The sequence below is a fragment of the Saccharothrix violaceirubra genome, from assembly GCF_014203755.1.
Lineage (GTDB): Bacteria > Actinomycetota > Actinomycetes > Mycobacteriales > Pseudonocardiaceae > Actinosynnema > Actinosynnema violaceirubrum.
Window position 1 is genome coordinate 4,748,096 of record NZ_JACHJS010000001.1, and the last position, 55,699, is coordinate 4,803,794.

The following is a 55,699-nucleotide window of genomic DNA, read 5'->3' on the forward strand; positions in this document are numbered from 1 at the left end:
CGCACCTTGGCCACCGGGTAGTCCAGCGCGCGGGCGTAGGAGTACTCGACGTACCCGATGGCGCCCTCGCCGTACTCGGCCGAGATGTACCCGGCCATCTGGCTGGACCCGCTCTGCGCGACCGCGTTGCCGAACGTCGGGTAGTACGACGTGAGCCCGCACGGCTTGGAGGCGTTGACGTTCTCGGCGAAGAACGGGCAGTACCGGTCGCCGTGCTGCTTGGACATCCAGAGCGTGAACTGGGCCGTGGTGCCCGAGCCGTCGGACCGCACCACGGGCACGATCTTCTTGCTGGGCAGGCGGCGGCCGTTGTTGTCCTCGGTGATCTGGTCGTCGTTCCAGTTCGTGATCGCGCCGGTGAAGATCCTCGTGATCGTGTCGCCGCGCAGCCGCAGGTCGCGGACCAGCTTGCCGTTGATCGTGACGTGGTACATGAACGCCGTGCCGCCCGCGACGATCGGCATGTAGGCGAACGGGCGGCCGTTGGCGTCGTCGGCGTTGCCGGTGGTCGGGTCGACGCCCTGGAACGGGATCTCCGACACGGCGAAGTCGTTCATCTTCTGCGCGAAGTCCAACCGGCCCGCGCTCGATCCGGTGCCCGAGTAGCTCGCGGTCAGGCCGAACGTGCTCGCGTCGGAGATCCACTGCTTGATGGCGTTCTCGCTCCACGACGAGCCCGAGCCGCGGATCGGGTAGTAACCCTGCGCGGCCTGCGCGGGGGCGGCTGCCACGAGCAGCAGCGCCACCACGAGGAAAAGGCGTTTCACCGACGTCCCCCCTTGGTCGACCGCTGCGCCACCACGCGCGCGATCACGAACAGCAGCAGTACGAGCGCGAGCAGGATCGAGGCCGCGCCGAACGCCCGGACCTGGTCGACCTTCTCCGAGGAGCGCGCCAGGCTGTAGGTGACCAGCGGCAGCGACACCATCGGACCCGAGGTCGGGTCGACGTTGAGGTACGTGGTGTACCCGGCGGTGAGCAGCACGGGCGAGGTCTCGCCGATACCGCGCGCGATGCCCAGGATCAACGCCGTGGCCAGCGACGGCCGCGCGGTCGGCAGCACCACCCGCCACACCGTGCTCCACTGGGACGCGCCGAGCGCGAGACTGGCCTCGCGCAACCCGTTGGGCACCACCCGCAGCACGACCTCGGCCGCGCGGGCGATGATCGGCAGCATCATCACGCCGATGGCCAGCGACGCGGCGAGCCCGGAGCGGTCGAACCCGGCGAACACCAGCACGGTCACGTAGATGAACAACCCGGCCACGATCGAGGGCAGCGCGGTCATGGCCTCCACGACCGTGCGCACCGGCCGGGCCAGCGGACCCTTGACCTCGTTGAGGAACACCGCGCAGCCCACACCGAGCGGCAGCGTGATCACGACCGCGATGGTGATCTGCACCAGGGTGCCGACCAGGGCGTGCAGCACGCCGCCCCGGCCGAGCGGGTCGAGCGGACCGGCCGTGCGCATGTCCTGGACGAAGAAGTTGCCGTACCCCAACGCTTCCGCGCCACGCCAGAACGTGTAGCCCACGACCAGCAGCAGCCCGAGTCCCAGCAACGCGGCCAGGCCGTGCACGACCGCCGCCGCGAGCCGGTCCGCGATCACCGTGCGCGGGTGGCGCAACGCGGTGACCGCCGCGTACAGCAGCAGGAAGGCCAGGTACCAGCACACCACGAACCCCAGCCGCCCGGACGTGGGCAGCAGGTTCTGGTAGAGCACCCACACCAGCGCCAGCGACCCGAACGCCGAGCCGAGCGCGGCGAGCACGTCGTCCAGCGTGCGCCCGCCGACGCGGCGGCGGACCTCCTCGACGGCGGGCGGCGCCGTCACCTCGGGTTCGGCGACCATCGTCATGCGCTACCTCAGATCTCCGTGGCGGCGCCGCTACGACTGCGGGCCACCACCGTCGACGCGAGCACGTTGATCAGCAACGTGAACAGGAACAGCACGAGACCGGCCGCCAGCAGCGCGGAGAGCTGGAACGGGCTGGACTCGCCGAACCGCAGCGCGATGAGCTGCGAGATCGTGTTGCCGCCCTTCTCCAGCGGCCGGAACTTGACGTCGAACGCGGGCGAGATGATCAGCGCGACGGCGATCGTCTCGCCCAGCGCGCGGCCCAGGCCCAGCATCGTCCCGCCGATGATGCCGCCGCGCCCGAACGGCAGCACCACGGAGCGGACGACCCCCCACCGCGTGGAGCCGAGCGCGAGTGCGGCCTCGCGTTCGCCGACGGGCGCGGACGAGAACACCTCGCGCATCACCGACGCGGTGATCGGGATGACCATCATCGACACGACGACACCGCAGATGAAGATCGAGGAGGTGTACTGGCTCTTCTCCCACACCGCCGCCGTCGTGTCGGTCTCCACCTTGAAGAAGGGCAGGAACGACAGGTTCCGCGAGAGCCAGCGGGAGAGGTAGATGATCTCGCCTTGGAGGAAGAAGAAGCCCCACAGGCCGTAGATGACGCTGGGCACCGCGGCCATGAGGTCCAGCAGTGCCACCAGAGTGCGCCTCACTTTCAGGGGCGCGTACTCGGAGATGTAGAGCGCCGTGCCCAGCGCGACCGGGACGGCGATGAGGATGGCGACCAGCGCGACCTGGAGCGTGCCCAGCGCGATCGACAGGATGCCGAGCTGGTTGGACTCGGGCCGCCAGCGGTTCTCCGTGAAGAAGCTCCAGCCGAGGACGTCGAGCGTGGGGATCGCCTGGTAGGCCAAAAAGAGCCCGATCCCGCCCATGATGAGCAGGACCAGCACACCACAGGACCGCACCACCGCGCGGAACACGCGGTCGGCGACCGGCACGGCGGGTGCCAGTACGCGCGGCTCGTCCATTCATCCTCCCGGACTCGTTGCACGGCAAGGGAAAACCGGCCCGATGACCGGACCCGCGCACCCGGGTGAACGCCCGACCAATTCCGCACTGCGGCCACACATCCGCTGCCCGGGAGCGCCCCGCTCCCGAACTCTCCGCACGCCGGGGCCGCCCTCGGGCCGGCCGGCCGACGCTCCAGGGCCACCCGCCCCGGACCCGACCCGCACCAGTCCACCGTCCGGAGTCAGCCCGCGGGCCGCTGTGACCGACCCCGGCTGGATCTGCCTCTTCGCCCGGGCTGGAACACGGCCAGCACCGGGTCCAGCGCCGCGTCCGCGACCCGGTCGCGGAACCGCGCCGCCGCCAACTCGGCGTCCACCCGCCGCGCGAACCCCTGGGCGGACCGCGCCAACCCGCCCAGCCGCCACCACCACGCCCCGTTGTCCGCGTGCTCGATGGTGAAGTCCGCCATCGCGCCGTCGACCCGGACCACCTCGATCTCGGCCAAAGCGGCGGCTTGGTCGAGGTGCACCCGCACCCCGACCCCGAGCACCCGGTTGTTGCCCCCGAGCAACCGCCACCGCACCCCCGTCTGCACCGTGCGATAGCACTGGAAACGCGCCACGGACCCCGCCCCCTCACCCCTGGAACCCCGGCGCGACAGTCACGCTGCCAGGGGACGTCCAGTGGTCGAACAGGCAAGCGCCACACGGCTGATCAATTAACGCCCGACATATCGGAAACTCCTATCGCCCCCCAAAGCACTCGCCCACCGGGAGCGGTAACGCCCGAGAACGCCACCACGACAAAAACCGCCCCGGCACGATGCCGGGGCGGCCACGGGACAGGATTCCGTCAGCTGATGGTGTTCAACAGTGCCTCGGTGACGTGGTCCGCCGCGTTCCGGTGCCCCTGGGCGTTGGGATGCACGAAGGCCATCTGGTCGGGGACCTGGGTGAAGATGCCGTCCACCCACTTGGTGGCGGCACACACGCTGTGGTCACGGGACGACTCGTACAGGTCGACGAACACGGTGGCGTCATGAGTCTCGGCCGCGGCCTTGATGACCGCGTTGAGAGGTTCCAGCACGTCCTTGCGCAGCCAGTCCAGGTCCTCCGGCGTGACCGAGCCGAACTGCTCGAAGTTGTTGTACTCGCAGTCTGCGGCATTCCCGGGGATGACCGTCGGGTATCCGACCGCGAGGATCTTCGCCTTGGGGGCACGCTCGTGGAGCACCCTGAGCAGTTCCTCGTAGTCGCTCCCCACCTTGTCGAGACGGGCGCGGATGCCGTCGGACTGCGCGTCCCGGCACGGAGTTCCGACACCGCCCGCATCTCCACCCAGTCGCAGGCACTGGAGGAGCAGTTCGGCGAACCCGAGGGTGTTGCCGCCGACGCCGACTGTGATCACGTCGGTGTCCGAACCCGCGGCTTCGGATTGCGGCGGCACCGGGGGGAAGGGGTAGTCCGGGTCTTCGACAAGGGGCGGCAGGTGTCGGCCGATCGGCTGCTGTGCCCGGAAGGAGACATCCTCGATCGTGGCGGCACCACAGCTCACGTTGGTGAGTTCGAACAGCGCGCCGAGGTCGCGGTCGATCACCTGCGGGTACGACCGGTCGGTGCGCTCACAGCCGTCCCGGGGCACCTCGAAGGTGTCACCCGAGGCCGGGATGACCCCGGCGGTGTAAGAGTCGCCCAGGGCGACCCACTGGTACTCCGCTTTGGCGGTGGGCTGCGCACCGGCGGACGGCACGATGCCGAGAGCGGTGGCGAGAGCGGTGGCCGTGCCCAGCGCGACGGCACGGGCAGCGTGAATACGTGTCACGATTCCTCCTGGAATGCGGTCGCCTAGACCCTAGGAAGAGCGAAGACGGCGCCACAACTTCCACTGTGGACAGTCACCTGAAGGTGGGATCACGTTCGGATCGCGGTCAGCAGCGACACGGCCGTCACGGTCGTGATCACCGCGACGAACCCGTCCAACACCCGCCACGCCACCGGCCGGGTGAACAGCGGGGCCAGGTGGCGGGCGCCGAACCCCAACGAGCAGAACCACGTCACGCTCGCGCAAGCCGCTCCCACTCCGAACCACCACCGGTCCGCGCCCCACGTCGTCGAAGTCGTGCCCAACAACAACACGGTGTCCACGTACACGTGCGGGTTCAACCACGTAAAAGCCAAGCAGGTCAACACAACCGTCGCGGCAGGCTGGGCCGCGGGCTCCAAGGCACTCGCCCGGAACGCCCGCCGGAACGCCGAATACCCGTAGTACAGCAAGAACGCCGCCCCGCCCACCCGCGGCACCACCAGCACCGCCGGAGGCACCGACAACGACCCGGCCGCCACCCCGACCGTGATCAACACCGCGTCCGACGCCGCACACAGCGCGACGACGACAGCCACCTGCTGCCGCAGCACACCCTGACGCAGCACCAAGGCGTTCTGCGCACCGATCACGACAATGAGCGAGAACCCGGTACCCAGCCCGGCCAGAACCGCATACATCACGCCCCGACCGTATGAAATCGACCGACCATAAGGCCAGCTACACTTCCTTAAGTATCATTAGCACGCGTGATGCTCGATCCCGAAGCCGTCCGCACCCTCCTGGCCGTGCTGGACGAGGGCACGCTCGACGCCGCCGCCCGCAAGCTGCACATCACCCCGTCGGCCGTGAGCCAACGCATCAAAGCCCTGGAACAACGCACCGGACGCGTCCTGCTGGTCCGCGCCAAACCCGCCCGCCTCACCGAATCCGGGGTCGCGGTCGCCCGCTACGGCCGCCAGCTCGACCTCGTCGAACGCGAGACGCTCGGCGAACTCGGCCTCGCCCTGGGCCCGGCCCCGCTGAGCGTCGCGGTCAACGCGGACTCCCTCAACACCTGGTTCCGCGCGGTCGTCAAGGAGGTCGCCGACGACGTGCTCCTGTCGGTCCGCCGCGACGACCAGGACTACACCGCCGACCTGCTGCGCCAGGGCCTGGTGGTCGCGGCCGTCACGTCCACGCCGAGCCCCGTGCAGGGCTGCCGCGTCGACCCGCTCGGCGCGATGCGCTACCACGCCGTCGCGAACAAAACTTTCGCCAAGCGCTGGAAGGGCGTCCCCCTGGACGAGCTGCCGGTGATCGTGTTCGACGAGAAGGACGACCTCCAGGACGCGTTCTGCCGCGATCGCACCGGCCGGCCCGCCGCCGCCCGGCGCCACCACCTGCCCGACAGCCCGGTCTTCGAGGACGCCGTCGTCGCGGGCCTGGGCTGGGGACTGCTCAGCGAGCAGCAGCTACGCCGCCACCGCGGTCTGGTCGACCTGTTCCCGGAGCACCCCGTCGACGTGGCGCTGCACTGGCAACGCTGGAAGCTCGACTCCTCGGTCCTGCGCCGCGTGTCCGAAGCCGTGTCCGAGGCCGCCGCGGCCGAACTTCGCCAACCCGCAACAGGTCCATACCAGCCGAACCTTTGATCAGCCAAACCGTCGACCTCTCACGAATCCCCTGGTAGAGCGAGGATTCCCCACGAAACGGCCTGGTACCGCAGTTCGTCAGTCGTTCACCCGTGCGCCGTCGGGCGTGCATCGCACCGTGCCCCGCCCTCTTTACGGTCTGCGACGCCCTTGTCCACCACCGCACGAAGGGTCCACCGCATGTCACGTCGCAGCGTCGCGGTCCTCGCCGCCGGCGTCGTCACCGCGGCCACGTTCGTCGTCGTCGCCTCGCAGTACTCCGCCTCCGCCGCCTCCACGACCTTCCCCGCCACCGCCGACACCTACGTCGACAGCGGCTCCACGAGCACCAACTTCGGCACGGCGAGCAGCCTCGGCGTGGACGGTTCGCCCACGAAGCGGACCTTCCTCAAGTTCGCCGTCACCGGCGTGTCCGGCACGGTGACCAGCGCCAAGCTCCGCGTGCACACCGACGACGTGTCGGGCGCGTCCAGCCCGGCCGGCGGCACGTTCCGCCTGACCACGAACACGACCTGGACCGAGTCCGGCGTGACCTACGCCAACCAGCCCGCGATCGACGGCGCCACGCTCGGCTCCCTCGGCTCGGTCTCGCGCAACACCTGGTACGAGATCGACGTGACCTCGCAGGTCACCGCCAACGGCACCTACAGCGTCGCGATCACGTCGTCCAACAGCGACGGTTCCGACTACGACTCGCGCGAGACCGGCACCACCGCGCCGCAGCTCGTCGTGACGACCGGCACCACCCCGACGACCACGACCACCACGCAGCAGCCCGGCGGCGACCCGGTGTTCGTCGGCGCGGGCGACATCGCGAACTCCGGTTCGGGCGACAGCGCCACCGCCGCCCTGCTCGACGGCATCGCGGGCACGGTGTGGACGACCGGTGACAACGTCTACGACAACGGCACCACCAGCGAGTTCAACAACTACTACGACCCGACGTGGGGCCGGCACAAGGCGCGCACGCGTCCGTCGCCGGGCAACCACGACTACAACACCAGCGGCGCCACCGGCTACTACTCGTACTTCGGCGCGCAGGCCGGTCCGTCCGGCCAGGGCTACTACTCGTTCGACCTGGGCAACTGGCACATCGTGTCCCTGAACTCGAACATCTCCATGTCGGCCGGGTCCGCGCAGGAGCAGTGGCTGCGCAACGACCTCGCGGCGAGCACCAAGCCGTGCACCGCCGCCTACTGGCACCACCCGCTCTACACCTCCGGCTCCAACCACGCGCCGTCCACGTCCACGCGCCCGCTCTACCAGGCGCTGTACGACTACAACGCGGACGTGATCCTGTTCGGCCACAACCACCAGTACGAGCGCTTCGCGCCGCAGGACGCCAACGGCAACCTCGACAACACCCGGGGCATCCGGTCGTTCGTCGCGGGCATGGGCGGCGCCAGCCACTACGGCTTCGGCACCATCAAGCCCAACAGCGAGGCACGCAACAGCGACACCTACGGCGTGCTGAAGCTGACGCTGCACAGCAACAGCTTCGACTGGCAGTTCGTCCCCGAGGCGGGCAAGTCCTACTCCGACAGCGGCACCACCGCCTGTCACTGACCCGCACACACCGCCGCACCCGGCCCGCGCGGGCCGGGTGCGGCACCCCGGGAGGCGCCCGTGTACCTGTCCACTGTGGAACGTCCACGAAAACTCGGCTGGAAGGGCCTGAGCGGCAACGTCTTCGCCCTCGGCACCGTCAGCCTGATCACCGACGTGTCGTCGGAGATGGTGACCGCCGTACTCCCCCTGTACCTGGTGGTCGGCCTGGGCCTGAGCCCGGCGGCATACGGCGTGATCGACGGCGTCTACACCGGCGCGACGACGCTGCTGCGCCTGGTGGGCGGCTACCTGGCCGACAAGACCGACCGCCGCAAAGCCGTGGCGGGCACGGGCTACGCCCTGTCCGCCGTAGCCAAACTCGGACTCCTCATCGCCGGCACCTCGACCGCACTGCTGGGCGCCGCGATCACGATCGACCGCGCCGGCAAGGGCCTGCGCACCGCCCCACGCGACGCGCTGATCACCCTGTCCACCCCGTCCGGCGACCTGGGCCGGGCCTTCGGCGTCCACCGCGCGATGGACGGCGTAGGCGCCTTCCTCGGACCCTTGGTGGCGCTCGCGGTCCTGGCCGCCGCGGCGGACTCGTTCGACGCGGTCTTCGTCGCGAGCTTCTGCGTGGCCGCCATGGGTGTGGTGGTCCTGGCGATGTTCGTCCGCGACCACCGCTCGACCCTGCCCGCCCGGGAACCCGTTCGCGTCAAGGAGATCGGCACCCTACTCCGCGACTCACGCGTACGACGCCTCGTCATCGCCGCCGCCGTCCTCGGCCTGGCCACCATCGGCGACGGCTTCGTCTACCTGCTGCTGCAAAAACGCGAGGGCCTCACCATCGGCTGGTTCCCCCTGCTCGCGGTGGGCACCAGCCTCGTCTACCTCCTCCTGGCAGCACCCCTGGGCGCACTGGCCGACAAAATCGGACGCCTCCCCGTCATGCTCGCGGGCTACGTCGCCCTGGCCACCGCCTACCTGCTGATCCACAGCCCGCTCGACGGAATCCCCCTCCACCTCGCGGTCCTGGCCCTCTACGGCACCTTCTACGCCACCACCGACGGCGTACTCATGGCCCTGGCCGGCCCCGCACTCCCGGAACGCCTGCGCACGACCGGAATCGCGCTGATCCAAAGCGGACAGGCCCTGGCCTACCTGGGCTCGTCGGTCCTCTTCGGCCTGGCCTGGAAGTACTTCGGCCCGGAAACCGCCACCCGCCTGGCCGCCGCCGGTGTCGCCACAGCTCTCGTCACCACCGCCTACCTGCTGGGACGCCGCAGATGAACACCCGAATCCTCGTCACCGCGACCGCCGCCGTCCTCCTGGGCGGCGTCGCGGTGGGCTACACGGCCCTGTCCGCGACCCCCGACACCGACGACGTGGCCACCGCCCCGTCGACCGGCGGCGACCGCGTCCAGATCCTCACCAACGGCCGCCTGTCGTCAGTGGACCGCACCGACCCCACCGGCCCGAGGAACGTGACCGAACAACGCTGCGACCGCGCCTACGAGGCCGCCGGCACGATCTCCTGCCTACGCCCCGTGGGCGCACTGAAAGCCGGAGAGCTGGCCGTCCTGGACAAGGACCTCAAGGAACGACGAACCATCCCCCTGACCGGCTTCCCGAACCGGACGAGGGTCTCGGCCAGCGGCCGGATGATCGGCTGGACGCTGTTCGTGGACGGCCACTCCTACGCCGCCAACGGCTTCTCCACCAGCACCGGGATCCTCGACACGAAGACCGGCACGACGGTCATGTCCCTGGAGGAGTTCACCGCGTACGTCGACGACAAGCCCTACCAGGCCTCCGACGTCAACTTCTGGGGCGTCACCTTCACGGCGGACGACAACCGCTTCTACGCCACGATGTCCACCAACGGCCACCGCTACCTGGTGGAAGGCGACTTCGCGGCCAGAACGATCAGAACCTTGATCGACAACGTCGAATGCCCCTCCCTGTCCCCCGACGGCACCCGCATCGCCTACAAGGCGGCCAACAACGGCGACCCCCAACAGGGCTGGCGCCTCTCCACCATGGACCTGAAGACCAAAACGATCACCCCACTACCCGAGACCCGCTCGGTGGACGACCAACCGGCCTGGCTCGACGACGACACCGTCGCCTACGCCCTCCAGGAATCGGACGGCACGAACAACACCTGGACGGTCCCCGCCACCCCCGAGGGCACCCCCACCCTCTACATCCCCAACGCCAACTCCCCGTCGCCCTGACACCCGATCGAGGGTGTCGAAGTGGGTATTTCGCACTGTCCGAGTGCGTGTTTCGGGGTGCCCGAGTGGAGGACTCGCGCGTTCAGACCTGCACGACCTCCACCCCACGCTCCCGAAACCGCCGAACAGCCTCCGGCGGCGCCTCCGTGTCCGTCACCAACACGTCCACCACCGCCGTGGCGCAGATCGACACGAACGCCCGCTCCCCGATCTTCGACGAGTCCGCCACCACGATCACCCGCCGCGCCCGCTCCGCCAACAGCCGGTTGATGTCCGCATCCCCCTCGTGGTGCGCCGACACCCCCGCGTCCGGATCTATCGCATCCACCCCGAGAAACGTCACGTCCAAGCTCAACCCGCTCAAGATCTTCCCGGCCAGCGGACTCATCAGCTCATAGGACTGCGGCCGAGCCACCCCACCCGTCACCACCAACTTCACCTGCGGCCGAACCGCCAACTCGTTCGCGATGTTCAACGCGTTGGTCACGACGGTGATCAACCCGTCCCCCTCCGCCCCGCCCACCTCGGCGCTGGTCATCAAGGCCCGAGCCACCTCGGTGGTGGTGGTCCCACCGTTCATCCCCACCACCTCCCCGCGCGACACCCGGGAAGCCGCCGCCCGCCCGATCCGCTGCTTCTCACCCGAACGGCGCACCGTCTTATAGCGCAAAGGAAGGTCATAAGCGACCGCATGGGCCACAGCGCCGCCACGGGTACGCGTCAACAGGTGCTGCCCGGCGAGGTGGTCCAGATCGCGGCGAACGGTCGCGCCGGAGACGTCCAGCTCCGCGGCGATGTCCTCGACCTCGATCCTGCCGCGCTCGGCGAGGAGTTCCAGCACCGCGTTCAACCGCTCGTACCGATTCACCGGCCCACCTCCGAGCCTGAAGATATTGCACGACCCACCGTCGCAGTAGGGCGAATCAGCAGGTCAGTCCCGAGTCGTGAACTCGCGCAGCCGCGTCGCCAGCTCGCGGGCGTCGGCGTCGCCCCGGTTGCGTTCCGCCAGAAGGCGCAACGGGATCAGCCGGTCGAGCACCCGTCCCGACCCCACCCGCGACGCCATCGCCGCCGTGCCGCACCGCAGCGCCTCGTCCGCGTCCCCCTCCCGGAGGTGGTTGCCCGCCAACGCGATCAGGCTGAAGACCCGGCTGCGCGTCGCACCCGGCCCGTACCCGCGCACCGCGATCGACAGGGCCTGGATCGCCCGCCCGGTCGACGACGGCGACACCGTGCGGGCCAGTTCGGAGTGCACCATCCCGGTCATCGCGGACAGGTCCGTCTCGTCGAAGAACCGTGCCCAGCCGGGCACCGGACCGCGGGTCTTGGAGAACTCCGACATCGCGGCGCCCAGGCACGTCATCGCGGACGCGTGGTCGCCCAGCCCGGCATGTACCCACGCGCAGTTGGCTTGCAGGATCGCCGCGGTGTGCGACGACAGCGCCGACGCGAGCCCGGCGTCGAACGCCCGCAGCGCCGAGTGCCGCTCGCCGGCGTGCAACCGCATCCGCCCGACGCGGTAGTGCACGTTCGCCACGAGGTCCGGCGAGTCCGCGCCGTACTCCAACGCGAGGTCCCAATAGCGTTGCGCGGCAACGGTGAGGCCGGTGTCGAAACAGGTCCACGCGACGAGGTTCGCGAGATCCCCCAACGCCACCGACAGCCGCGTCCGGATGGTCGTCGTGCACCGCGCCCGGCTGAGCTGTTCGGACCACGCCAACACGGCCGACGCGCGGTCCCGACAGGACTCACCGCCCTCCCGGTAGTCCAACTCGCGCAGGAATGCCGTACTCCGCTCAAGGTGTTCGATGTCCGCAACGCCGACCCGGTTCGGGACCTTCGCCATCGCCGTACCTCCGCGTCGCCGGCCGGTCCCCAGAGTGCGCCGGGTCAAACGCGTGCACCGCGGGTACCACCCCGGGGTGTTCCCCGCGCGGACACCGCGAACCGGAGAGGAGTACTCATGAAAAGGTGAGCGACGATGTCACGATGGTGGTCGAACGGCTGATCGCCCGCTGGACCGCCAAGGACACCACCGGCGTCAGCCGCCTCTTCTCGGAAGATCTGCGCTGGTGGACGGCTCCCGTGCCGGGTGCGCCGTGGCCGACCGTGGTCCGCAACCGGCGGGAGGTCGAGGCGTTCTTCCTGGCGTTCCAGTCGGTTCTCGAACTGACCGGCGTGACCACCCGCGGCCTGGTCGTGCACCGACCCGAGGCGGTGCTCATGGGACGTCTTCACGCTCGGGTCGTCGCCAGCCACTTGCCGGTTTCTTGCGAGTTCGCGTTGTCGATCAGCCTTCGTGGTGGTCTAATCCACGAGTTCCGCGTTTACGCGGACACCTTCGTGCTGGCTCGGGCACTCGCGTGACGCGCGGTATCACCGCTTTGCTCGCAGACGGCGACTGTCGGGCACCATCGCACCGGAGAGCATGCCACCGAGATGTCGACCACCAGGGACGGGCTCTTAGCCGCCGCGGCCACCGCGTTCGAGCGCCACGGCTACGCGAGGGCGACCATCGAGGACGTCTGCGACCTCGCCGGAGTCACGAAAGGCGCGCTGTACGGCCATTTCGGCTCCAAGAAGGAACTGGCCATCGCCGTGCTGGAACGCCAGGCCACCGTCTGGGCCAAACAGGTGGCGCAGGTGAAGGGCAGCCCCCTGCAAGCCCTGGTCGATCTGGGCTACGCGGTACACCGCGACCGCGCCCGGCTGCTGTTCCAGGCACCCATTTGCGAGGACGTCGCCGAGCGCCAGGTCTCGCTGTGGCGCTGGATGGTCCGCGACCTGCTGCACGCCGCCGCCGCGCACGGCGAACTCCGCGACGAGGTGGTCGTCGATTCGTGTGTCGAAGGAATACTCGCCGGTCTGGTGGGGGTGCACCTGCTGTCGATGAGCACGGACGGCAGCCGGGGCGTGTTCGGCACGTGGCGTTCGTGGCTGCCGGGCATCGCCCAGCCCACCGCCTGCGCGAACCTCCGGTGGGTCGCGCCGTGAGCGATCTGACGCAGGGCGCGCGGACCCGGGCCGGGCTGGTCGAGGCCGCGATCGAGCTGTTCGACCGGCACGGTTACGACAACACCTCACTCGATGCCGTGTGCCGCCGTGTGTCAGTGACGAAAGGCGCCCTGTACCGCCACTTCCCCTCGAAGCAGGCGCTCGCCGCCGCGGTCGTCGAGGAGCACTTCCGCCGCTGGTACGAGGTGCGCGCCGAGATCGAGGGCACGGGCGTGAGCCCGTTGACCACCTTGGTCGACGTCACCCACCGCATGGGCTGCCTGACGCGCACCGACCGCACGGTGCGCGTCGGCGTGCGCCTGCTGTTCACGAGCGAGCTGTACGAGATGCTCGCCGGCACGCACTTCGCCAGCGTCGCCGTGATGGTCCGCGACCTGCTCACCCGCGCCGCCGCGGCGGGCGAGATCCCGCCCGGCCTCGACACCAGGGAGGAGGCCGACGGCATCACGTCCGCGATCGTCGGCGCCCAGGCCCTGTCCTTGGTCACCGGGTCGGAGGGTTACCCGCTCCGCTCGCTGTGGCGGCACAAGGTGCACGATTTTCAGTTGACACTGAAGTCATAGAGACCATTCACACCTCCCCGAACCGGTCGCGGCACTCGTCGTCGATCTCGTCGAGGATGCGCTCCAGCTCGGCCCCGCCGACCGAGTGCGCGTACAGCGTGGCGAACCGTTCGAGGTGACCCTTCACGTCGTCCTCGTCGGTGATCACCACGTTGCCCGCCAGCAGGTCGACGACGACCATCCGCGCGTCGAAGATCTGGAACCCGGACTCGGGCACCTCCACCTCGCCGTAGAACGGCACCACGCGCACGTCCACGTTGTGCCGTTCCATCGCCTCCCGCGCGTCCTCGTACGCCTCGGGCGAGCCGCGCAGCGCGCCCTCGGTCAGGATCGCGATCACCTGCTTGCGCGGGCTGATGTCCTCGACGAGCACCCGCGGCACGCCCGACACCCCCAGCACCCGGATCGTGCTCGCCGAGGACGCCACCTTGACCACGCCGACCTGTTGCCTCGACACACCACGGTGCAGCACGGCCCGACGGTGTTCCGCATCCCGCGCGACCCGCGTGGCCAACGTGATCAGCCGGACCCGCATCTCGGTGTCCACCTCGTACACGTCCGCGAGCCGCTCGACGTCCTCCACCTTCGGCAGCAACCGCCCGGTCTCCATTTTGGACACCTTGGACTGACTGATCCCCGCCTGGAATCCCGCGGACTTGCCGGTCATCCCCCGCGCCAGCCGGGCCCGGAGAAGCTCACTCGACAGCTCCTCCCGACGGGCCCGCGCATCGCCCGCCGCCATCATCGCGGCGGTCCGCCGGTAGCCGCGTCGACGCAACGGAATCCCTTCTGCCACAAGGGTTGTGCGCACCGTGCCGTACGATCGACCCGTGGCTTCGGCGAGTGCGCGGATGGTCTTCCCCTCGACATACCCGGCGGTCACGTATGCCTTGAAGTTCGACCCCTCGGCCACGCGCCTTGCCCTCGCTTCCTCAAGTGCGCTGATCACGCGCCTGCCTCCTCCTCGGTGTGTACCTGCCCGGTGCGCGACCGTCGCGCGGAAAGGCCGGGATTCCTTCGTGGCTGCGCCAAGCCGAGTCGCACCCGGGGCACGTCGGCCAGCACCAGCGCTCGTACGGGCTCGTGGCCGGGACGACCAGGGGCACACCGCACAGCGTCTCGCCCACCTCGTGCGCGACCAGCACGGCGCGGACGGCGTGCCGACGCCCTTCGTAGGGCAGCCAACGGAACTCCCGTTTCACCTCGACCCCTCCCCCATATTTCACAAGCTTCACGGTATGACTGCACGTGCAGGCTGGGAAGTACACCATCGTGTGAACCCGAAGCCGACGGTCTTGCGGCACACTCGACCCGACATCATTCGAGCTATCCGGAAGGTCCAGATCCATGACCAACGGCGCGAATCCGACCGTCCACAAGCGACAGTTGGGTATGGCGCTCACGGCGCTGCGCGAGAAGGCCGGGAAGTCCGTCGACGACGTCGCCGCGCTCCTGGAGTGCTCGTCCGCGAAGATCAGGCGGGTCGAGTGCGGCGACGTGGCCGTGCGCGCGTCCGAGCTGAAGGACGTGCTCGACTTCTTCAGCGCCACCAAGACCGAGCGCCGCGAGCTGGAGGACCTGGGACGCGAGGCCCGCAAGCGCGCGCCGCACACCCCTTACGGCGCCGTCCTCCCCGATTTCTTCCGCAAGTTCTTCAGTCTCGAACAAATCGCGGCGGAGATCTTGCTCTACCACGCCGAGATCATCCCGGGGCAGTTCCAGACGCCCGAGTACGCCCGCGCCCTGATCGAGGCGAACCCGACCCACGAGCCCGAGGAGATCGACCGCCTGATCCAGGCCCGGCAGACGCGGCTGTCCCGCATCACGCGCGACGAGGACCCCCAGCGCCAGCACGTGGTCCTGCACGAGGCCGCCATCCGGACCATGGTCGGCGGGCCGGTCGTGATGAAGGACCAGTTGCTCTACCTGCGCAAGCTGGCGTCGATGTCGAACGTCACCATCCAGGTGATCCCGTTCAGCGCCGGGGCGCACGCTGCGACGGGTCTGCCGTTCATTCTGCTGCGTTTTCCCGACAACGTACGTAACGCCGTCTACCTGGAGAGCCTCACGTCAGCCAACTCCCTCGACGACCCGGCGCACGTCGCCCAGTATGAGATGACTTTCCGCCACGTGGTGGGTGCCGCATTCTCGCCCACGAAGACCAGCGCCCTTCTGGCTACAGTTGCGGGAGAACTGTGAGCCATATGAAGGGTGGGCGCACGATGGCCTTGACCTGGAAGAAGTCGAGTCACAGCGGCGGCAACGGCGGCCAGTGTGTCGAGCTGGCGTGGAAGAAGGCCAGCTACAGCGCCGGCAACGGCGGCGCCTGTGTCGAACTGGCCTGGCACAAGTCGAGTCACAGCGGCGGCAACGGCGGCGACTGCGTCGAGGTGGCACAGGGCGCCGCTCAACTGCTGGTCCGCGACTCGAAGAACCCCGGTGGCCCGGTCCTCGGCTTCACGGCCGCGACCTTCGCCGGCTTCCTGTCCGCCTTGAAGAGCGACTGACCCGAACGACGGCCCCCGGCACCGCCGGGGGCCGTCCGGTCACAGCTCGGACGTGTCGGGCGCACCCATGATCTCGCGCACCTCGATGGGCTGCCCCAACGGCCGGCCACCGGGTCCGGGCGCGGCCGAGGCCTTGGCCGCGATCTCCAACGCCCGCTCGGGCGTGGCGTCGACCAGCCAGTAACCCGCGAGGAACTCCCGTCTCTCGGGGAACGGCCCGCTGTCCACGACGGGCGCACCGTCACCCTTGTACGTGACGATCTTCGCCGCCTCCGGCCCCGCCACCCCCTGGGCGTCGACCAGCTCGCCGCGCTCGGTCAACTCGCGACCGAGGTCGTGCTGGAACGTGATGTGGCGGTCGACGTCCTCGCGCGCCCACTCGTGCATGGGGATGTCGCAGTCGAGCGTGGCGCCGTAGTTCATGAGAAGCAGAAACCTGGCCATCCGGAACTCCCTGTGCTCGGTCGCGCCCATCTTGACGCGTCCGCGCCCCCGCCACAGAACCTGCACCGCCACAGAACTCCGCCGGCACGCTCGTCAGCCGCAGCGCAGCGGCGTGGTCGTCGACCGGGGAACCAGCTCCGGGTCCGAGGTCCGGACCGTGCGCGGCGGCACGCCCGCGACCAGGTCCAACAGCAGCCGGACCGCCGCCGCCCCGCGTTCGGCTATCGGCGTGCGCACCGCCGTCAGGGCCGGGCGGACCAGGTCGCACAGCGGCGAGTCGTCCCATGCCACCAGCGACAACCCGTCGGGCACGGCGATGCCCAACTCCTGCGCCACACCCAGCGCGGCGACCGCCATGACGTCGTTGTCCAGGATCATCGCGGTCGGCCGGTCGGCGGACATGAGCACGCGGCGGCAGGCCCGCGCGGCGGACTCGGCCGTGTAGTCGGCGTGCACGACCCGGGCCTCGTCGATGCGTAAGCGGCCGGCGGCCCTCTCGAAGGCGTCCGTGCGCACCGTCGTGTGCCGGAACCGGGTCGGCCCGGCGACCCGGACGACCCGCCGGTGGCCCAGCGCGGCCAGGTAGTCGAGCACCTCGGTCACGGCGGTGGCGTCGTCGGTGCGGATCGCGGGCAGGTCGGCCGCGTCGCCGACGGCCACGGCCGGCATGGCCAGCTCGCGCACCAGGGCCAGGCGCGGGTCGTCGTCGAGCAGGTCGACGAGGATGACGCCGTCGACCCGGCGTTCGGCCCACCACCGGCGGTAGGCCGCGAGTTCGGCGCGCGGGTCGTCGGTCACCTGGAGCACCAGCGCGGTGGTGTCCAGCGCACCCTGCACACCGGCGAGGAACTGCAGGAAGTAGGGCTCGGTGTCCATGGCCCGCACGACAAGTCCGATGGCATCCGCCCGCGCGGCCGACAGCGACCGCGCGGCGGAACTCGGCGCCCACCCGAGCCGGTCCGCGATGTCCCTGATCCGCCGCCGGGTCGGTTCGGAGACGCCGGGCCGGTTGTTCAGCGCGTACGAGACCGCACCGGTGGACACCCCTGCGGCCTTGGCGATGTCCGAGATGGTGGGTCGCTTCGTCGGCACCGGGCCCCCTTGGTCTCCATCTGTAGATCAACGAGTCTAATCACCCATCCGGGTCAGCATTTCCACCCGGAAGGGTTGGACTTCCGCCCGCCGACCCGAACACGGGCGATCGGCCCCACCCGGTTCACTCCGACAAACCCCGTAGGGGTATCGTGACGGGCATGATCACCCGCCGCCGACCGCCGTGGTGGGTGCTCGCGTACGCACTGGTCCTCGCACTGATCGGCATGCACCACCTGGCGACCGACCATCGCCAGGACGTTCGCGCCATGACGCACGCCGGTTCCACCGCCGCGTTCACAGCCCACTCCGGCACTTCCGCCATGCCACCCGTCGCCGAGGTGGCTCCCCGCGGCGAACCGGAGTCCCACCACTCCCCCGCGGCGCCCGCCGACCACCTCGGCCTGCACCTCTGCCTGGCGATCCTGGCGGCCCTGCTCGTCCTGCTCGCGCTCGGCCGTCGCGCACCGGCCGCGCACTCGCCCGCCACCCGGACCACCGAACGATCCACCACCCCGATCGTTCGCCGCTCCGTTTCACCCCTGTTCGAAAGACTCTGCGTACTGAGGTTGTGAGGACGCCGGTTTTCCGGCCAGTCCCAACAATCTCAGGAAGAACCACAACCATGATCAGGAAGTTCCTGGTCGGGGCGGCGACCGCTGCCCTGGCCCTGTCCGCGTTGGCCGGTTGCGGCAGCGACGCGCACAACGACGCCGACATCACCTTCGCGACCGGCATGATCCCCCACCACGCCGGTGCCGTGGAGATGGCGAAACTCGTCCCGGCCCGCAGCACCACCCCGGCCGTGGTCGACCTGGCCAAGCGCATCGAAAAGGCGCAGCAGCCGGAGATCGACATGCTCACCGGCTGGCTCGACGAGTGGGGCGCCGCGCACGGCACCGGCCACAACGGACACGAGGGCATGGCCGACACCGACCGGCTCGACTCCCTGTCCGGCCCGGCGTTCGACCGGGAGTTCCTCGACCTCATGATCGTCCACCACGAGGGCGCGGTCGCCATGGCCGGCGACGAGATCCGCGACGGCAAGCACCCGGGGGCCCGCGAGCTGGCCCAACGCATCGTCACGGATCAGCACCGTGAGATCGAAGAGATGCGTGACCTGCTGAAATCAACCACCTGATCGAGTGGCACGGGACCCCTGATAGACGAACGGGGTCCCGTTCCGTAACCTGTCCGAGACCTTGACGGGCGTAACCCGTTTGGGTGACATCCGGCTCACAGGAGGAATGCGCGATCGTGTCCCCCGCACAGCGCACAGTCCGCGCGGCTCTGGCCGCCACCGCCGTGGTCGCGATGGTCGGCACCCTGCCCCAGCCGATCGCCGCCGCGGACCCCGTACCGCCGAACGCCTCGGACGCGCTCAAGCGCTACAACGAGCTGAGCACGCAGGCGGAGAAGCTCAACGAGGAACACCTCCGCGCCCAGGAGGACCTCAAGGTCAAGCAGGGCGAGCTGGACCGGGCCAACGGCGACCTCGCCCTGGCCAACGAGGCGATCAAGGTCCTCCAGCGCGACGTCGACATGCTCACCGAGGCGTCCTTCGAGGGCGCGCGGTTCAACCAGCTCTCGGCGTTGCTGGTCAGCGACTCGCAACAGGACTTCCTCAACCGCACGTCCGCGTTGGGCGTGCTGGCGGGCTCCAACGCCGAGGCGATCGGCAAGCTCGGCGAGGCCGTCGCCCAGGCCGAGGACGCGCAGGAGCGCGCCACCACGGCGACCAACGACGCGACGAAGCTCGTCGACGACATCGCCAAGCGCAAGACCGCGCTGGACGAGCAGGTGGGCGAGGCCCGCGAGCAGTACCGGTCGCTGAGCGCGTCGGAGAAGGCCGCGCTCAACGACTCCGGCGACCTGGGCAAGATCACTGTCCCGGCCGGCACGGCGGGCAAGGCGCTGGAGTTCGCGCTGGCGCAGCGCGGCAAGCCGTACGTGTTCGGCTCGAACGGCCCGGACTCGTGGGACTGCTCCAGCCTGATGCAGGCGGCGTACCGCTCGGCCGGCGTGTCGATTCCCCGGACGACGTACGGCCAGGCCACGATCGGGCGGTCGGTGTCACGCAGCGAGGTGAAGGCCGGCGACCTGATCATCTACTACTCGTCGCAGTCGCACGTCTCCATGGCGATCGACGGCATCCGCGCGGTGCACGCGTCGACCGAGGGTGTACCGGTCAAGATCCAGGACATCGACTCGATCGGGCCGATCAGCGTCATCCGCCGCGTCGAGGGCTGATCCACTCGGCGTTAGGCTTTTCGTTCCGAAGGCGATGCAACCTTCTGGAACGGCGGTGCAACGGTGCTGTGGAACCCGGGTGCGGTCGCGCGCATGCTCGACGTGTCGCCCACGACCCTGCGCACCTGGGACCGCCGCTACGGCCTGGGACCGAGCACCCGGTCCGCGGGCAACCACCGGCGCTACTCCGCCGACGACGTGGCCCGGCTGCGGCGGATGATCGCCCTGACCCGGGACGGCGTCTCGCCGGCGGTCGCCGCCGCGGCCGTGAAGGAAGTCCTGTCCGCCCCGGAGTTCGCCGAGGCCGCGAGCCGGTTGGACGTGCCGCTGATGACCTCGACGGCGGCCCGGTTGATCGCCGAACGCGGGGTCGTCGCGGCGTGGGAGGACGTGCTGGCGCCGTTCCTCGCCGCGTTGGGCGAGCGGATCGCCGAGCAGGGCGCCGGGGTCGAGATCGAGCACTTGGCGTCCGGCGCGATCCTCGCGGCGTTGGCCACGAGGCCCGAGGTCACCGGTCGTCCATGCGCGCTGCTGGCGTGCGCGCCCGACGAGCAGCACAGCCTGCCGCTGCACGCGTTGGCCGCCGCCCTGACCGAACTAGGTCACGCGACCCGCAATCTGGGCGCCCGGGTCCCGGCGCGGGCACTACTCGATACGGTGAATTTGTTGACACCGCCCGTGATCGTCCTCTGGGCTCACGACCGGACGCGGGCCGAGGCCGTCCCCTTGCCGGACCTGCTTCGATCGGGTCACCGGGTGCTGCTGGGCGGCGCCGGGTGGGCGATGGAGCCGACCGGTACCCGCAAACCTGCGTCCTTGAACGAGGCGGTTACCACAATCGTGGAGTTGAACCGGTTTTGAACCGATTTTAGGGTGGGCACATCGCCGATCCGAGGGACGTGACGCCCATGCCCGAACTGTCCCGCCTACCCGTGCCCGTCACCGAGTCGTGGGACTGGCAACTCCGCGGTTCGTGTCGGGGCAGGGACAGCTCCCTGTTCTTCCACCAGCCGCACGAACGTGGTTCGGTGCGCCAGGAGCGTGAGGCGCGGGCGAAACAGATCTGCCGCCAGTGCCCGGTGTTGCGCGAGTGCCGTGCGCACGCGTTGACCGTGGAGGAGACGTACGGCGTCTGGGGCGGACTGGGCGAGGGCGAGTTGCGGAAGCTGATCTCCCGGAACCACCATCCCGCGTGACCACGATCGAAGACCGCATGATCAGGTTCGTGTGGTCGGTAGTGGCAACCTGCCAACCACCGCCCGAGGCGGAACGGACGGCACTGCGGGTACTGCGCGACCACTGGCCCAAGCCCCTGCCCCCGGACCCGCGCGGACGCGGCGTGCGAGCCGTCCTCGTGGCCGCCTTGCGCACGGAACTGGGCCCGACCGCCGAGTCCGCGATCACCCACGCCCGCATCCACGACGAACGGACGATCGGCGACCTACGCCGCCCCGGCCTCCTGGCCTGACTTCCCGGTCGGTCACCGCCGGACCGAGGCACGACCCTGCAATCCCGCCCGGTGCGCGTGTTCGGCGCCCCCGACCCGGCCATCCTCACCACCGACCCGCAGGAGGCACTCCATGACCTGGCCCGCCAAGCTGATCGGCCTCGCCACCGCCGCCTACGGCGCGGCCGTGGTGGTCCGTCCCGAGGTGTTGACCAAGCCCACCGGCCTGGCCACCCGCCCCACGCCCGCGATCTCCGCGCTGGTACGGTCGGTCGGCACGCGCGACGTGGTCTCCGGCCTGTCCGTCGCACTGGCTCCCGAGGGCACACCGACTCGGGCCGCGTTGGCCGTTCGGATCGCGATGGATCTCGGAGACGCGGCAGTACTGGGCGCCGCGGCTCCCACGGCCGCGGTGCGTCGCAAGGTCCTGGCGGTCACCCTGGGCTGGGCGGCACTGAACCTCGTCGTGTTGTGGAAATCCCCCTCTCGAACCTCCTGACACCGGCCTCGGACCGAACCTCTTGGGCCCGAACCTCTTGGGCCCCGCTCAGGCCGCGACCGACAGCACGTTCGGCCGACAACCGCACCGGCTGCACACCGGGTGCCGCGGAACCCTGACCTGGATCTCGGCCAACAACCGGCGGGAATCGTCGAACGTCGGCGGACTCAGCCCCGGCACCAGCAGGCTGTCGAGCACCTCCGTGTACCGCCGCCCCCGCTCACGCGCCCGTTCCACCGGATCGCGCAACCTCGCCCGGACCCGGTCCAACGACGCCTCACGCGCCGACTCGCCGGGAGCGCCCAACACCCGCCTGGGTCGCGGCTCGTTCAACCGGGCGTTGCGCCGGTTGACCCGCCACCACTGCCCGAGCGTCATGCCCGCGACCGGGGGGCGCGACCGCCGCGCGCCCCCCTCCCACCACGAACGCAGACGCGCACGGAGGAAGTCGTGCGCCACCTGGTCGTGGGTCTTGGGACTGCCCTGCCGGGTACCGTCCGGCCGGCGGTCGGCGGCGGTCAGCAGGGCGTCGACGCTCCAGCCGGCCTCGAACCAGGGCCGGACCAGGGCACGCAGGGCGGTACGGTCGGCGTCCGCCCAGTTCGCCCGCAGGCACACCGCTTCGACAGCGGTGTCGATCTCGTCTTCCGTCTCGGGTACCACACGGCCCGGCCACTGCCGGGGATCGAGTCGGACACGCATCGCCAGCTCCTTCCGAACGTGGTCCGAACATCCGTTCGAGATGGTGCCACCGGGGTCCGACAGTTTTGAAGACGCGAGTCGGGTACACCGTTCGGAAAACCGTGTCGACGCAGGTCAGCGGCCCCTTCACCACGTCGGCACGGCAACGCTGTTTCGACCGCCGAAGCAACGGCAACCCCGCACCCCATGACGGACAGCCTGTGGGACGAGTTCCACCGCGTGGTGAACATGACCTCCCACGAACTGGAGGACTGGCTGCGCACCCGGTCGGCGGGCGAGTCCGGCGAGGAACTGCCCGACCGCGCGGGCACCCCGACCGGGCAGGAGGTGTTGCGCGTCCTGCGCAAACGCCGCACCGACCTCACGACCGAGGACGTCAAGGTGATGCGCAAGGTCGTCGACCGCGTGCACGCCCAACGCCGCGAAGACCTGGAGCCGACCGCCGGCGAGGCCCACTGGCGCCACCGCCTGATGTCGATCGGCCACGATCCCCTCAAGCCGGTGTAGACCGGCCTGCCGTCGCGGCAGGGCATCCCTGTCGCGAGGCGTCGAAACCCGGGTGCCCGAGTGCACATTTCGCGGTGTCCGAACGCACAACTCGCGGTGTCCGAACGTATAACTCGCGCGAGGTGCGGGAGAGCCTCGATAGGGTCGGATACCCGCGTTCGACAGGGGGTATCCACGATCATGAAGCTGGGTCTGCCCGACACCACCGCCGCGTGCCTGTTCGACCTGGACGGCGTCCTGACCAGCACCGCGGTGCTGCACCGCCGCGCCTGGCGGCAGGTCTTCGACGAGTTCCTCGCCCCGAAAGGGCAGCCACCGTTCACCGAGGAGGACTACGTCCGCTTCGTCGACGGCCGCCCGCGCTACGACGGCGTCCGCACGTTCCTCGCCGCCCGGGACATCACGCTCCCCGAAGGCTCTCCCGACGACCCGCCGGACGCGCAGACCGTGCAGGGCGTCGGCAACCGCAAGAACGACCTGATCGACGCGATCATCCGCACCGAAGGCGTCACGCCGTACCCCGGCACCGTGGCCTACCTCGACGCCGTGCGCGCACAGGGTCTGCGCATCGGCGTGGTCACGTCCTCCGCCAACGCCGGCAAGGTCCTCGAAGCCGCCGGCCTGACCGCCTACGTCGAGGCGCTCGTCGACGGCAACACCATCGCGAGCGGGAACCTGCGCGGCAAACCCGCGCCCGACTCGTTCCTCACCGGCGCCGGGCTGCTCGACACGCCGGTCGACCGGGCCGCCGTCTTCGAGGACGCGCTCGCGGGCGTGGAAGCGGGTCGGGCCGGGAAGTTCGGCTACGTCGTCGGCGTCGACCGCGCGGGCCAGGCCGAGGCGTTGCGCCGCAGCGGCGCGGACGTCGTCGTCACGGACCTGGCGGACCTCCTGTGACCGGCTACCTGGTGGACCCGTGGACGTTGCGCTGGGACGGCCTCTCGATCGCCGACCTGCGCCGCACCGAGTCCACGTTCGCGTTGTCCAACGGGCACATCGGCCTGCGCGGCACCCTCGACGAGGGCGAACCGCGCGGCCTGCCGGGCACCTACCTCAACGGGTTCTTCGAGCGGCACGCCCTGCCCTACGGCGAATCCGGCTACGGCTACCCCGAGGAGGGCCAGACGATCGTCAACGTCACCGACGGCAAGGTCATCCGCCTGCTGGTCGAGGACGAACCGCTGGACATGCGCTACGGCCGCGCGGTCGAGCACCACCGCGAACTGGACTTCCGCACGGGCACGCTGCGCCGGTTCACCGAGTGGGAGTCCCCGACCGGACGCCGGGTGCGGGTGCGCAGCGAACGCCTGGTGTCGTTCACGCAGCGCGCGGTCGCCGCGATCCACTACGAGGTCGAGCCGCTCGACGACGTGCAACTGGTCGTGCAGTCCGACCTGCTGGCCAACGAGCCGATCGAGCACGAGGTCGGCGACCCGCGCGTGGCCGCCGCGCTGGACGCGCCGCTGATCGGGGACTTCTCGGCGGCGTCGGAGGCCAAGGCCGTGCTCGTGCACCACGCCCGCAACTCGGGTCTGCGCGTGGCCGCGGCGATGGACCACGAGATCGAGGTGACCGACAACCTGCGCGCCGGCATGGAGTCGAACGGCGACCTGGCCCGGTACACGGTCGCCGCCGACGTGGGCGCGGGCGGGCGGTTCACGCTCACCAAGTACCTGGGCTACGGGTGGTCGGCGCAGCGGTCCGTGCCCGCGTTGCGCGCGCAGGTCGAGGCGGCCGTCGCGGGCGCGCGGCAGACCCGGTTCGCCGGGCTGGTCGACGAGCAGCGCCGGTTCCTCGACGACTTCTGGGCGGCGGCCGACGTCACCGTCGACGGCGACCCGGAGTTGCAGCAGGCCGTGCGGTTCGCGCTGTTCCACCTGCTCCAGGCCGGTGCGCGCGGCGAGTCGCGGGCGATCGCGGGCAAAGGTCTGACCGGGCCGGGCTACGACGGGCACGCGTTCTGGGACACGGAGATCTTCGTGCTGCCCGTGCTGACCTACACCGTGCCGGACGCCGCGCGGGACGCCCTGCGCTGGCGACACTCCACAGTGGACAAAGCCGTCGAGCGGGCCGGGGTGCTCGGGCAGCGGGGTGCCGCGTTCCCGTGGCGGTCGATCGACGGCGCCGAGTGCTCGGCGTACTGGCCCGCCGGCACGGCCGCGTTCCACGTGTCCGGCGACATCGCGTACGCCGTCGCGCAGTACGTGGCCGCGACCGACGACCGGGAGTTCGAGGCCGACCACGGCACGGAACTGCTCGTCCAGACCGCACGGCTGTGGGCGTCGCTGGGCCACCACGACCAGCACGGCGGGTTCCGGATCGACGGCGTCACCGGCCCGGACGAGTACTCGGCCGTGATGGACAACAACACCTACACCAACCTGATCGCGCAGCGGAACCTGGAGAGCGCCGCACAGGCCTGTGAACGCCATCCCGAGGTCGCCGGACGACTGGGCGTGTCCGGCGCCGAGATCTCGGCGTGGCGGGCCGCCGCGAACCGGATGGTCGTGCCGTTCGACCGCCTGCTCGGCGTGCACGAGCAGGCCGAGGGGTTCACGTCGCACGCGGAGTGGGACTTCGCGGGCACCTCGCCCGACGACTACCCGTTGCTGCTCAACCGACCGTACTTCGACCTGTACCGCAAGCAGGTCGTGAAGCAGGCCGACCTGGTGCTGGCGATGCAACTGCGCGGCGACGCGTTCACGCCCGAGCAGAAAGCCGCGAACTTCGCCTACTACGAAGCGCGCACGGTCCGCGACTCCTCGTTGTCGGCGGGTACGCAGGCCGTGCTCGCCGCCGAGGTCGGGTTGGCGCAGCTCGCGTACGACTACGTGTCCGAGGCCGCGTTCACAGATCTGCACGACCTGCACCACAACGTCCACAACGGCCTGCACATGGCGTCGTTGGCGGGCGCGTGGACCGGGATCGTGGCCGGGTTCGGCGGTCTGCGCGACCACAGCGGAGTGGAGTTCGCGCCCCGGTTGCCGCCGGGGCTGGACGGGTTGTCCTTCCGGCTCACCTACCGGGGCACCCGGTTCCGGGTGCGGGTGGCGGCGGACTCGGCGACGTACGAGGTGCTGTCGGGGCCGGCGTTGGAGACCAGCCACCACGGCGAACCGCTACGCGTGGAACCGGGCGTGCCGGTGACCCGGTCCATCCCGGACCCACCCGCGCCGCCGGTGGTCTCGCAGCCGACGCACCGCGTGCCGCGTCGGCGGGTGCCCGGCGGGTGATCCCGTTGTGGTGCGGGACGTTTCGGGCGTGATCGTTCACCGCCCGAGAGGTCGACCGCGGGGAGGAGAGTGCCCGGCTGGAACCCTTGGGGGGAGTAGGGCTCCAGCCGGGTCTTGAGGCGGCCTAGGGGGGCGGTGGCCGCCTACGGCCTCATCGTGCCACGGAGTACCACCGTTACGGACGCGGTAAACGTATTTGTCGCGCGAGTTTCCGATCAGCCCCCGACGTGGATCGCGGGACGGCGCGCGGGATCGGCCTCGCACTTGCGCAGGATCTCGCGCACGAGCGGCGCGGTATCGCCCTGACCGAGGATCAGGTATCGGAAGAGGTGGGCCAGCGGATTGCCCTCCGACCACTCGAAGTAGCAGCGCGGCCGGACGCCGGTCGCGTCGCGCAGGGCCAGCAGGATCGCCGCGAGCGCGTTCGGCACGGCCGGGCTCTCCACCCGCAATACGCGGTGATCGTCCACTTCGATCGCGCGCACCCGCAGTACGTCGGAGAAGTCCGACGGGTCGACCACCTCGACCTCCAGGAACAGCACGGCGGCACGGCCGGGCACGGGGTTGAGGCCGCGTTGGGTCGCCTCCTTGTGCCGGTACTCGGCGTCGTCGCCGGCCTGGCGCTTGTTGGCGATGATGTTGAGCGTGCCGTCGTGCGCCAGCGACTCGGTGACGAACCGGCGGGCCAGTTCGGTGAACTCGATGCGGTCCGCGCGCAGCTCCGTCGTGCGGGACACCCGTGACACCAGGGAGATCACGACGATGCCGAGGACGAAGGCGCCCGAGATCGCGATGCCGTCGGGCTTCTCGCGGACGTTCTCCCCCAGCGCGTACAGCAGGACCAGGGTGAGCACGGTGAACCCGACGCCGGACGCGTGGCGGCGCCGCCGCCACGCGGAGATCGTGACGGCGACCGAGGCCGAGACCATCATCGCGAGGATTCCGGTGGCGTAGGCGCCGGCCTGCGCGTTGACGTCGGCGTGGAACGCGAAGGTCAGCACGACGCAGATCGCGGTGTACACCAGGACGACCGGGCGGACCGCGCGTCCCCACTCCGGCGCCATGCCGTAGCCGGGCAGGTAGCGGGGCACGATGTTGATCAGGCCGGCCATCGCCGAGGCGCCCGCGAACCACAGGATCAGCACGCTGCCGATGTCGTACGCGGTACCGAAGACCTCGCCGAGGTGGCGGTGGGCGAGGTAGGCGAGCGCGCGCCCGTTGGCCTCGCCGCCCTCCTGGAAGGCCTCCTCCGGGATGAGGACCGTGGTGATGAAGCTCGTCGCGACCAGGTACACGGACATGATCAGCGCGGCGGTCGTGAGCAGCTTGCGGGTGTTGCGGACGCGGTGCTCCAGGCGTTCGGCCGGGTCGGCGCCGTCGGCCTTGATCAGCGGCATCATGCTGACGCCGGTCTCGAAGCCGGACAGGCCCAGGACCAGCAGCGGGAACGCGAGCACGGCCGGGCCGACGACGTCGCCGCGGCCGAGGCGGTCGGTCCAGTCCGCCGTCAGTTCGGGGTGCGTAACGAGTTCGACGACGCCGGCGCCCACGACGACGGCGTTGAGCAGCAGGAAGAGGGCGACCAGCGGGATGGCGACCAGGACGGCCTCGCTGAAGCCGAGCAGGAACACGCCGCCCAGGACGAGCAGCAGGACGACGGTGATCGCGACCGCCTTGCCGTGCAGGAACTCCGGGAGATAGGGGTTCTCCAGCAGGTGGACCGTGGCGTCGGCGGAGGAGAGCGTGATCGTGACGATCCACGACGTGGCCACGAACCCGAGCAGGACCAGCACGAACAGCTTGCCGCGCCAGAACGACAGCAGGTTCTCCAGCATGGCGACCGACCCCTGGCCGTCGGGGCTTTCGCGGGCGACCCGGCGGTACATCGGCAGCATGCCCAGCAGCGTCAGGACGACGATGAGCAGCGTCGCGAGCGGGGACAGGGCGCCGGCGGCCAGGGCGGCGATGCCGGGCAGGTAGGAGAGCGTGGAGAAGTAGTCGACGCCGGTGAGGCACAGGATCTGCCACCACGGTTTCGGGTTGTGGTGCCGGTCGGCCTCGGGACCGGCGGGCGCGACCCGGTGGGCCAGCAGCCACCGCCCCAGCCGGGATCCGGGTGTCACCGGACGAACCGGACTGTCCACCTCGGCGGGGATCGCGTACTCGGGCATCGGGGTCCGCCTTTCGTCCGGGCGACAGCATGCCTGCGTGTCCGCCGCTGTGCGGGATTACCGACCGGTGTGTAACCCACACAGGTGAGATGAGCGGCAACTTCGGGACGGTCCGGTCAATATGCCCGGTTGTGAGCGCTACACCGATCTTCGACGAGCTGGCGGCCATGTACCTCGCCGAGATGCCCGACAGCCGGGAGCGGCTCGCGGCCATGGCAGCCGGCCTGCCCCTCCCCTCCATACCCCTCCCCTCCCCGCCCATCCCCGAACCCGTGCCCTCGTCCGCTCCCTGACCTCGCCGACGCGCCATCCCACTTCTCGCACGCCGTCCGAATTTGCTTTCGCACCCACACCCGCGCGAGTCCTCCACTCGGACACCCCGAGTTACGCGTTCGGACACCCCGAAATACGCACTCGGACAGCGCGAGCCCGCAGGTGACCGGTGTCCGAGCGCGTGTTTCAGGGTGCCCGAGTGCGTATTTCAGGGTGCCTGAGTGGAGGACTCGCGGGGAGCGTGGTGGGACGGTGATCTTGACAGCGGCGAAGAGGGGCGGGTAGGACGGGGGCCATTCGGTGTACGGGGCGCCTTACCCGAAGGGTGGACCGGCATGCGCTGGCGCGCGGTGCTCGTCGTGTCGTTGACGGTGGTCGTGGGGGCCTGTGGAGGTGGCGGACCGGAACCCGCGCCCGACACCGGACCGAAGACGGTGATCGGCTGGTGGGACGGCCTCGGCGGCACGCCCGAGGTCTCGGCCGCGGTCGACGCGGTGATCAAGCGGTACGAGGACGAGCACCGGACCGTCGACGTGGAGCGGAAGGTCTTCGCCGCCGACGAGTTCGAGCAGGCCGTCGACCAGGCCGCGGCAAGCGGGTCGCTGCCCGACGTCCTGGTCCTCGACCACCTCGACCTGCCACACCGGCAAGCCGCGCTCGCCGACGTCACCGACGGCTTCGGCAAGCTGCCGTTCAAGGACACCCTGGTCGACTCGGCACGCGACGCCGTCACCGTCGCCGGCCGGGTCCGCGCCGTCCCCTTCCGCCTGGGCACCGTCGGCCTGGTCGTCAACCGGGATCTCGTGCCCACCGTCCCCACGACCTGGGACGAGGTGCGCGACAAGGCCCGTCAGGCCGCGACCACCGGCAAGCACGGCCTGTGCTTCGCCGGTACCGAGGCGGCCTCGACCTACCTTCCCCTGCTGTGGCGGGACAACGGCGACCTGCGCGACGCCGACGCGTCGGCCACCGCACTGTCCTATTTGGACGACCTGGTGACGACGGGCGCCGCGCCGAAGGACCTGGCCGGTTGGAGCCGCGCCGACCTGGAACGCGAGTTCGGCGCCGGCCGGTGCGCCATGATGATCGACGGCCCGTGGTCGGTCCCGGTGCTCAACCAGACCGGCATGACGTGGCAGTCCGGACCGTTGCCGCAGGACAGCCCGTCACCGCTGGTCGGCGAGGTCGCGGCGGTCTCGGACCGGTCCGCGCACCGCGACGTCGCGTGGGCGCTGCTGGCGTGGATCTCCGGCACCCGCGACAACATCACGCAGCTCGGCGGCGTGCTCGGCGCACTCCCCTACCAGCGCGACATGATCGAGGACTTCGCCTGGCAGTGGGACCCCAACGCGCTGGGCTTCTCCCGGCAGATGCCGCACACCAGGGCCGGTACCCGCTACAGCGACACGTTCCGCGACGTCACCGACATCCTGTCCGCGACCGCGCGCCAGGTGCTGACCGGCGAGGCCGAACCCGCGGGGGCCGCCGCGCAGGCGGTCGGCGCCATCACGCCCCACCTGCGCTGATCCGGGCGGACGGCGGACGGCCCGAGTGCCGTTCCGCCGTCCCGCATGCCCGGTGGTCGGGAAACGCCACCGCTAGACGGCGACCGCCTCCAGGTGCGCGGGCACCCGCCGGCGGATCGGCGTGGCGGCGTCGGTCCGGCGGTAGTCGCCGGAGGTCATCGTGCCGTCCGGGTGGAACCGCAGTTTGGGGCCGTCGCCGAGCGCGATCGACTCGAAGATCGCACGGTCCGCCGCGGTGGTCGGGTTCCAGAACATGTGCGCGCCGTGCGTCACGCCCATGCGCAGGTTGACCATCGTGGTGATGGCGTGCCGGTAGCGCCGTTCACCGAGAACGGTCCCACCGGAGGTGTGGATGTCGAAGATGTCGTGGTCGCCGGTGAGCGGCTGGAGTCTGCCACGCGCGTCGTAGCCGTGGACCACGCCGTCGACGACGTGGTACTCGTCCCGGCGTGCCAGCAGGTCCATCTTGTCGCGCAGCGTCGCGAACTCCGCGCGCCGCTGCTCGTACCTGCGTAACAAGCTCTGGTCGCGGGTGTGTGGCCGCAGCGGCCGGAAGTAGCCGACCAGTCCGCGCTGCCGGGGTGTCGCGCCCAGGTGCAGGTCCGGCTCGTCGATCGTCTTCGCCTTCACCGCCTCGGGCTTGGGCAGCGCGCCGGCCTTGAGCCAGGCCACCGAGTGCGGGTTCGTCGACCGCACGTCGATGACGATGTCCTGCGTGGCGGCCACGTACTGGAACTTGCGGGCGTGTTCGGTCGGCATGCCGAAGACGGTTTCGACCGAAGCCAAGGGGAAGAGGTGCACGGGTATTAAGGTCCGCCCGAAATGGACGTGCACCAGACCTCGGGGTTGGGTTAACTCGCCGTCGTGACCCCTGATTCACTGGTGGGCCTGCTCGCGGACACCTCCCGGCTGCGTGTCGTGGCCGCGCTCGCCCTCGGTTCGCGGACCGTCGGACAGGTCGTCGACGCGACCGGTTTGGACGACCGGAGCACCGCGAATGCCCTGCGCAGACTGGAATCCGCCGGACTCGTGACGCGCGCGGACGGGGCGTTACGACTGCGCGCGGAGCTGTTCGCGGAGGCCGTGCGGACCGACCGCACGAACCGAGACCCGTTCGTGAACGGTCAAAAGCTGATCGCGCTCCCGGCGCGTCGCGAACGCCGTCGCGAGGTACTCGAACAGGTGTGCGCTTCCTTCGAACCGGGCCGCCGGTATCCGGAACGCGACGTCGACGCCGTGCTGCGCGAGTGGTGCGACGGCGGCGGGATCGACCACGTGACTGTGCGCCGGTACCTCGTGGACGAGGGCCTGCTGTCACGGGCGGACGGCCAGTACTGGCGATCCGGCGGCCCCGTCGAGGTGTGAACGGGGCCGCCGGGATCCTCACTCGCGACCGAACCCGTTGAACGTGTCGGGGTCGAAGCCGATCCGCTCGCCGGTCTCCAGACCGGCGATCCGGTCGAGGTCCTCGGCGTCCAGCTCGAAGTCGAAGACGGCGAAGTTCTCGGCGATGCGACTGGGCGTGACCGACTTGGGGATCACCACGTTGCCGAGCTGGAGGTGCCAGCGCAGCACGACCTGGGCGGGCGTGCGGCCGTGCTTGGCCGCGATCGAGGCGATCGCGTCCTCGCCGAGCAGGGCGCCCTGCGCGAGCGGGCTCCACGCCTCGGTCACGATGCCCAGCTCGGCGTGCACGGCCCGCAGCCCGGCCTGCGACAGGCGCGGGTGCAGCTCGACCTGGTTCACCGCCGGCACGACGCCGGTCGCGTCCACGATCCGGCGCAGGTGGTCGGGCTGGAAGTTGGACACGCCCACGGCCCGGACCCGGCCGCTCTCGCGCAGCTCGACCAGCGCCTTCCAGCTCTCGACGTACAGGTCCTTGCCCGGCGCGGGCCAGTGGATCAGGTAGAGGTCGAGCCGGTCCAGGCCCAGCCGCTCCAGGCTCGCGTCGAACGCGCGCAGCGTCGCGTCGCGGCCGAGGTCGTCGACCCACAGCTTGGTGGTCACGAACAGCTCGTCGCGGGCGACTCCCGACTCGGCGAGCGTGCGACCGACGGCCTCCTCGTTGAAGTACGCGGCGGCCGTGTCGATGCTGCGGTACCCGACCCGCAGTGCCTCGCCGAGGGCGGCCTGGGTGTCCTCAGAGGACACCTGGAAGACGCCGAAGCCCAGGCTGGGCATCTCGACGCCGTTGTTCAAGGTGACGGTGGTGGCCATGGCCACATCATGCCTTGTCAACGCCGTCCACGGGCTGGACGGCGTTGACTCACAGCGACCGATCCTGGTCGTCTTGTACCGTGAGCGCACCCGGAGACGTGACGAGCGTGGACGTGACGGTCGTCATCCGCCTGAGCGCACCGTCCGGCCAGGTCGTGGACACCGCCTCGAAACTCGCGGAGGCGCTGCGGTCCGCCCTCGACGTCCCCGACACCGAGGTCGTCGTCGACCTGCCGCTCAGGCGGATCGACCCCCCGCTGCGGGTCATGGTCGACTCGCGCCGCGTGCTGCACCGCGGCGTCCCGGTCGAGCTGACCCGCCTGGAGTTCGACCTGCTGCACCACCTGTGCGCCCACCCGCGCCAGGTGCACCGCCGGACCTCGCTGATGACCAGCGTGTGGGGCACCACCAGTTTCGTCGACACGCGAACCGTCGACGTGCACGTGCGGCGCATCCGGCGCAAGCTCGGCGACGCCGCGTCGCTGATCACGACCGTGCGCGGGGTCGGGTACCGAGTGGACGACCCGTTCTCCGTGGTCGTCGAGCACGACGCCCTGGCGGTGTAGCGACTCCCGTTAACAGTCCACTGTGGATGGTCAGTCGCGGCGGTCCCACCGGAAGTACCGGTGTGCCGCGACCATCGCAGCGGCCGTCCACACCGCCATGACCAGCACGGACATGGCGGTCCGGTCCGTCGGCCCCGCCCACGCGGCGCGCGCGGCCTCGAACAGCCCGCTGCCCGGCAGCAGCAGCGCGCGCTGGTCGTCGGGTGCCGCGCCCGCCCAGATCACGCCCGCGAGCAGCGCCGCGAAGAACGGCAGCGTGGTCGTCTGCGCCAGTTCGGGAGTCGCGGTCACGCCGCTGGTCGCGACACCGGCCGCCGCGCTCATCGCCGCGCCCAGCACGAGTGCGATCAGCAGGAAGTGCGGGTTCGCGGGCATGGGCGCACCCAACGCGAAGCTGACTCCCAGCAGCACCACGGCCTGCACGCACCCCAGCACGACCGTGGGACCCACGATCCCGGCCAGCACGGTCCGGTCGGCCGCGACCGTGCGCAGTCGCTTGAGGTAGAGGTCCTGACGCCGCGCGACCAGCGCCGTCGCCGTCGACACGTACACGCCCAGCCCCAGCGTGAAGGCGAGCTGGAAGGCCGCGACCATCACCCAGGACGACGCGTCGCCGCCCATCGACATCGCGAAGAACACGCCCATGGCCGCCGGCATCGCCAGGGCCGTCAGCGCGGCGGTCCGGTTGCGCAGCAGCAGCTTCAGCTCGACACGACCCAGTTCGGCGATCACGCCGCCTCCTTCGTCCGGTGGAAGACGTCCGCCAGCGACGCGTGCGTGGCCACGAGGCGGCTCAGCCGGTGTCCCTCGCGGTCCGCCCACGCCAGCAGCACGCCCAGGTCGTCCTGGAGTTCACGGGTGCGCACCTCGACCCGTCCCGACGGCTCGTGCACCACGTCGCCGGCGAGCATCGGCAGCGCCTCCACGCCCAGCCGGCCCGGCATGTCGAACACGATCCGCGCGGGCTGGGCGGCGAGCACGTCCACGAGCGTGCCCGACACCGCGACCGCGCCCCGGTCCATGATCGCCAGCCGGTGGGCCAGCGACTCGGCCTCCTCCAGGTAGTGCGTCGTCAGCACCACGGTCGTGCCCTCGGCGAGCAGCCCGCGCACGACGTCCCACGTCCGGCGCCGCGACTCGGGGTCGAGGCCCGTGGTCGGCTCGTCCAGGAACAGCAGTTCGGGCCGGCCCAGCAGGGCCAGCACCAGGTCGAGCCGCCGCCGTTCGCCGCCGGAGAGCTGCTTGATCCGCACGTCGCGCCGATGGGCGAGGTCGAGCCGGTCGAGCGCGTCCCCGGCGTCGCGGCTCCACAGCCGCACCATCTCGGCCACCGTCAGGTCGGCCGGGAAGCCGCTCTCCTGGAGCATGATCCCGGCCCGTGCCCGGATGGTGTCGCGGTCGGCGAACGGATCGACGCCGAGCACGCGGACCGTGCCCGCGCTCGGTGCCCGCAGGCCCTCCAGCGTTTCCATGGTCGTCGTCTTGCCGGCGCCGTTCGTGCCGAGCAACGCGAACAGCTCCCCCTCGGCGACCTCGAGGTCGATCCCCCGGACTGCCTCGAAGTCGCCGTAGCGGCACCTCAGGCCCGTCACCTCGATCACGTTTCGCATGCGTTCGATGGTCTGTCACGCGGACGGTCGAGCGGCAGTGCCGGCGCACACCACCGCCCGTGACAGATGTCAGCAGACAGCGGGTACATCCGCCTCGTAGATTCGACCGGTGGGATCGGGGACCGTCGGTGTGCGGCGTATGACCTGGGGCATGGTCGTCGGTGCCCCCGTGCTGGTCGGTGTGGTGTCCGCGATCGACCTGCTCACCGGGCGCTACGGCCCGGTGATGACGGCGGTGCTGACCGTCGTGCTGCTGGTCGTGTTCGGCCAGTACCTGCGCTACACGCCGCACGTGATGCGCGGGATGGACCACCGGGTCGGCCCGGACCTCGAACACGTGGCGACCTTCGCGGTGGCGGTGCTGGGATGGGCGCTGGTCGTCCGCGTCCAGCCGATCTCGGCGGTGTGGTCCGTGCTGCCCGCGCTGGTCGTGTCGTACGTCGTGACGGTGCGTCCGGGCTGGTCACGGTGGCTGCTGGTGTTCGGCGGCACGGCGATCGTCGTCGCCGCCGGTGGTGTGCTGGGCCGGCCGAGCCTGTTCGACGGCGTGCTGATGCCCGGCCTGTCGATGCTCGTGTACACCGGGTCGTTGCTGACCCAGCTGTGGTTCTGGGACGTCGTGCTGCGGCTGGAGAAGGCCCGCGAGACCGAGCGGGCGCTGGCCGTGGCCGAGGAACGCCTGCGGTTCGCCGCCGACCTGCACGACATCCAGGGACACCACCTCCAGGCCATCGCCCTGAAGGCCGAACTCGCCGAACGCCTCGCCGGGCGCGACGACGAGCAGGCGCGGCGGCACGCCCGTGATGCCGCCGACCTGGCCCGCACGGCGTTGCGTGAGACGCGTGACGTGGTGCAGGGCTACCGCCGGGCCAGTCTGGGCACGGAGATCACGAACGCGGTGGGCGTGCTGCGTGCGGCGGGCATCGACGCCGAGGTGACCGGCGACGCCGCCGCCGTGCCGCCGCCGTTGCAGCCGCTGTTCGGCGCCCTGGTCCGCGAGGGGACGACGAACGTGCTGCGGCACAGCCGGGCCCGCCGCTGCCGGCTGGAGATCGTCGTGGTCGACGGGCGGGTGGACGTGCGGCTGGGCAACGACGGCGCGGGTGCGCCGGGTGAGCCGGGTGCGGGCATCGCGGGTCTGCGCGAACGCTTCGCGGCGGTCGGCGGTCGCATCGAGGTGGAGGCCGACGGCGAGGACTTCACGCTGATCGGCCAGGCGGGGGTGTCCCGGTGAACGACCGGCGGGACCGGACGGGCATGCCCGGCAGCTGCGGACACGGGCCGCTCCCTACCCGACCGACACCCGGGAACGGCGTCCCCGGCAGGACGGGATCGCGCGTCGACGGCGACCCGCTCGCGTCGCCCGACACCGCCCGGGGCAGTGGCCCGACCGGCGGCGCACCCCACACGTCCGGGCCGGTCGCGATGGCTGCCGGTGTTCGACGGCGTGCCGATGCCCGGCGTACGGTCCGCCTCGCGAAAGTGCGGCGACCGCACCTCGATCCTCGCGCCGAGGTGGCCCGGTGATCAGGGTGGTGCTGGCCGACGACGAGGACCTGATCCGGGGCGCCCTGGCGGCGCTGCTGGACCTGGAGGACGACATCCGGGTGGTCGAGCAGGTCGGCGACGGCGAAGCCGCCGTCGAGGCCGTGCGCCGGCACCGGCCCGACATCGCCGTCTTCGACCTGGAGATGCCCCGTCGCGACGGGGTCCTCGCGGCCGAGGCCGTGCGCGACCTGGACGGCGTGGCCGTGGTGATCGTGACCCGCCACGCGCGGCCGGGTGTGCTGCGGCGGGCGCTGAGCGCGGGCGTGCGCGGGTTCGTGCCCAAGACCACGCCCGCCGCGCAGCTCGCGTCCATCCTGCGCGACGTGCACGCCGGACGCCGGTACGTGGACTCCGAGATCGCCGCCGCCGCGCTGACCGAGGGCGCGTGCCCGTTGACCGCGCGCGAACTCGACGTACTGCGCCACGCCCTGCACGGCGGCACGGTCGCGGTCATCGCGCGGGAGACGCATCTCGCGCCCGGCACCGTGCGCAACTACCTGTCGTCGGCCATGACCAAGCTGCACGCCGGCACCCGCTACGAGGCCGCGCGCCTGGCGTGGGAGGAGGGCTGGATCTGACCGCATGCCCGCGCCGCACGCGGGTAACCCGGGCTCGACACCGTCCACGGAAGGAGGGCGTGATGCCCGGACGTCAGGAACTGCCGAGCACGGTCGCCCGCTCGTCGAAGAAGGCCCAGCGGACCTGGATCAAGGCGCACGACTCGGCCGTCGAGAGCTACGGCGAGGGCGAAAGGTCCCACCGCACCGCCTTTTCGGCGCTCAAGCACTCGTTCGAGAAGGTCGGCGACCACTGGGAAGCCAAGGACCACAAAGGATCGTCCGAGAAGCAGGCCGCCCGCCACGCTCCCCGAACCGGGCGCACGCACGGCGGCGTGGACGCCAACGCGACCAAACAGCACCTCTACGACGTGGCCAAGCGGCTGGCCGTGCCGGGTCGGTCCACGATGACCAAGAAGGAACTCGTCGAGGCCATCGACAAGGCCAACAGGCGCGAGACCGCGCAACGCGCCGGTTCGAGTCGGTGAGCAGCCGGGAGAAGGCCCTGGAACGACGGCCTTCACCACAGGACCACCGGGGTGCGCGCACAGGTCGGGTGCGGCGCTGTTCGGCTACACCAAGCTGTACGGGCGGGTCGTGGACGACATCCGCTCGTCGACGACCCACCCTGCGCTGCCGGCCTAGGCGCCCACGGGCACAAGAGGGACGGCGCCGTAAAGGTGCTCCTCAAGCCCTAGAGCGGATCGAGGCGCCTCTTGAGCAGGCAGAACTCGTTGCCCTCCGGGTCGACCAGGACGTGCCACGGCTCCTCGCCGGTCTGCCCGATGTCGGCCGGGCGCGCGCCGAGCGCGAGCAGGCGTTCGAGTTCGGCGTCCTGGTCGCGGTCGGTGGCGTTGACGTCGATGTGCAGGCGGGACTTGCCCGGCTCGGGCTCGTCACGGCGGCTCAGGAACAGCGTCGGCTGCGCACCGCCGAACCCCTCGCGCGGACCGATCTCCACGGAGCCGTCGTCCTCGCGGCCGAGGACGACGAAGTCCAGGACCTCGCACCAGAACCGCGCCAGCACCTCGGGCTCGCGGCAGCCGAGTACGAGTTCACTGATGCGACATGCCATGGAAATCCCGCCCTCGGAGTAGAAGCGCGACCGTACCGGAAGACCGCGGCACGGTCGCTAGTCCACCTGCTCGGGCTCGTCCTCGAAATCGGTCTGGCCGCGTTCCCGCAGCGGCATGACGAACCACAGGCTGCCGAACACCACCGCGGCACCGATGCCGACGGCGGTGGACTGCCAACCGCCGAAGGTGATCTCGGCGAGCAGCAGCAACGTGCCGACCATGGCCAGCGCGAGGAACACCAGACCCGCCACGGCGAACCGGTTCGCCACCTCGATGATGTCCTCGCGCCGCCCCTGCCGGAACAGGATGCGGTGCCACGCGGCGGGTGCGGTGAGCAACGCGACCGCCCCGGCGGCGAGCAACACGGTGCACAGGTGGGTGACCCGGATGTACGTGTCGGTCCGCGCGTAGCGATCCGTGAACGCGATCGAGAGCAGGAAGCCGAACAGGATCTGCACTCCACCCTGGGCAACCCGCAGCTCCTGCAACAACTCGCTGAAGTTCCGCGCCAGCCGACGCTGGTGGGTCTCCTCCGCTCTGTTCACCCGGACGAGGTACCCGTCACACCTTCCGGTCAACCACGCGGATCGCATCCAGGTCGCGGTCGGGTCGGGCAGGAACATGCCCGCCTCGTGGCCGGTGCGCGGGTAGTCGACGACCGCCTCGGTGATCACCTCGCCGGGCAGCGCGGCCGGCACGCCGGGCGGGTACGGGCTGATGGTCTTCGCGCACACCCGGCCCACGGACTGGCGCAGCCGCACGTGTTCGGCCTGGGCGATGAACGCGTCCCGGGGCCGCATGGCCTGCTCCAGTTCGAGTTCACCGGGCTCGGGCAGGTCGACCGGCCTGGTCCGGGGCAGCGTGTCGACATGGCGGGCGAGGTCCTCGACGGCGGTCACCAGCCGATCCACATGCCCAGCACGCGGGCGTCCACGCGGTCGCTCCGCGGGTGGTAGACGGAACCCTGCTCCAGGCCGGCGCACATCTTGTGCACGCTGGTGACGCACAGGTCCGCGCCCGCGTCTCCCCGGCCCTGGCCAGGACCTGCCCGCTCATGGACCGGCCGTCGAGCCCGTTCATCAGGATCACGTCGGACCGGACCACGTCGCGGCCGAGCACGTCGAGCACCCGCGGGTCGACGCCGCGGCCCTGCTTGTGGCCGGGTGGGACGAACGGGACGTGCCCGCGCGCGTAATCCTCGGCGAGGGCGTCCAGCACGGGCGCGACCGAGTGGTCCATGGCTCTCGTGTGCCACGTCGCGCCTTCGTCAAACCGGTCCGTTCGCGTGAAATCCCTCGACAGTCCACTGAGGACAGTCCACGAAGAATCGGATCCGGATGTGTCAACGGATGCGACACGGGTACACGAAGAGGGAATGAAGTCGACCACCGAGGAGAGAGTCACTGTGACGACGATCGAGAAGTCCGCAGACGTCGAGGTCCCGGTCACGACCGCGTACAACCAGTGGACGCAGTTCGAGACCTTCCCCAGCTTCATGGAGGGCGTCGAGCGCATCACCCAGGTGGACGACAAGCGCACGCACTGGGTCACCAAGATCGGCGGCGTCGCCCGGGAGTTCGACGCCGAGATCACCGAGCAGCACGCCGACGAGCGGGTCGCCTGGCACACCGTCGACGGCCCGCGGCAGGCCGGTGTCGTGACGTTCCACCGGATCGACGACCGCACCACGCGGGTCCACCTGCAGATGGAGTACGCCCCCGAGACCCTGACCGAGAAGGCCGGTGCCGCGCTCGGCATCGTCGAGCACCGCGTCAAGGGAGATCTCAAGCGCTTCAAGGAGTTCATCGAGAACCGTCCGAACGAGACCGGTTCGTGGCGCGGTGACGTGAACCGGCCGCCGCAGGCCGGCGACATCCGCTGACCGGACAGGCGAAAGGGGCGGCTCCCGATCGGGAGCCGCCCCTTTCCGTACGTTCACACCTCGACGACAGCGGGCTCCACGGCGTACACCGAGTACGCGGACCGGATGATCGGCTGGGCCACGTTGCGCACCCGCACACCGCCGGGCGTCATGCCGTGCTCCACGCCGAAGTGCGCGTGACCGTGCACGGCCAACTGCACGCCGGTCGCGTCGATCGCCTCGCCGAGCAGGTAGGAACCCAGGAACGGGTAGATCTCCGGCGGTTCGCCGCGCAGCGTGTCCGGTACGGGCGCGTAGTGGGTCAACGCCACCTTCACGTCCACACGCAACTCCCCCAACGCCTCACGCAGGCGTTCGGCGATTCCGGCCGTGTGGCCGATGAAATCCTTCATCTCGCGTTCGCCGAAAGCGCTCCCGCACTTGCCCGCGAACCCACCGCCGAACCCCTTCACGCCCGCGACGCCGAGCGTGCCGCCGGGCAGGTCGAAGACGGCCGACCCGCCCTCCAGCACGGTGAGTCCCGAGTCGCGCAGGACGGCCGCCACCTCCTCGGGCCGGTCGTCGTGGTGGTCGTGGTTGCCCAGCACGGCCACGACGGGCACGGCCAGGTCGGCGAACTCGTCGGCCGCGACCCGCGCCTCGTCGACCGTGCCGTGCCGGGTCAGGTCGCCGGCGAGCAGCAGCACGTCGGCGTGCTCGCCGATCCGGTCGAGCGCGGGGCGCAGGCGGCCCCGCGCGTCCTCACCCAGGTGCACGTCCCCGACGGCGGCGATGCGGATCATCGGATCTCCTCCTGCCCGACGGGCTCGCCCACCGGCACCACGCGTACGTCGTCGAGCACGGTGACCCCGGGCGCGGCCTCGTGGACGACGGCCTCCAGGTCGGCCCGGCGGTCGGCGCAGGCCACGTCGCCCGAGAGCAGGACGTGGTCGCCGCGGACGGTGACGCGCACACCGAGTTCGGCCGTGCGCGGGTCTTCGGCCAGCGCACGCCGCAGACGTGCGGACAGGTACTGCTCGGCGGTCATGACACGCTCCTCACCGGGACGACGGGCGCGATCAGGTCGAGGCGTTCGACCAGCAGCAGGAAGGCCTCCGCGAACGGCGACGCGGACGTGGCGCGGCGGACGCGGTCCCAGTCGATCTGCTCGCGCAGCGCGCGGGCGAACGGCAGCAGTTCGCTGAAGTCGCAGCGGTGGCCGTCGAGCACGAGGAGCTTGCTGATCAGCACCTCGGTCGCGGGCATGACCGGGAGCGTCACGGAGCCGACCGCGAGTTCCTCGGCGAGGCCGAGGATGTCGTCGGTCACCCGGATCTCGTTCGGACGGTGGAGCAGATCCACCAGCGAGTCGCCGTCGTACACCTTCAGCAGCCAGTCCTCGGGCGCCTCGGCGGCCGTCATGCCGGTGGCGACGAGCGCGGACTGGGCCGCTTTCGCGTCCTCCTCGCGCACGAGGATGTCGACGTCGTGCTCCGTGGCCGGTCCCCCTCTCGCGTAGACCGCGCAGCCGCCGGTCAGCGCGAACGGGATTCCCTCCCGGCGCAACGCCGTGGCCACTTTCACCAGGGATCGCAGCAATTGGTCCTGGACACCGCTCATGTTCGTGATTACCCGACGGTTCGGGCGTTCACACCGCGTTCGCCGGGTATGCCCGTTCGCATGACGACACCGAAGCCCGGCCACCGGGCGACAGACCACAGAGGACACCGGACGGCCGTGCGCGGATCGGCCGGCACGCCCCGCCTGACCCCGCCGGCTCCCCGGCAGCCGGCGCCTTCCCGACCGGCCGCGGCGAAGCCGGTGCCCGAGCCGCCGTACGGCCACGTCCCCGACCTGGACACGTCGGTGGACCCCGATCCCGTCCGCACGCCGGGCCTGGAGCCGGGCGGCGGCGTGGCCCCGGGCGACACACCGCCCGAATCGGGACAGACGTCGGGCCTGTCGCACCGCGAGCGGACACCGGCCCGACGACTCCAGACCGCGGCGATCATCATCCTGTTCGTGATCGTGCTGCTGAGCCTGGCGTTCCTGGTCTCCCAGGTCATGGGGTGGACCACGCTGGTCTGACCTCACCCCTTGTCGAGCGGCGGGCTCCCCTTGTGCGCAGCCTGGACACCCATGGCCTTCACCAGGGCCCTGAGGGTGCTCCGGGCGTCGTGACGCGGCTTCCAGCCGAGGTCGCGGGCCTTGGTCGTGTCGAGGACCGGCGTGGTCAGGGCCAGGTCGAGCCAGCCCGGCGGGCTCGGGTGCAGCCGCAGCCGCCACGTGAGGCCGACCAGGAACCGCAGGACCGACGGCGACAGCGGGACGCGCCGGCCACCCAGCGCCGCCGCGAGGTCACGGGGCGTGAGCACCGGCTCGGCCGCGAGGTTGACCGCACCGCCGATGCGTTCGCGCACCAGCAGGGCCAGGGCGTCGGCCACGTCGTCGGCGTGCACGAACTGGAGCACCAGGTTGTCCGGCAACGGCACGAGCGGTACCCGCGTACGGAACAGCCACGTGGGCACCAGCGGACCCAGGAAGTAGTCCCGCAGCTCCGAAGCCGCCTCGGGTTGCAGGATCAGGCCCGGCCGGACCCGGCTGACGACGAGATCGGGGTGGTCGCGTTCGAGGCCGTCGAGAATCCGCTCGACCGCGGCCTTGTGGCGGCTGTACGCGGAGGTCCGGACGCCGTCCGTCGGCCAGGTCTCGTCCTTGGGCCGGTCCTTCACCGCCGGTGAGTACGCGCCGACCGAGGACAGGTGCACCAGGTGGCGGACGCCCGCCGCGACGGCCGCGTGGAACACCCGGTCGCTGCCCGCCACGTTGGTGCGGAACAGCGCGGTCTCGTCGCGTCCCGGCTGGATCTTCCAGGCCAGGTGCACGACGGCGTCCGCGTCCGCGAACACCCCGGACAGCACCTCCTCCGCGCCCTCGCGGGCGAGGTCGACCGGGGTCCAGTCGACGCCGGCGTACGGCTCCACGGGGTCGGGGCGGCGTCGGGACACGCCGTGCACCCGCACGTCCGGTCCGGCCGCGAGGCGGCGCAGCAGAGCGGTCCCCACGTTGCCGGTCGCGCCGGTCACGACGATCCTCATGCGCCCGGGGTACCCGCTCGCGGCCGGGGCAAGCGACGGCCGAACGGAGCAGCCCCTAATTCGTCCACAATGGACCTTCGGGCCGTCGGCTACGATCCGGCCGTGTCCAGACCGCAGCGCGCGAGCAGGCACACCGTGCGTCGGCTCAACTCCGCGCTCGTCCTCGACGCGATCGCCGGGTCGCCCGGCGTGTCGCGGGCCGCGATCGCGGCGCAGACCGGACTCACCAAGGTGACCGTGTCCGTGCTGGTCGAGCAGCTCATCGCCGCCGACCTGGTCGCCGAGGGCGACGTCGAGGCCCGCTCCGGACCGGGTCGGCGGGGCACCGCCCTGCACCTGTCGCCCAGCGGGCCGCACGGGCTCGGCGTGGAGATCGGCGTCGACCGCGTGGGCACGTGCCTGGTGGACCTGGCCGGGCGGGTGTGCGCGCGGTGGACGCGCAGCGAGGACAACCGCCGGCTGTCGCCGGAGACCGTGCTGTCGCGGGTGGCCGACGCGGTGCGGGCGGCGCTGGCCAGGGGGATCGAGGTCGGGGGCGTCGGGGTGGCCGTGCCGGGCCTGGTGTCGACCGACGGGACCGTGCGCACCGCGCCGAACCTGGGGTGGCGCGAGGTGGACGTGCGGGACGGGTTGAGTTCGCGGATCGGCGTGCCCGTGCGGGTGGGCAACGAGGCGAACATGTCGGCGTTGGCGGAGTTGTGGCACGGGTACGGGGCGTCCGACTTCGTGCACGTGTCCGGCGAGTTCGGGATCGGTGCCGGGTTGGTGGTGGACGGCGAGCTGTTCCGGGGTGTGGGCGGGTTCGGTGGTGAACTCGGGCACCTGTCCGTCGACCCTCGCGGTCCGGGGTGCCCGTGCGGGTCGCGTGGCTGTCTCGAGCAGGCCGCCGGGCCGGTCGAGTTGGTCCGTCGTTCGGGGGCCCGGGATCTGGCCGATCTCCTGTCGAGGCTGTCGGCTCGTGATCGGGTGGCCACGGCCGCGGTGCATGCGGCCGCGCGGTGGTTGGGGGTGGCGTTGGCCGATGCGGTGAACCTGCTCAACATCCCGACCGTGGTGCTGGGTGGGATCTACGCCCGGTTGTTCCCGCGGTTACGTGACCCCTTGATGGCCGAACTGGGGCGTCGGGTGGTGAGTGCCCGGTGGACGCCGGTTCGGGTTGTCGCTTCCACGGTGGGTGCGGATGCCGCCATGCGCGGGGCTGCCACGGAGGCCGTGCGGACCATCCTGGAGGACCCCGACACGTACCTGACCTCCACCCTCCGACCTCGCGAGTCCTCCGCTCGGACACCCTGAAATAGACACTCGGGCACCTTCTTCCGGGTGCCCCCCTATGGCGCGAGTTATACGTTCAGGCACCGCGAGTTGTGCGTTCAGGCACCGCGAGTTGTGCGTTGGGGCGCCGAAAGGCGGGTGTCTCGCGTTCGGGGCCGGGATCCCCGTTGGTGGGTTGTTCCGGGGTTGGTTGCCGGTGTGTGGTGGGTGTCGTGCGGGGTGGTTTGGGAAGCGTGAAGGGCACGCTCGCCGCTCGGGCTGACCGCCGGAGGGGCACTCAGGGGTGTTGCCCCACCGGCCTGCTGCCGTCGTGTGATGAGTGCGTGTGTGAGGCTGTCGTCAACGCTTGCGGCGCAGTTGGAGGACTCGGGCGGCGCCTACCAATGCCACCAGGATCGCGCCTGCGATCGCTGCGAACAGGAGTGCCACTCCGAGTGGCAGTGTGCTTGAGCCGCCCAGGAAGTGGACGGTGGCATCGGTCAGGTTTTGGAGTATGAACACCAGCAGGAGTGTCAGCACCACGATCGACGCGAGTACCGCCGTCCACGTGCCGCTGATCCTCGTGTGTCGGGCCACCGGCTGGTCGGCTACCCGTGCCGGGGGCGGACCTGCGGCGTTGTCGTCCGGTTCGGGAGCGGAGGTCACGGGCCCGAGTATCGAACCCCGTGGGTGCGGCTGCCACCGGAGTGGTCGGGAACTTTGTGGTTCGGGACCGTTCGGGACGTTCAGGAACAGGGTGGTCGGAATTCCAACGCCTTCACGTAGCGGTCCCACTGTTCGCGCGTTATGGGGGCGTCGACCTCCGCGCAGATCGCCGCCACCGCTTTGCCGAAGTCGAACTCCCAGGGGCGTGTGGTGCCGTCCGCGTTCGACGTCACCGCCGTCGTGCCGGCGAACGACACGGTGATCACCCCCGACGTCCGGCCGCTGACGCGGGCCTTCGACGTCAGCGACTGGCCCGTCACGGCCCACTGCCGCACGGTGTCGTCGCTGCCCACGCTGACCAGCTCGTCGTTCGCCCCGCCGCGGAACGCCAGCGCGCGCACGCCGCTCTGGTGCCCGTCGACCACGGCGATGCGCCGGGGCATGGACAGGGTCGTCAGGTCGCGCACCTCGACCGTGCCGTCGGCCGCGCCGATCGCCAGCCGTCGGCCGTCCTCCGACATCGTCACGGCGGTCACGTTGCGACCCGCCAGGAATCCGCCCTTGCGCTGCGGCTCCTCGAGTCGGGTCACGTCCCAGAACCGGATCCGTCCGCTGTCGTCCCAGGTGATCAACATCCGGCTGTCGGCAGAGAACGTCAGCCCGGACAACGGCCGCTCCTTGGCCGTCGTGCCATGTTGCATCGGCTGGGTGGGATCGACCACGTCCCACAGCGTGACCGCACCGTCGGCCGTCGCCGTGGCCACGATCCGTCCGCTCGGCGAGTACACGATCTGCGCCAGCGGCATCGGGAACCGGTAGGTCACGGTCGGTTTGAGCACGTCGGTCTGGTCCCAGATGCGGCCGATGCCCTCGCCGAGCGTCGTCGCGAACGCCTGTTGCACGCCGTTGACCGCCATCGACGTCACGGTGTTCGGCGGCTGCGTCATGTCGCCCAACCGGTGATAACGGCCGTCTGCCTTCTCCGGCACGCGCACGTCCGGCAGCGAACGACCGTCCGGCCGCAACGTGGAGTCCGACGGGAACGCCGAGCGGGTCACCATGTCCGGCGTCGTCGCGGCGTTGGCGCTCAGCACGCTCTCGCGCAGGTCGTCGTTCGGGCTGAGGCGGTGCGCGACGAGCACAAGCTGGTTGGCCAGTTGCGGATCGGACGCACGCACGCCCTGGGCGTCGCTGTTGAGCGACCACGCGATGGCCCGGTTGCGCTCCTCGGCGGCGGTCTTCTGCGCCCGGATCGCCAACACCACGGCCGTGCCCGCGCACAGCAGCAACACCAGCAGCAACGCCACGAGCTGCCGCAGGCGTCGGGTGTGCCGGTGCGCGAGACGCCGTTCCCGGTCACGGGCCTGCTCGCTCTCGGCGAGGAACTGGCGCTCACGGCTGCTGGTCCGCACGCCGTCACGTCGCGTCCACTCCACCGCGGTGTCCAACCGGGTGCCCCGGTAGAGCGCGTCCGGGTCGCGGCCGAGCGAGTCCCACGTCGCCGCGGCCTCGGTGAGCTGGCGCATGGTGCGCAGGCCGTCGCGGTCCTCGGCGAGCCAGCCGCGCAGCCGGGGCCAGGACCGGATCAACGCCTCGTGCGAGATTTCCACGCCGTCGCGGTCGAGGGTGAGCAGGCGCGCGTGCGCGAGCCGGTCGAGCACAACGTCGACGTCCACGTCGTTGTCGAGTTCGGCACGCGGCAGACGGCGTTTGGTGTCCTCGGTGCCGTCGCCCAACGCCGTAAGGCGCAGGAAGACCTGCCGGGCGAGCACGCGTTGCTGCTTCTCCAACGACGTGTAGGTGCGTTCGGCGGTCTGCGCGATCGCGTGCTGCACGCCGCCGGCCGCCTCGTAGCCGGCGAGGGTGAGGGTCGTGCCACGGCGACGTCGCCACGTCTCCAGCAGGGCGTGGGAGAGCAGCGGCAGCACGCCGGACTGGCCGGTGGCGTCCGCGACGAGCCGGGAGACCAGCGCGGTCTCGACCGTGCACGAGGCTTTGACGGCGGGTTGCATGATCGCCTGTCGAAGCTCCTCGGGACCCATCGGTCCGAGCAGGAGCTGACCGTCGGTCACCTCCGCGACCAGGCGCGGGTGCTGGGCGAAGTGGCCGTAGAAGTCGGCACGCACCCCGAGTACCACCCGGCAGGGCGCGTCCAGCAGGGCGTCGATGTAGGCGGTGCGCTGGTCGACGTCGGGGCAGAGCGTGAACACCTCTTCGAACTGGTCGACGATGACCAGGTCGGCGGCAAGATCGAGTTCGGACACCCGAACACCCGAGGAGCTCGGCGTGGTGACGATCGCCCGCCCGTCGAACCGCGGCACGAGCCCGGCCCGCAACAACGAGGACTTGCCGGCCCCGGAAGCCCCGAACAGCGCCACGAAACGATGCCCGGCCATGCGTTTGTCGAGGTCGTCGAGCACCCGGTCACGCCCGAAGAACCAGTCGGCATCCTCGGTCTGGAACGCGGCGAGCCCGGCGTAAGGCGGATTCCCCTCGCCCGGCACGGGCTCGGGCGTCGGCAACACCTCGGCCGCGACCTGGTGCCACCGGTCCTCCCACTCGTCGACGTCCCCTTCACAGGCCCGGACGTAGGCAAGGGTCACGGCCAACGTCGGCAGGCGACGCCCACCGGCCGCGTCGGACAACGTCGTGGCGGAATAGTGCGCCCGCGCCCCAAGCTGCCGGTAGCTCTGCCCGCCGGACCTGTCCCGCAGGGAACGAAGATCGGCGGCGAACCGGAGCAGCGGACTGTCCCCGACGTCGAGCGGTCGCTCACCTCGCGGCACCTGTCACACCCCCTGGCGGAATCGCCCCGGCATTCTGCGCGGTGGCCCCCGTCGCCGTCCAGACTTCGGATACGACCTCCACCACCCCGACGCGAGGACCACACCCCGCGCCACGAGTGTGGTGCCGAGCACACGCAGTGTATGCGCCAGGTCCTGGACCCACCGCCCTCTCGCCCACACCAACCCCGGTTCGGCGTAACACCCTGTAGCAGACCGTGAGAACCCGATCACGGAGCAGATGCGAAGAGCTGAAGACAGCAAGCGACGACAAGGCCCACACCCAGCCCACGATGCGTGTCCGAACGCACAACTCACGGTGCCTGAATGCACAACTCGCGGTGTCCGAACGCATAACTCGCGCCATAGGGGTCACCCGGAAGAAGAGGACTCGCGAGGTCAGGTGGAGCGGAGGACCAGAGAGGGGGGAACCAGGGTGAAAGGAGGCACGGGAGAACCCGACAACACGGTAGCCATCAGGTGAGCGGCGCTCCGCCCCAAAGACTCGTGATCAGGACGAACAGCGGTAAGCCCCACCACCGAAGAGGACGGCAGATCACCGAACCCCACGACGGCCACATCGGAAGGAACCCCAAGCCCGCGAGTCCGAAGAACCTCCAAAGCCCCGTACGCCAGAACATCCGAACCCACGAACACCCCGTCCAACCCAGGCTCGGAAGACAACAACACGGACATCGCACGCGCACCGGAAGCAGGATCGGCTTCCGCACGCACCACCAGGTCCGCCGACAACCCCGCCCGCCCCATCCCCCGGTACCACCCGTTCAACCGGTCCACATCCCCACCCCCGGCGATGGCCGCGATCCGCCGCCGCCCCCGCCCCACGAGATGCCGAACCGCCGCCACACCACCGGAAAAGTCGTCGACCGCCACATACGGAACACCGACCGCATGACCAAAAGACACCACAGGCACCCCGGCGGGAACACCCCCACCACCCACCCGCAGAACCCCGTCCACCCCGTCCACCGAAGCCCCCGTGGACACGACCAACCGCAGCCCAAGACCGGACAACACCGTGTCCACCCCACGCAGCAGATCCGCCAACCCCGCGTCGAAGGACCGGTCCCCCACCACCAGGCCGACGCAGTCGGTGCGGTTGCCCGCCAGACTGCGCGCGGCCTGGTTGGGCCGGTACCCCAGGCGGTCGATCGCGGCCAGGACCGCCGAACGTGCCCGTGCGCTCACGTACGGTCCGCCGTTCACCACGCGCGACACCGTCGACTTGGACACCCCGGCTTCGAGGGCCACCTCTTCCAGCCGGGTCACAGGTCTCACGGCCGTCAGTCCTCCAGATCACCCTCGGTCTTCAGGTAGATCTCCTTGAGGCTGTCCAACGTTTCCGCCGACGGGTGCTCCCACAGCCCCCGGTCGGCCGCCTCCAGCAACCGCTCGGCGATGCCGTGCAGCGCCCACGGGTTGCTCTCCTCCAGGAACTTGCGGTTCTCCGGGTCGAGCACGTAGCTCTCGGTGAGCTTCTCGTACATCCAGTCCGCCACCACGCCCGTCGTGGCGTCGAAGCCGAACAGGTAGTCGACGGTCGCGGCCAGTTCGAACGCGCCCTTGTACCCGTGCTTGCGCATGGCCGCGAGCCAACGCGGGTTCACCACGCGCGCACGGAAGATGCGGTTGGTCTCCTCGTGCAACGTCCGCGTGCGCACCGCGTCGGGCCGCGTGCTGTCGCCGACGTACGCGGCCGGTGCCTTGCCGGTCAGCGCGCGCACCGTGGCGACCATGCCGCCGTGGTACTGGAAGTAGTCGTCCGAGTCGGCGATGTCGTGCTCGCGCGTGTCGATGTTCTTGGCCGCCACGGAGATCCGCTTGTACGCGGTCTCCATGTCCGTCCGCGCCGCCACACCCTCGACGCCGCGCCCGTACGCGTACCCGCCCCACACCGCGTAGACCTCGGCGAGGTCCTCGTCGCCACGCCAGTTGCGGCTGTCGATCAACGGCAGGATGCCCGCGCCGTACGCGCCCGGCTTGGAGCCGAAGATCCGCAACGTCGCCCGCCGCTCGTCGCCGTGCGCGGCGAGGTCCGCCTGGGCGTGCGCCCGGACGAAATTGGACCCATCGGGCTCGTCCAACGCCGCCACGAGCCGGACCGCGTCGTCGAGCAGCGCCACGACGTGCGGGAACGCGTCGCGGAAGAACCCGCTGATCCGCACGGTCACGTCGACGCGCGGCCGGCCCAGCTCGTCCGGGTCCACGACCTCGAGCCCGGTCACGCGCCGGGACTGCTCGTCCCACGTCGGCCGCACGCCCAGCAGCGCCAACACCTCGGCCACGTCGTCGCCGGACGTGCGCATCGCCGAGGTGCCCCACACCGACAGGCCGACCGACGCCGGCCATTCGCCGTCGTGGTCGGCCCGGTAGCGCTCCAGCAACGAGTCGGCCATGGCCTGCCCGGTCTCCCACGCCAGCCTGGACGGCACGGCCTTGGGGTCCACGGAGTAGAAGTTGCGCCCGGTCGGCAGCACGTTCACCAGGCCGCGCAACGGCGACCCGCTCGGCCCGGCGGGCACGTAACCGCCGTTCAACGCGTGCAGCACGTTGGTCAGCTCGTCGGTCGTCCGCGCCAGCCTGGGCACGACCTCGACGGCCGCGAACTCCAGGATCGCGGCCACGTCCGCGTCGTCGGTCAGCGACCGCGCGACGGCCACGTCCCAGTCCGCGTCCTCCATGGCCTGGACGAGTTCGCGCGCACGCTCCTCGACCGCGTCCACCGAGGTCCGCGAGGAGTCGGCCAGCCCCAGCGCCTCGCGCAGGCCCGGCAGCGCGGAGCGCCCGGCCCACATCTGCTTGGCTTGGAGGATGGCGAGCACCAGGTTGACCCGGTCGACCCCGGTGGGCACCTGGCCGAGCACGTGCAGGCCGTCGCGGATCTGCACGTCCTTGATCTCGCACAGCCAGCCGTCGACGTGCAGGATCAGGTCGTCGAACTCGGCGTCGTGCGGCCGGTCGGTCAGGCCGAGGTCGTGGTCGAGCTTGGCGGCCTGGATCAGCGTCCAGATCTGCGCCCGGATGGCGGGCAGCTTGGCCGGGTCCATCGCGGCGATGTTGCCGTGCTCGTCGAGGAGCTGTTCCAGCCGCGCGATGTCGCCGTACGAGTCCGCACGGGCCATCGGCGGCACGAGGTGGTCAACGAGCGTGGCGTGCACGCGCCGCTTGGCCTGCGTGCCCTCGCCCGGGTCGTTGACCAGGAACGGGTAGACCAGCGGCAGGTCGCCCAGCGCCGCGTCCGGACCGCAGCCCGCCGACAGGCCGACCGCCTTGCCGGGCAGCCATTCCAGGTTGCCGTGCTTGCCCACGTGCACGACGGCGTCCGCGCCGAACTCGCTCTCCAGCCACCGGTACGCGCCCAGGTAGTGGTGGCTGGGCGGCAGCTCGGGGTCGTGGTAGATCGCGATCGGGTTCTCGCCGAAGCCGCGCGGCGGCTGCACCATCACCACGACGTTGCCCGAACGCAACGCCGCGAGCACGATCTCGCCGTCGCGGTCACGCGACCGGTCGACGAACAGCTCGCCGGGCGCGGCACCCCAGTGCCCCTCGATCTCGTCGCGGAAGTCGGCCGGCAGCGTGCCGTACCACTCGCGGTAGCGGGCGGCGGGCAGCCGGACCGGGTTGCCCTGGAGCTGCGCCTCGGTGAGCCAGTCCGCGTCCTGGCCGCCGGCCGCGATCAACGCGTGGATGAGCGCGTCGCCGTCCTGGTTGTCCACGCCCGGCAGGTCCTCGCCGATGTCGTAGCCGTTGTCCCGCAACGCCTTCAGCAGCCGCACGACGCTGGCCGGGGTGTCCAGGCCGACCGCGTTGCCGATGCGCGAGTGCTTGGTCGGGTACGCCGAGAGCATCACCACGATGCGCTTCTCGGCGGCCGGGATGTGCCGCAACCGCCCGTGCCGCACGGCGATCCCGGCCACGCGCGACGCGCGCTCGGGGTCGGCCACGTAGACGGTCAGCCCGTCCTCGTCGACCTCCTTGAACGAGAACGGCACCGTGATGATCCGGCCGTCGAACTCGGGGATGGCCACCTGCGTCGCGGTGTCCAAAGGGGACAGACCGTCGTCGTTGTCGGCCCAGTCGGCCCGGCTGGAGGTCAGGCACAGGCCCTGGAGGATCGGGATGTCCAACGCGGCCAGCGCGCCCACGTCCCACGCGTCGTCGTCGCCACCGGCCGACGCGGTCGCGGGCTTCGTGCCGCCCGCCGCGAGCACGGTCACGACCAGCGCGTCCGCCTTGCCCAGCTCCGCGAGCAGTTCGGGCTCGGGCGTGCGCAGCGACGCGCAGTACACCGGCAGCGGACGCCCGCCCCGTTCCTCGATCGCGTCGCACAGCGCGTGCACGAACGCGGTGTTCCCGGCCACGTGGTGCGCCCGGTAGTACAGGACGGCGACGGTCGGCCCGTCGCCCGCGGGCGCGGACCGGTCCAGCACGCCCCACGTGGGCGCGGCCACCGGCGGCGCGAAGCCGAAACCGGTCAGCAGGACCGTGTCGGACAGGAACCGGTGCAGCTCGGCGAGGTTGGCCGGGCCGCCGTGGGCCAGGTAGGCGTGCGCCTCGGCGCAGACGCCGCCGGGCACGGTCGACAGCTCCATGAGCTGCGCGTCCGGGTTCTGCTCGCCGCCGAGCACCACGACCGGGCGCGGGCCGGCCAGCAGCGCGTCCAGGCCCTCCTCCCACATGCGCCGACCGCCGAGGATGCGCACGACGACCAGGTCCACGCCCTCGACCAGCGCCGGCAGGTCGTCCACGCCGAGCCGGGCCGGGTTGCCCAACCGGTAGTCGGCGCCGCTGGAACGGGCGGACAGCAGGTCCGTGTCGGAGGTCGACAGCAGCAGGATCACGTACGGCTCCATCCCTCGGGGGTCCGCGCCCCAGGTCGAAAGGGGACGGCGAAGCGGAGTTCCTGACTCCCGGGACACCTCGCCCCGGTCACAGTGGCGGGACCGCGCCGGATTCGCACCGGCTTCCTCCTGCTGCTTCGCCGTTCGGGAGTCACCCTAACCGCCACGTAGCATCCAGCCCATGCCCCAGGACCGCGTCCGCCCGGACGCCTGCCCCGGCGCCGTCGACGTGCACCACGCCGCCGACGGCGGGCTGGCGCGCGTGCGGGTGCCCGGCGGGGTGCTCGACGCCGACCGGTTCGCCGTGCTGCGCACCGCCGCACTCGATCTCGGCGACGGCACGCTCGAACTCACCTCACGGGCGAACGTGCAGGTCAGAGGCCTGGCACCGGGTACGGAGCACGAGCTGGGCGCCCGGCTGCGCGCCGCCGGACTGCTGCCCTCGGCCACCCACGAGCGCATGCGCAACATCGTCGCCGCACCGCTGGACGACAACGTCGACCTGGTGGCCGCGATCGACCGGGGACTGTGCGCGACACCGCAGCTCGCCGACCTGCCGGGCCGGTTCCTGATCACGGTCGGCGCGGCCGTCGCGGGCTTGGGCGGCGACATCGGCCTGGTCGACGACGTGCTGCTGCTCGCCGGGCAGGACACGGGCGTGCGGGTCGCCGACCCGGTGGCCGCCGTGCTCACCGCCGCCCGGCTGTTCGCCGACATCAGGGGCACGGCGTGGCGGTTGTCCGAAGTGGACGGTGGTGTGGCCCGGATCACGGCCGTGCTGGGCACCTCCGACGCCGAGCGTCTCACGCCGACTGTGACCCCCGTCGCACCGGGACCGGTCGGCGACCGCGTCGTGGCCGGTGTCCCGCTGGGCCGACTGGACGCACGACTGCTCGCCGGCGTACCCGTGCGGCTGACGCCGTGGCGTTCGGTGGTCGTCCCGGCGGGCACCGACACCACCGGGCTGTTCACCGACGCGGCGTCCCCGTGGCACGGCGTGACCGCGTGCACCGGCCGGCCGGGCTGCGCGAAATCGCTCGCGGACGTGCGCGCGGACGCCGCGCGCTGGATCGACAGGCGGCCCCACCAGGGCCGGGTGCACTGGTCGGGCTGCGCACGCCGCTGTGGCCGCCCGTCCGGTGCCGTCGTGGAGTACGTCGCGACCGGCGACGGGTACGAGGAGATCAGGTGACCGACTACGTCCGGGACGGCGCGGAGATCTACCGCCGTTCGTTCGCCACCATCCGCGCCGAGGCGGACCTGTCCGGGCTGCCGGACGACGTCGCCCGGGTCGCGGTGCGCATGATCCACGCGTGCGGGATGGTCGACCTCGTCGCCGACCTGGCCTACTCCCCCGACGTCGTCGCCACGGCGCGCGCCGCCCTGCTCGCCGGCGCCCCGATCCTGTGCGACGCCAAGATGGTCGCCGCGGGCGTGACGCGTCGGCGGCTCCCGAACGACAACGAGGTGCTGTGCGCGCTGGACGACCCGCGCGTGCCGGACCTGGCCCGGGAACTGGGCAACACCCGCAGCGTGGCCGCGCTCGACCTGCTCGCCGACCGCTTCGCGGGCGCCGTGGTCGCGATCGGCAACGCCCCGACCGCGTTGTTCCACCTGCTGGACCTGATCCGGGCCGGCGCCCCGAAACCCGCCGCCGTACTGGGCGTGCCGGTCGGCTTCATCGGCGCGGCCGAGTCCAAGGAGGCGTTGGCGGACAACGACCTCGGCCTGGAGTACCTGGTCGTGCGCGGTCGGCGCGGGGGCAGCGCCATGACCGCGGCGGCCCTGAACGCGATCGCGAGCGAGGAAGAATGACCGGCAGGCTGTACGGGGTCGGCGTCGGACCCGGCGACCCGGAACTGGTGACCGTCAAGGCGGCCCGGCTGATCCGGGACGCGGACGTGGTCGTCTACCACAGCGCGCGGCACGGCCGCAGCGTCGCGCGCGGCATCGCCGAGCCCTACCTGCGCGAAGGCCAGGTCGAGGAACAGCTCGTCTACCCGGTCACGACCGAGGACAGCGACGACTACCAGGGCGAGATGGACGCGTTCTACGCCGAGTGCGCGGCCCGGCTGGCCGCACACCTGGACGCCGGACGCGACGTGGTCGTACTGGCGGCGGGCGACCCGCTCTTCTACGGCTCGTACATGCACCTGCACAAGCGGTTGGCGCACCGGTACGAGACCGAGGTCGTCCCCGGCGTCACGTCGGTGAGCGCGGGCGCGGCCGTGCTCGGCACGCCGTTGGTCGAGCGGGACGAGGTGCTCACCGTGCTGCCCGGCACGCTGCCCCCGGCCGCGCTCGTCGGGCACCTGTCCCACGGCGACCCCGTGGCGATCATGAAGCTGGGGCGGACGTTCCCGGCCGTGCGCGAGGCGTTGGAGCGCACCGGACGCCTGGACGAAGCCTGGTACGTGGAGCGCGCGACCACCGGCCGCCAGCGCACCGCGCCACTGTCCGAAGTGGATCCCGACGGCGTGCCGTACTTCTCGTTGGCACTGCTGCCCAGCGGCCCGCCGGCGCCCACGGGCGAGGGCGAGGTGGTCGTCGTCGGCCTGGGCCCGGCCGGGCCGGAGTGGCTGACGCCGCAGGCCCGCCGCGCGTTGGCCGAGGCCGACGACCTCGTGGGCTACGTGACGTACTTGGACCGCGTGCCGGTGTCGGCACGGCAACGTCGGCACGCCTCGGACAACCGGGTCGAGTCCGAACGGGCGGCGTTCGCGCTCGACCTGGCCAAGCGCGGCCGTCGGGTCGCGGTCGTGTCCTCGGGCGACCCGGGCGTGTTCGCCATGGCCAGCGCGGTGCTGGAGGTCGCGGCCGAGCCCGAGTACGCCGACGTGCCCGTGCGCGTGCTGCCCGGCCTGACCGCCGCCCACGCGGTCGCGAGCCGCGCCGGCGCACCGTTGGGCCACGACTACGCCGTGGTGTCGCTGTCGGACCGGCTCAAGCCGTGGGAGGTGATCGCCGAACGCCTGGAGGCCGCCGCACGCGCCGACCTCGTGCTCGCGCTCTACAACCCGGCTTCGCGCACCCGCACGTGGCAGGTGGCGGCGGCCCGCGACCTGCTGCTCGCGCACCGCTCGCCGGACACGCCCGTGGTGATCGGCCGGGACGTGGGCGGACCCGAGGAGACCGTGCGCGTCGTGCGGCTGGCGGACCTGGACGCGACCACGGTCGACATGCGGTGCCTGCTGATCGTGGGGTCCTCGCGGACCCGGATCTCCGCGCGCGGCACGGTGTTCACCCCGCGCCGCTACCCCCGGTGAGCCACGCGACGGCCTCGCCCACCGTGCCCACGCTCGGCGCGT

At 71.0% G+C, this 55,699-nt stretch carries 61 protein-coding genes and 1 riboswitch (2 of these 62 cut by a window edge); of the genes, 32 read left to right on the forward strand and 29 right to left on the reverse strand.

The window, feature by feature from the left end:
* From F4559_RS21775 to F4559_RS21800, 6 genes are all read right to left on the reverse strand, one after another.
* Positions 1–767: the 5' end (the start) of a phosphate ABC transporter substrate-binding protein PstS gene (locus F4559_RS21775; RefSeq protein ID WP_184671444.1), read on the reverse strand. The gene continues 817 nt to the left of window position 1, outside the view; 767 of the gene's 1,584 nt are visible here — the first part of the coding sequence; it begins with the start codon at positions 765–767; its stop codon lies beyond the left edge, outside the window.
* Complete coding sequence (pstA, locus tag F4559_RS21780; protein WP_221447334.1) at positions 764–1,858, reverse strand: phosphate ABC transporter permease PstA; 1,095 nt, start codon at positions 1,856–1,858, stop codon at positions 764–766. The genes F4559_RS21775 and pstA overlap by 4 nt, the downstream gene beginning before the upstream one ends.
* Positions 1,859–1,866: 8 nt before the next feature.
* Positions 1,867–2,841 (reverse strand): phosphate ABC transporter permease subunit PstC, encoded by a 975-nt coding sequence (pstC, locus tag F4559_RS21785; RefSeq protein WP_184671446.1) that lies wholly within the window; start codon positions 2,839–2,841, stop codon positions 1,867–1,869.
* A gap of 224 nt (positions 2,842–3,065) precedes the next feature.
* Complete coding sequence (locus tag F4559_RS21790; RefSeq protein WP_184671448.1) at positions 3,066–3,446, reverse strand: hypothetical protein; 381 nt, start codon at positions 3,444–3,446, stop codon at positions 3,066–3,068.
* A 230-nt stretch (positions 3,447–3,676) separates the two neighbouring features.
* Positions 3,677–4,645, reverse strand: coding sequence for an SGNH/GDSL hydrolase family protein (locus F4559_RS21795; RefSeq protein WP_221447335.1), 969 nt, complete (start codon positions 4,643–4,645; stop codon positions 3,677–3,679).
* An 89-nt stretch (positions 4,646–4,734) separates the two neighbouring features.
* Positions 4,735–5,325: a LysE/ArgO family amino acid transporter gene (locus F4559_RS21800; RefSeq protein WP_184676086.1), complete on the reverse strand. Its 591-nt coding sequence runs from the start codon at positions 5,323–5,325 to the stop codon at positions 4,735–4,737.
* A gap of 72 nt (positions 5,326–5,397) precedes the next feature.
* On the opposite strand from F4559_RS21800, the gene F4559_RS21805 reads away from it, so the two are divergent.
* The 4 genes from F4559_RS21805 (at position 5,398) to F4559_RS21820 (ending at position 10,067) form a co-directional block, all read left to right on the forward strand.
* Positions 5,398–6,279, forward strand: a complete 882-nt coding sequence (locus F4559_RS21805) for a LysR family transcriptional regulator ArgP (protein WP_184676088.1) — start codon at positions 5,398–5,400, stop codon at positions 6,277–6,279.
* Between the two features lie 180 nt (positions 6,280–6,459).
* Positions 6,460–7,845 (forward strand): CBM96 family carbohydrate-binding protein, encoded by a 1,386-nt coding sequence (locus F4559_RS21810; RefSeq protein WP_184671450.1) that lies wholly within the window; start codon positions 6,460–6,462, stop codon positions 7,843–7,845.
* A 60-nt stretch (positions 7,846–7,905) separates the two neighbouring features.
* Positions 7,906–9,120, forward strand: coding sequence for an MFS transporter (locus tag F4559_RS21815; RefSeq protein ID WP_184671452.1), 1,215 nt, complete (start codon positions 7,906–7,908; stop codon positions 9,118–9,120).
* Positions 9,117–10,067 (forward strand): TolB-like translocation protein, encoded by a 951-nt coding sequence (locus tag F4559_RS21820; protein WP_184671454.1) that lies wholly within the window; start codon positions 9,117–9,119, stop codon positions 10,065–10,067. Before F4559_RS21815 ends, F4559_RS21820 begins: the two co-directional genes overlap by 4 nt.
* 82 nt (positions 10,068–10,149) lie before the next feature.
* Here F4559_RS21820 and F4559_RS21825 read toward each other — a convergent pair whose 3' ends face one another.
* On the reverse strand, positions 10,150–10,935 hold the full coding sequence (locus F4559_RS21825) for a DeoR/GlpR family DNA-binding transcription regulator (RefSeq protein WP_184671456.1): 786 nt from the start codon (positions 10,933–10,935) through the stop codon (positions 10,150–10,152).
* A gap of 63 nt (positions 10,936–10,998) precedes the next feature.
* A complete protein-coding gene (locus F4559_RS21830) occupies positions 10,999–11,913 on the reverse strand; it encodes an NsdA family TPR-like regulatory protein (RefSeq protein ID WP_184671458.1) in 915 nt (304 codons plus the stop codon).
* Between the two features lie 125 nt (positions 11,914–12,038).
* Here F4559_RS21830 and F4559_RS21835 point away from each other — a divergent pair, with 125 nt between their 5' ends.
* The 3 genes from F4559_RS21835 (at position 12,039) to F4559_RS21845 (ending at position 13,645) form a co-directional block, all read left to right on the forward strand.
* Positions 12,039–12,434, forward strand: a complete 396-nt coding sequence (locus F4559_RS21835; RefSeq protein WP_184671460.1) for a nuclear transport factor 2 family protein — start codon at positions 12,039–12,041, stop codon at positions 12,432–12,434.
* A gap of 72 nt (positions 12,435–12,506) precedes the next feature.
* A complete protein-coding gene (locus F4559_RS21840; RefSeq protein ID WP_184671462.1) occupies positions 12,507–13,061 on the forward strand; it encodes a TetR family transcriptional regulator in 555 nt (184 codons plus the stop codon).
* Positions 13,058–13,645 carry a TetR family transcriptional regulator gene (locus tag F4559_RS21845; RefSeq protein ID WP_184671464.1) on the forward strand — a complete coding sequence of 196 codons (588 nt, stop codon included), beginning with the start codon at positions 13,058–13,060 and terminating at the stop codon, positions 13,643–13,645. Before F4559_RS21840 ends, F4559_RS21845 begins: the two co-directional genes overlap by 4 nt.
* Before the next feature lie 7 nt (positions 13,646–13,652).
* Here F4559_RS21845 and F4559_RS21850 read toward each other — a convergent pair whose 3' ends face one another.
* Both F4559_RS21850 and F4559_RS21855 read right to left on the reverse strand, forming a co-directional pair.
* On the reverse strand, positions 13,653–14,594 hold the full coding sequence (locus F4559_RS21850; RefSeq protein WP_184671466.1) for a Scr1 family TA system antitoxin-like transcriptional regulator: 942 nt from the start codon (positions 14,592–14,594) through the stop codon (positions 13,653–13,655).
* Entirely contained in the window at positions 14,578–14,847 is a 270-nt protein-coding gene (locus F4559_RS21855; RefSeq protein ID WP_312865759.1) for an HC3 family zinc finger protein, read from the reverse strand. The genes F4559_RS21850 and F4559_RS21855 overlap by 17 nt, the downstream gene beginning before the upstream one ends.
* 145 nt (positions 14,848–14,992) lie before the next feature.
* On the opposite strand from F4559_RS21855, the gene F4559_RS21860 reads away from it, so the two are divergent.
* On the forward strand, positions 14,993–15,844 hold the full coding sequence (locus tag F4559_RS21860; protein ID WP_184671470.1) for a helix-turn-helix domain-containing protein: 852 nt from the start codon (positions 14,993–14,995) through the stop codon (positions 15,842–15,844).
* Between the two features lie 23 nt (positions 15,845–15,867).
* The gene (locus F4559_RS21865) at positions 15,868–16,152 is read left to right on the forward strand and encodes a DUF397 domain-containing protein (protein ID WP_184671473.1); all 285 of its coding nucleotides are present in this window, start codon (positions 15,868–15,870) and stop codon (positions 16,150–16,152) included.
* A gap of 39 nt (positions 16,153–16,191) precedes the next feature.
* On the opposite strand, the gene F4559_RS21870 is transcribed toward F4559_RS21865, so the two are convergent.
* Together F4559_RS21870 and F4559_RS21875 are read right to left on the reverse strand one after the other, a co-directional pair.
* Positions 16,192–16,596: a YciI family protein gene (locus tag F4559_RS21870; protein ID WP_184671475.1), complete on the reverse strand. Its 405-nt coding sequence runs from the start codon at positions 16,594–16,596 to the stop codon at positions 16,192–16,194.
* Between the two features lie 93 nt (positions 16,597–16,689).
* Complete coding sequence (locus F4559_RS21875; protein ID WP_184671477.1) at positions 16,690–17,688, reverse strand: LacI family DNA-binding transcriptional regulator; 999 nt, start codon at positions 17,686–17,688, stop codon at positions 16,690–16,692.
* 161 nt (positions 17,689–17,849) lie between these two features.
* On the opposite strand from F4559_RS21875, the gene F4559_RS21880 reads away from it, so the two are divergent.
* The 7 genes from F4559_RS21880 (at position 17,850) to F4559_RS21910 (ending at position 21,884) form a co-directional block, all read left to right on the forward strand.
* Positions 17,850–18,263: a hypothetical protein gene (locus F4559_RS21880; protein WP_184671479.1), complete on the forward strand. Its 414-nt coding sequence runs from the start codon at positions 17,850–17,852 to the stop codon at positions 18,261–18,263.
* Positions 18,264–18,313: 50 nt separating this feature from the next.
* Positions 18,314–18,829, forward strand: a complete 516-nt coding sequence (locus F4559_RS21885) for a DUF305 domain-containing protein (RefSeq protein ID WP_184671481.1) — start codon at positions 18,314–18,316, stop codon at positions 18,827–18,829.
* Between the two features lie 116 nt (positions 18,830–18,945).
* Complete coding sequence (locus F4559_RS21890; RefSeq protein ID WP_312865760.1) at positions 18,946–19,938, forward strand: C40 family peptidase; 993 nt, start codon at positions 18,946–18,948, stop codon at positions 19,936–19,938.
* A 63-nt stretch (positions 19,939–20,001) separates the two neighbouring features.
* Positions 20,002–20,799 carry a MerR family transcriptional regulator gene (locus tag F4559_RS21895; RefSeq protein ID WP_184671482.1) on the forward strand — a complete coding sequence of 266 codons (798 nt, stop codon included), beginning with the start codon at positions 20,002–20,004 and terminating at the stop codon, positions 20,797–20,799.
* Positions 20,800–20,846: 47 nt separating this feature from the next.
* Positions 20,847–21,134 carry a WhiB family transcriptional regulator gene (locus tag F4559_RS21900; protein WP_184671484.1) on the forward strand — a complete coding sequence of 96 codons (288 nt, stop codon included), beginning with the start codon at positions 20,847–20,849 and terminating at the stop codon, positions 21,132–21,134.
* Positions 21,131–21,406: an immunoglobulin domain-containing protein gene (locus tag F4559_RS21905; RefSeq protein ID WP_184671486.1), complete on the forward strand. Its 276-nt coding sequence runs from the start codon at positions 21,131–21,133 to the stop codon at positions 21,404–21,406. Before F4559_RS21900 ends, F4559_RS21905 begins: the two co-directional genes overlap by 4 nt.
* A 112-nt stretch (positions 21,407–21,518) precedes the next feature.
* On the forward strand, positions 21,519–21,884 hold the full coding sequence (locus F4559_RS21910) for a hypothetical protein (protein ID WP_184671488.1): 366 nt from the start codon (positions 21,519–21,521) through the stop codon (positions 21,882–21,884).
* 48 nt (positions 21,885–21,932) lie between these two features.
* Here F4559_RS21910 and F4559_RS21915 read toward each other — a convergent pair whose 3' ends face one another.
* The gene (locus tag F4559_RS21915; RefSeq protein WP_184671491.1) at positions 21,933–22,586 is read right to left on the reverse strand and encodes a hypothetical protein; all 654 of its coding nucleotides are present in this window, start codon (positions 22,584–22,586) and stop codon (positions 21,933–21,935) included.
* 186 nt (positions 22,587–22,772) lie between these two features.
* Between F4559_RS21915 and F4559_RS21920 the strand changes: the two genes are divergently transcribed.
* The 3 genes from F4559_RS21920 (at position 22,773) to F4559_RS21930 (ending at position 26,326) form a co-directional block, all read left to right on the forward strand.
* The gene (locus F4559_RS21920; RefSeq protein ID WP_184671493.1) at positions 22,773–23,093 is read left to right on the forward strand and encodes a DUF3140 domain-containing protein; all 321 of its coding nucleotides are present in this window, start codon (positions 22,773–22,775) and stop codon (positions 23,091–23,093) included.
* Positions 23,094–23,273: 180 nt separating this feature from the next.
* On the forward strand, positions 23,274–23,990 hold the full coding sequence (locus F4559_RS21925; RefSeq protein WP_184671495.1) for an HAD family hydrolase: 717 nt from the start codon (positions 23,274–23,276) through the stop codon (positions 23,988–23,990).
* Positions 23,987–26,326: a glycoside hydrolase family 65 protein gene (locus F4559_RS21930; RefSeq protein ID WP_184671498.1), complete on the forward strand. Its 2,340-nt coding sequence runs from the start codon at positions 23,987–23,989 to the stop codon at positions 26,324–26,326. Before F4559_RS21925 ends, F4559_RS21930 begins: the two co-directional genes overlap by 4 nt.
* Before the next feature lie 215 nt (positions 26,327–26,541).
* On the opposite strand, the gene F4559_RS21935 is transcribed toward F4559_RS21930, so the two are convergent.
* Complete coding sequence (locus tag F4559_RS21935; protein ID WP_184671500.1) at positions 26,542–28,497, reverse strand: APC family permease; 1,956 nt, start codon at positions 28,495–28,497, stop codon at positions 26,542–26,544.
* Positions 28,498–28,628: 131 nt separating this feature from the next.
* Between F4559_RS21935 and F4559_RS21940 the strand changes: the two genes are divergently transcribed.
* Both F4559_RS21940 and F4559_RS21945 read left to right on the forward strand, forming a co-directional pair.
* Positions 28,629–28,790, forward strand: a complete 162-nt coding sequence (locus F4559_RS21940) for a hypothetical protein (RefSeq protein WP_184671502.1) — start codon at positions 28,629–28,631, stop codon at positions 28,788–28,790.
* A gap of 315 nt (positions 28,791–29,105) precedes the next feature.
* A complete protein-coding gene (locus tag F4559_RS21945; protein ID WP_184671504.1) occupies positions 29,106–30,296 on the forward strand; it encodes an ABC transporter substrate-binding protein in 1,191 nt (396 codons plus the stop codon).
* A gap of 72 nt (positions 30,297–30,368) precedes the next feature.
* Here F4559_RS21945 and F4559_RS21950 read toward each other — a convergent pair whose 3' ends face one another.
* Complete coding sequence (locus tag F4559_RS21950; RefSeq protein WP_184671506.1) at positions 30,369–31,055, reverse strand: hypothetical protein; 687 nt, start codon at positions 31,053–31,055, stop codon at positions 30,369–30,371.
* 105 nt (positions 31,056–31,160) lie between these two features.
* Between F4559_RS21950 and F4559_RS21955 the strand changes: the two genes are divergently transcribed.
* Positions 31,161–31,661, forward strand: a complete 501-nt coding sequence (locus F4559_RS21955) for a DUF2087 domain-containing protein (protein WP_184671508.1) — start codon at positions 31,161–31,163, stop codon at positions 31,659–31,661.
* Between the two features lie 18 nt (positions 31,662–31,679).
* Here F4559_RS21955 and F4559_RS21960 read toward each other — a convergent pair whose 3' ends face one another.
* The gene (locus F4559_RS21960; RefSeq protein WP_184671510.1) at positions 31,680–32,513 is read right to left on the reverse strand and encodes an aldo/keto reductase; all 834 of its coding nucleotides are present in this window, start codon (positions 32,511–32,513) and stop codon (positions 31,680–31,682) included.
* An 80-nt stretch (positions 32,514–32,593) separates the two neighbouring features.
* Here F4559_RS21960 and F4559_RS35385 point away from each other — a divergent pair, with 80 nt between their 5' ends.
* On the forward strand, positions 32,594–33,079 hold the full coding sequence (locus F4559_RS35385; protein WP_184671512.1) for a winged helix-turn-helix domain-containing protein: 486 nt from the start codon (positions 32,594–32,596) through the stop codon (positions 33,077–33,079).
* A 30-nt stretch (positions 33,080–33,109) separates the two neighbouring features.
* Here the strand turns inward: F4559_RS35385 and F4559_RS21970 are convergent, their stop codons facing one another.
* Both F4559_RS21970 and F4559_RS21975 read right to left on the reverse strand, forming a co-directional pair.
* Positions 33,110–33,811 (reverse strand): ABC transporter permease, encoded by a 702-nt coding sequence (locus F4559_RS21970; protein WP_184671514.1) that lies wholly within the window; start codon positions 33,809–33,811, stop codon positions 33,110–33,112.
* Positions 33,808–34,689, reverse strand: a complete 882-nt coding sequence (locus F4559_RS21975; protein ID WP_184671516.1) for an ABC transporter ATP-binding protein — start codon at positions 34,687–34,689, stop codon at positions 33,808–33,810. Before F4559_RS21975 ends, F4559_RS21970 begins: the two co-directional genes overlap by 4 nt.
* Before the next feature lie 109 nt (positions 34,690–34,798).
* On the opposite strand from F4559_RS21975, the gene F4559_RS36495 reads away from it, so the two are divergent.
* The 3 genes from F4559_RS36495 to F4559_RS21990 all read left to right on the forward strand — a co-directional run bounded on the left by F4559_RS36495 (position 34,799) and on the right by F4559_RS21990 (position 37,282).
* Positions 34,799–35,923 carry a sensor histidine kinase gene (locus tag F4559_RS36495; RefSeq protein ID WP_184671518.1) on the forward strand — a complete coding sequence of 375 codons (1,125 nt, stop codon included), beginning with the start codon at positions 34,799–34,801 and terminating at the stop codon, positions 35,921–35,923.
* A 289-nt stretch (positions 35,924–36,212) separates the two neighbouring features.
* On the forward strand, positions 36,213–36,815 hold the full coding sequence (locus tag F4559_RS21985) for a response regulator transcription factor (protein ID WP_184671520.1): 603 nt from the start codon (positions 36,213–36,215) through the stop codon (positions 36,813–36,815).
* A gap of 62 nt (positions 36,816–36,877) precedes the next feature.
* Positions 36,878–37,282: a ChaB family protein gene (locus F4559_RS21990; protein ID WP_184671522.1), complete on the forward strand. Its 405-nt coding sequence runs from the start codon at positions 36,878–36,880 to the stop codon at positions 37,280–37,282.
* Between the two features lie 206 nt (positions 37,283–37,488).
* Here the strand turns inward: F4559_RS21990 and F4559_RS21995 are convergent, their stop codons facing one another.
* Both F4559_RS21995 and F4559_RS36500 read right to left on the reverse strand, forming a co-directional pair.
* On the reverse strand, positions 37,489–37,869 hold the full coding sequence (locus F4559_RS21995) for a VOC family protein (RefSeq protein ID WP_184671524.1): 381 nt from the start codon (positions 37,867–37,869) through the stop codon (positions 37,489–37,491).
* A 57-nt stretch (positions 37,870–37,926) separates the two neighbouring features.
* Complete coding sequence (locus F4559_RS36500; RefSeq protein ID WP_312865761.1) at positions 37,927–38,769, reverse strand: DUF6328 family protein; 843 nt, start codon at positions 38,767–38,769, stop codon at positions 37,927–37,929.
* A gap of 506 nt (positions 38,770–39,275) precedes the next feature.
* Here F4559_RS36500 and F4559_RS22010 point away from each other — a divergent pair.
* Positions 39,276–39,752, forward strand: a complete 477-nt coding sequence (locus F4559_RS22010) for an SRPBCC family protein (protein WP_184671528.1) — start codon at positions 39,276–39,278, stop codon at positions 39,750–39,752.
* A gap of 53 nt (positions 39,753–39,805) precedes the next feature.
* On the opposite strand, the gene F4559_RS22015 is transcribed toward F4559_RS22010, so the two are convergent.
* From F4559_RS22015 to F4559_RS22025, 3 genes are read right to left on the reverse strand one after another with little or no spacing between them, the layout of a single operon-like run.
* Complete coding sequence (locus F4559_RS22015) at positions 39,806–40,534, reverse strand: metallophosphoesterase family protein (RefSeq protein WP_184671530.1); 729 nt, start codon at positions 40,532–40,534, stop codon at positions 39,806–39,808.
* Complete coding sequence (locus F4559_RS22020) at positions 40,531–40,779, reverse strand: BON domain-containing protein (RefSeq protein ID WP_184671532.1); 249 nt, start codon at positions 40,777–40,779, stop codon at positions 40,531–40,533. Before F4559_RS22020 ends, F4559_RS22015 begins: the two co-directional genes overlap by 4 nt.
* A complete protein-coding gene (locus F4559_RS22025; RefSeq protein ID WP_184671534.1) occupies positions 40,776–41,351 on the reverse strand; it encodes a nucleotidyltransferase in 576 nt (191 codons plus the stop codon). The genes F4559_RS22020 and F4559_RS22025 overlap by 4 nt, the downstream gene beginning before the upstream one ends.
* 234 nt (positions 41,352–41,585) lie before the next feature.
* On the opposite strand from F4559_RS22025, the gene F4559_RS36810 reads away from it, so the two are divergent.
* A complete protein-coding gene (locus F4559_RS36810) occupies positions 41,586–41,819 on the forward strand; it encodes a DUF6480 family protein (RefSeq protein ID WP_184676092.1) in 234 nt (77 codons plus the stop codon).
* Between the two features lie 2 nt (positions 41,820–41,821).
* Here F4559_RS36810 and F4559_RS22035 read toward each other — a convergent pair whose 3' ends face one another.
* Complete coding sequence (locus tag F4559_RS22035; RefSeq protein ID WP_184671536.1) at positions 41,822–42,829, reverse strand: NAD-dependent epimerase/dehydratase family protein; 1,008 nt, start codon at positions 42,827–42,829, stop codon at positions 41,822–41,824.
* 102 nt (positions 42,830–42,931) lie between these two features.
* Between F4559_RS22035 and F4559_RS22040 the strand changes: the two genes are divergently transcribed.
* Complete coding sequence (locus F4559_RS22040; protein WP_184671538.1) at positions 42,932–44,122, forward strand: ROK family transcriptional regulator; 1,191 nt, start codon at positions 42,932–42,934, stop codon at positions 44,120–44,122.
* A gap of 318 nt (positions 44,123–44,440) precedes the next feature.
* On the opposite strand, the gene F4559_RS35405 is transcribed toward F4559_RS22040, so the two are convergent.
* The 4 genes from F4559_RS35405 to cobN form a co-directional block, all read right to left on the reverse strand.
* Positions 44,441–44,746 carry a LapA family protein gene (locus F4559_RS35405; protein WP_312865762.1) on the reverse strand — a complete coding sequence of 102 codons (306 nt, stop codon included), beginning with the start codon at positions 44,744–44,746 and terminating at the stop codon, positions 44,441–44,443.
* An 80-nt stretch (positions 44,747–44,826) separates the two neighbouring features.
* Entirely contained in the window at positions 44,827–47,532 is a 2,706-nt protein-coding gene (locus F4559_RS22050; RefSeq protein ID WP_184671545.1) for an nSTAND1 domain-containing NTPase, read from the reverse strand.
* Positions 47,533–47,928: 396 nt separating this feature from the next.
* A complete protein-coding gene (locus F4559_RS22055) occupies positions 47,929–48,828 on the reverse strand; it encodes a LacI family DNA-binding transcriptional regulator (protein WP_312865763.1) in 900 nt (299 codons plus the stop codon).
* A gap of 5 nt (positions 48,829–48,833) precedes the next feature.
* Complete coding sequence (cobN, locus tag F4559_RS22060) at positions 48,834–52,391, reverse strand: cobaltochelatase subunit CobN (RefSeq protein WP_184676096.1); 3,558 nt, start codon at positions 52,389–52,391, stop codon at positions 48,834–48,836.
* Positions 52,392–52,426: 35 nt separating this feature from the next.
* Positions 52,427–52,565, reverse strand: a riboswitch (cobalamin riboswitch).
* A 7-nt stretch (positions 52,566–52,572) separates the two neighbouring features.
* Here cobN and F4559_RS22065 point away from each other — a divergent pair.
* From F4559_RS22065 to F4559_RS22075, 3 genes are read left to right on the forward strand one after another with little or no spacing between them, the layout of a single operon-like run.
* On the forward strand, positions 52,573–53,583 hold the full coding sequence (locus F4559_RS22065) for a ferredoxin-like domain-containing protein (RefSeq protein ID WP_184671547.1): 1,011 nt from the start codon (positions 52,573–52,575) through the stop codon (positions 53,581–53,583).
* Complete coding sequence (locus F4559_RS22070; protein WP_184671549.1) at positions 53,580–54,206, forward strand: precorrin-8X methylmutase; 627 nt, start codon at positions 53,580–53,582, stop codon at positions 54,204–54,206. The genes F4559_RS22065 and F4559_RS22070 overlap by 4 nt, the downstream gene beginning before the upstream one ends.
* The gene (locus F4559_RS22075) at positions 54,203–55,657 is read left to right on the forward strand and encodes a precorrin-2 C(20)-methyltransferase (RefSeq protein ID WP_184671551.1); all 1,455 of its coding nucleotides are present in this window, start codon (positions 54,203–54,205) and stop codon (positions 55,655–55,657) included. The genes F4559_RS22070 and F4559_RS22075 overlap by 4 nt, the downstream gene beginning before the upstream one ends.
* Here the strand turns inward: F4559_RS22075 and F4559_RS22080 are convergent.
* Positions 55,632–55,699, reverse strand: partial view of a cobalt-precorrin-6A reductase gene (locus F4559_RS22080; RefSeq protein WP_184671553.1) — the 3' portion only. It continues 646 nt past the right edge of the window; 68 of the gene's 714 nt are visible here — the last part of the coding sequence; the start codon falls outside the window, past its right edge — the gene reads right to left on this strand; its stop codon occupies positions 55,632–55,634. The genes F4559_RS22075 and F4559_RS22080 overlap by 26 nt on opposite strands.

Coding starts and splice junctions, on each gene's coding strand:
- F4559_RS21830 (WP_184671458.1), bottom strand. CDS start 11,913: ATGGCGAAGGTCCCGAACCGGGTCGGCGTTGCGGACATCGAACACCTT.
- F4559_RS21945 (WP_184671504.1), top strand. CDS start 29,106: ATGCGCTGGCGCGCGGTGCTCGTCGTGTCGTTGACGGTGGTCGTGGGG.
- F4559_RS21950 (WP_184671506.1), bottom strand. CDS start 31,055: ATGCCGACCGAACACGCCCGCAAGTTCCAGTACGTGGCCGCCACGCAG.
- F4559_RS21915 (WP_184671491.1), bottom strand. CDS start 22,586: ATGCGTGTCCGACTCGATCCCCGGCAGTGGCCGGGCCGTGTGGTACCC.
- F4559_RS21885 (WP_184671481.1), top strand. CDS start 18,314: ATGATCAGGAAGTTCCTGGTCGGGGCGGCGACCGCTGCCCTGGCCCTG.
- F4559_RS21870 (WP_184671475.1), bottom strand. CDS start 16,596: ATGGCCAGGTTTCTGCTTCTCATGAACTACGGCGCCACGCTCGACTGC.
- F4559_RS21880 (WP_184671479.1), top strand. CDS start 17,850: ATGATCACCCGCCGCCGACCGCCGTGGTGGGTGCTCGCGTACGCACTG.
- F4559_RS21995 (WP_184671524.1), bottom strand. CDS start 37,869: ATGGCATGTCGCATCAGTGAACTCGTACTCGGCTGCCGCGAGCCCGAG.
- F4559_RS21910 (WP_184671488.1), top strand. CDS start 21,519: ATGACCTGGCCCGCCAAGCTGATCGGCCTCGCCACCGCCGCCTACGGC.
- F4559_RS21865 (WP_184671473.1), top strand. CDS start 15,868: ATGGCCTTGACCTGGAAGAAGTCGAGTCACAGCGGCGGCAACGGCGGC.
- F4559_RS21860 (WP_184671470.1), top strand. CDS start 14,993: ATGACCAACGGCGCGAATCCGACCGTCCACAAGCGACAGTTGGGTATG.
- F4559_RS21935 (WP_184671500.1), bottom strand. CDS start 28,497: ATGCCCGAGTACGCGATCCCCGCCGAGGTGGACAGTCCGGTTCGTCCG.
- F4559_RS21800 (WP_184676086.1), bottom strand. CDS start 5,325: ATGTATGCGGTTCTGGCCGGGCTGGGTACCGGGTTCTCGCTCATTGTC.
- F4559_RS21840 (WP_184671462.1), top strand. CDS start 12,507: ATGTCGACCACCAGGGACGGGCTCTTAGCCGCCGCGGCCACCGCGTTC.
- F4559_RS21925 (WP_184671495.1), top strand. CDS start 23,274: ATGAAGCTGGGTCTGCCCGACACCACCGCCGCGTGCCTGTTCGACCTG.
- pstA (WP_221447334.1), bottom strand. CDS start 1,858: ATGACGATGGTCGCCGAACCCGAGGTGACGGCGCCGCCCGCCGTCGAG.
- F4559_RS21990 (WP_184671522.1), top strand. CDS start 36,878: ATGCCCGGACGTCAGGAACTGCCGAGCACGGTCGCCCGCTCGTCGAAG.
- F4559_RS21975 (WP_184671516.1), bottom strand. CDS start 34,689: ATGCGAAACGTGATCGAGGTGACGGGCCTGAGGTGCCGCTACGGCGAC.
- F4559_RS22015 (WP_184671530.1), bottom strand. CDS start 40,534: ATGATCCGCATCGCCGCCGTCGGGGACGTGCACCTGGGTGAGGACGCG.
- F4559_RS21810 (WP_184671450.1), top strand. CDS start 6,460: ATGTCACGTCGCAGCGTCGCGGTCCTCGCCGCCGGCGTCGTCACCGCG.
- F4559_RS22075 (WP_184671551.1), top strand. CDS start 54,203: ATGACCGGCAGGCTGTACGGGGTCGGCGTCGGACCCGGCGACCCGGAA.
- F4559_RS22020 (WP_184671532.1), bottom strand. CDS start 40,779: ATGACCGCCGAGCAGTACCTGTCCGCACGTCTGCGGCGTGCGCTGGCC.
- F4559_RS21820 (WP_184671454.1), top strand. CDS start 9,117: ATGAACACCCGAATCCTCGTCACCGCGACCGCCGCCGTCCTCCTGGGC.
- pstC (WP_184671446.1), bottom strand. CDS start 2,841: ATGGACGAGCCGCGCGTACTGGCACCCGCCGTGCCGGTCGCCGACCGC.
- F4559_RS21805 (WP_184676088.1), top strand. CDS start 5,398: ATGCTCGATCCCGAAGCCGTCCGCACCCTCCTGGCCGTGCTGGACGAG.
- F4559_RS22035 (WP_184671536.1), bottom strand. CDS start 42,829: ATGAGGATCGTCGTGACCGGCGCGACCGGCAACGTGGGGACCGCTCTG.
- F4559_RS22025 (WP_184671534.1), bottom strand. CDS start 41,351: ATGAGCGGTGTCCAGGACCAATTGCTGCGATCCCTGGTGAAAGTGGCC.
- F4559_RS21920 (WP_184671493.1), top strand. CDS start 22,773: ATGACGGACAGCCTGTGGGACGAGTTCCACCGCGTGGTGAACATGACC.
- F4559_RS22065 (WP_184671547.1), top strand. CDS start 52,573: ATGCCCCAGGACCGCGTCCGCCCGGACGCCTGCCCCGGCGCCGTCGAC.
- F4559_RS21900 (WP_184671484.1), top strand. CDS start 20,847: ATGCCCGAACTGTCCCGCCTACCCGTGCCCGTCACCGAGTCGTGGGAC.
- F4559_RS21960 (WP_184671510.1), bottom strand. CDS start 32,513: ATGGCCACCACCGTCACCTTGAACAACGGCGTCGAGATGCCCAGCCTG.